This window comes from Streptomyces sp. NPDC055966, from assembly GCF_042269865.1.
Lineage (GTDB): Bacteria > Actinomycetota > Actinomycetes > Streptomycetales > Streptomycetaceae > Streptomyces.
Map to the genome: position 1 here is coordinate 55,902 of NZ_JBHJYK010000026.1, position 54,455 is coordinate 110,356.

Annotated in this window: 54 protein-coding genes, 6 pseudogenes and 1 riboswitch (2 of these 61 cut by a window edge); of the genes and pseudogenes, 29 read left to right on the top strand and 31 right to left on the bottom strand. The window is 68.5% G+C overall.

Going from position 1 to position 54,455, the window contains the following annotated elements:
• Window positions 1–29, top strand: partial view of a type 1 glutamine amidotransferase domain-containing protein gene (locus ACFC8N_RS39950; RefSeq protein WP_362817454.1) — the 3' portion only. 667 nt of this gene lie to the left of the window's left edge; only the last 29 of its 696 coding nucleotides appear in the window; its start codon lies off the left edge, out of view; it ends in the stop codon at window positions 27–29.
• A 54-nt stretch (window positions 30–83) separates the two neighbouring features.
• Here the strand turns inward: ACFC8N_RS39950 and ACFC8N_RS39955 are convergent.
• The 8 genes and pseudogenes from ACFC8N_RS39955 to ACFC8N_RS39990 form a co-directional block, all read right to left on the bottom strand.
• A pseudogene (locus tag ACFC8N_RS39955) lies at window positions 84–947 on the bottom strand (lyase family protein); the annotation flags it as partial.
• Window positions 944–1,114, bottom strand: coding sequence for a hypothetical protein (locus tag ACFC8N_RS39960; protein WP_376294121.1), 171 nt, complete (start codon window positions 1,112–1,114; stop codon window positions 944–946). The pseudogene ACFC8N_RS39955 and the gene ACFC8N_RS39960, both read right to left, overlap by 4 nt.
• A gap of 34 nt (window positions 1,115–1,148) precedes the next feature.
• Window positions 1,149–2,804: an NAD-dependent malic enzyme gene (locus tag ACFC8N_RS39965; RefSeq protein ID WP_376294124.1), complete on the bottom strand. Its 1,656-nt coding sequence runs from the start codon at window positions 2,802–2,804 to the stop codon at window positions 1,149–1,151.
• A 161-nt stretch (window positions 2,805–2,965) separates the two neighbouring features.
• Window positions 2,966–3,829, bottom strand: a complete 864-nt coding sequence (locus ACFC8N_RS39970; RefSeq protein WP_362817459.1) for an SDR family oxidoreductase — start codon at window positions 3,827–3,829, stop codon at window positions 2,966–2,968.
• A gap of 526 nt (window positions 3,830–4,355) precedes the next feature.
• Window positions 4,356–4,931: an FUSC family protein gene (locus tag ACFC8N_RS39975; RefSeq protein WP_376294127.1), complete on the bottom strand. Its 576-nt coding sequence runs from the start codon at window positions 4,929–4,931 to the stop codon at window positions 4,356–4,358.
• Between the two features lie 94 nt (window positions 4,932–5,025).
• Complete coding sequence (locus ACFC8N_RS39980; RefSeq protein WP_376294130.1) at window positions 5,026–5,868, bottom strand: alpha/beta fold hydrolase; 843 nt, start codon at window positions 5,866–5,868, stop codon at window positions 5,026–5,028.
• A 591-nt stretch (window positions 5,869–6,459) separates the two neighbouring features.
• Window positions 6,460–7,434, bottom strand: a complete 975-nt coding sequence (locus ACFC8N_RS39985; RefSeq protein WP_376294133.1) for a Helicase associated domain protein — start codon at window positions 7,432–7,434, stop codon at window positions 6,460–6,462.
• A 249-nt stretch (window positions 7,435–7,683) separates the two neighbouring features.
• Complete coding sequence (locus ACFC8N_RS39990; RefSeq protein ID WP_376294135.1) at window positions 7,684–8,268, bottom strand: TetR/AcrR family transcriptional regulator; 585 nt, start codon at window positions 8,266–8,268, stop codon at window positions 7,684–7,686.
• Window positions 8,269–8,481: 213 nt separating this feature from the next.
• Here ACFC8N_RS39990 and ACFC8N_RS39995 point away from each other — a divergent pair, with 213 nt between their 5' ends.
• The gene (locus tag ACFC8N_RS39995; protein ID WP_376294138.1) at window positions 8,482–9,420 is read left to right on the top strand and encodes an alpha/beta fold hydrolase; all 939 of its coding nucleotides are present in this window, start codon (window positions 8,482–8,484) and stop codon (window positions 9,418–9,420) included.
• Window positions 9,421–9,765: 345 nt separating this feature from the next.
• On the opposite strand, the gene ACFC8N_RS40000 is transcribed toward ACFC8N_RS39995, so the two are convergent.
• On the bottom strand, window positions 9,766–11,052 hold the full coding sequence (locus ACFC8N_RS40000; RefSeq protein WP_376294141.1) for a cytochrome P450: 1,287 nt from the start codon (window positions 11,050–11,052) through the stop codon (window positions 9,766–9,768).
• 16 nt (window positions 11,053–11,068) lie between these two features.
• Window positions 11,069–11,704 (bottom strand): annotated as a pseudogene (locus ACFC8N_RS40005) (glutamine synthetase); the annotation flags it as partial.
• Between the two features lie 227 nt (window positions 11,705–11,931).
• Here ACFC8N_RS40005 and ACFC8N_RS40010 point away from each other — a divergent pair.
• The 4 genes from ACFC8N_RS40010 (at window position 11,932) to ACFC8N_RS40025 (ending at window position 12,978) form a co-directional block, all read left to right on the top strand.
• A complete protein-coding gene (locus tag ACFC8N_RS40010) occupies window positions 11,932–12,159 on the top strand; it encodes a hypothetical protein (protein ID WP_376294144.1) in 228 nt (75 codons plus the stop codon).
• Complete coding sequence (locus tag ACFC8N_RS40015) at window positions 12,156–12,287, top strand: hypothetical protein (protein ID WP_362817473.1); 132 nt, start codon at window positions 12,156–12,158, stop codon at window positions 12,285–12,287. Before ACFC8N_RS40010 ends, ACFC8N_RS40015 begins: the two co-directional genes overlap by 4 nt.
• Before the next feature lie 110 nt (window positions 12,288–12,397).
• Window positions 12,398–12,607, top strand: coding sequence for a winged helix-turn-helix domain-containing protein (locus tag ACFC8N_RS40020; RefSeq protein ID WP_376294147.1), 210 nt, complete (start codon window positions 12,398–12,400; stop codon window positions 12,605–12,607).
• Window positions 12,589–12,978 carry a transposase gene (locus ACFC8N_RS40025; RefSeq protein WP_376294149.1) on the top strand — a complete coding sequence of 130 codons (390 nt, stop codon included), beginning with the start codon at window positions 12,589–12,591 and terminating at the stop codon, window positions 12,976–12,978. Before ACFC8N_RS40020 ends, ACFC8N_RS40025 begins: the two co-directional genes overlap by 19 nt.
• A gap of 82 nt (window positions 12,979–13,060) precedes the next feature.
• On the opposite strand, the gene ACFC8N_RS40030 is transcribed toward ACFC8N_RS40025, so the two are convergent.
• Window positions 13,061–14,143 carry a hypothetical protein gene (locus ACFC8N_RS40030; RefSeq protein ID WP_376294152.1) on the bottom strand — a complete coding sequence of 361 codons (1,083 nt, stop codon included), beginning with the start codon at window positions 14,141–14,143 and terminating at the stop codon, window positions 13,061–13,063.
• Between the two features lie 314 nt (window positions 14,144–14,457).
• Window positions 14,458–14,802 (bottom strand): hypothetical protein, encoded by a 345-nt coding sequence (locus ACFC8N_RS40035; protein WP_376294153.1) that lies wholly within the window; start codon window positions 14,800–14,802, stop codon window positions 14,458–14,460.
• Window positions 14,803–15,575: 773 nt separating this feature from the next.
• Here ACFC8N_RS40035 and ACFC8N_RS40040 point away from each other — a divergent pair.
• Together ACFC8N_RS40040 and ACFC8N_RS40045 are read left to right on the top strand one after the other, a co-directional pair.
• A complete protein-coding gene (locus ACFC8N_RS40040) occupies window positions 15,576–16,235 on the top strand; it encodes a helix-turn-helix domain-containing protein (RefSeq protein WP_376294156.1) in 660 nt (219 codons plus the stop codon).
• A 229-nt stretch (window positions 16,236–16,464) separates the two neighbouring features.
• Window positions 16,465–17,294: pseudogene (locus tag ACFC8N_RS40045) on the top strand (alpha/beta hydrolase fold domain-containing protein).
• A gap of 104 nt (window positions 17,295–17,398) precedes the next feature.
• On the opposite strand, the gene ACFC8N_RS40050 reads toward ACFC8N_RS40045, so the two are convergent.
• The 5 genes from ACFC8N_RS40050 to ACFC8N_RS40070 form a co-directional block, all read right to left on the bottom strand.
• Entirely contained in the window at window positions 17,399–20,134 is a 2,736-nt protein-coding gene (locus tag ACFC8N_RS40050) for an AAA family ATPase (RefSeq protein WP_376294158.1), read from the bottom strand.
• A 273-nt stretch (window positions 20,135–20,407) separates the two neighbouring features.
• Window positions 20,408–21,166 (bottom strand): SDR family NAD(P)-dependent oxidoreductase, encoded by a 759-nt coding sequence (locus ACFC8N_RS40055; RefSeq protein WP_376294271.1) that lies wholly within the window; start codon window positions 21,164–21,166, stop codon window positions 20,408–20,410.
• A gap of 25 nt (window positions 21,167–21,191) precedes the next feature.
• The gene (locus ACFC8N_RS40060) at window positions 21,192–22,538 is read right to left on the bottom strand and encodes an MFS transporter (protein WP_376294160.1); all 1,347 of its coding nucleotides are present in this window, start codon (window positions 22,536–22,538) and stop codon (window positions 21,192–21,194) included.
• A gap of 78 nt (window positions 22,539–22,616) precedes the next feature.
• A complete protein-coding gene (locus ACFC8N_RS40065) occupies window positions 22,617–23,201 on the bottom strand; it encodes a TetR/AcrR family transcriptional regulator (RefSeq protein WP_376294162.1) in 585 nt (194 codons plus the stop codon).
• Window positions 23,202–23,341: 140 nt separating this feature from the next.
• A complete protein-coding gene (locus ACFC8N_RS40070) occupies window positions 23,342–23,638 on the bottom strand; it encodes a winged helix-turn-helix transcriptional regulator (RefSeq protein WP_376294273.1) in 297 nt (98 codons plus the stop codon).
• 81 nt (window positions 23,639–23,719) lie between these two features.
• Between ACFC8N_RS40070 and ACFC8N_RS40075 the strand changes: the two are divergent.
• A pseudogene (locus ACFC8N_RS40075) lies at window positions 23,720–24,366 on the top strand (NADPH-dependent F420 reductase).
• A 1,023-nt stretch (window positions 24,367–25,389) separates the two neighbouring features.
• On the opposite strand, the gene ACFC8N_RS40080 reads toward ACFC8N_RS40075, so the two are convergent.
• Together ACFC8N_RS40080 and ACFC8N_RS40085 are read right to left on the bottom strand one after the other, a co-directional pair.
• The gene (locus ACFC8N_RS40080; RefSeq protein ID WP_356028123.1) at window positions 25,390–25,812 is read right to left on the bottom strand and encodes a Rid family hydrolase; all 423 of its coding nucleotides are present in this window, start codon (window positions 25,810–25,812) and stop codon (window positions 25,390–25,392) included.
• A 47-nt stretch (window positions 25,813–25,859) separates the two neighbouring features.
• A complete protein-coding gene (locus ACFC8N_RS40085; RefSeq protein ID WP_376294165.1) occupies window positions 25,860–26,534 on the bottom strand; it encodes an HD domain-containing protein in 675 nt (224 codons plus the stop codon).
• Between the two features lie 71 nt (window positions 26,535–26,605).
• On the opposite strand from ACFC8N_RS40085, the gene ACFC8N_RS40090 reads away from it, so the two are divergent.
• From ACFC8N_RS40090 to ACFC8N_RS40100, 3 genes are all read left to right on the top strand, one after another.
• Window positions 26,606–27,568 (top strand): GlxA family transcriptional regulator, encoded by a 963-nt coding sequence (locus ACFC8N_RS40090; RefSeq protein WP_376294167.1) that lies wholly within the window; start codon window positions 26,606–26,608, stop codon window positions 27,566–27,568.
• Between the two features lie 500 nt (window positions 27,569–28,068).
• Window positions 28,069–28,416: a transposase gene (locus ACFC8N_RS40095; protein WP_376294170.1), complete on the top strand. Its 348-nt coding sequence runs from the start codon at window positions 28,069–28,071 to the stop codon at window positions 28,414–28,416.
• A complete protein-coding gene (locus ACFC8N_RS40100; protein ID WP_376294171.1) occupies window positions 28,413–29,006 on the top strand; it encodes an IS3 family transposase in 594 nt (197 codons plus the stop codon). Before ACFC8N_RS40095 ends, ACFC8N_RS40100 begins: the two co-directional genes overlap by 4 nt.
• Window positions 29,007–29,112: 106 nt before the next feature.
• Here ACFC8N_RS40100 and ACFC8N_RS40105 read toward each other — a convergent pair whose 3' ends face one another.
• Complete coding sequence (locus tag ACFC8N_RS40105) at window positions 29,113–29,466, bottom strand: hypothetical protein (RefSeq protein WP_376294173.1); 354 nt, start codon at window positions 29,464–29,466, stop codon at window positions 29,113–29,115.
• Between the two features lie 330 nt (window positions 29,467–29,796).
• On the opposite strand from ACFC8N_RS40105, the gene ACFC8N_RS40110 reads away from it, so the two are divergent.
• From ACFC8N_RS40110 to ACFC8N_RS40120, 3 genes are read left to right on the top strand one after another with little or no spacing between them, the layout of a single operon-like run.
• The gene (locus tag ACFC8N_RS40110) at window positions 29,797–30,159 is read left to right on the top strand and encodes a helix-turn-helix transcriptional regulator (RefSeq protein ID WP_071380999.1); all 363 of its coding nucleotides are present in this window, start codon (window positions 29,797–29,799) and stop codon (window positions 30,157–30,159) included.
• Window positions 30,143–30,664, top strand: coding sequence for an SRPBCC family protein (locus tag ACFC8N_RS40115; protein WP_376294175.1), 522 nt, complete (start codon window positions 30,143–30,145; stop codon window positions 30,662–30,664). Before ACFC8N_RS40110 ends, ACFC8N_RS40115 begins: the two co-directional genes overlap by 17 nt.
• A complete protein-coding gene (locus tag ACFC8N_RS40120) occupies window positions 30,664–31,329 on the top strand; it encodes a dihydrofolate reductase family protein (RefSeq protein WP_362817499.1) in 666 nt (221 codons plus the stop codon). The genes ACFC8N_RS40115 and ACFC8N_RS40120 overlap by 1 nt, the downstream gene beginning before the upstream one ends.
• Here ACFC8N_RS40120 and ACFC8N_RS40125 read toward each other — a convergent pair.
• Window positions 31,308–31,586 (bottom strand): annotated as a pseudogene (locus ACFC8N_RS40125) (hypothetical protein); the annotation flags it as partial. The gene ACFC8N_RS40120 and the pseudogene ACFC8N_RS40125 sit on opposite strands and share 22 nt — an antisense overlap.
• A gap of 1,351 nt (window positions 31,587–32,937) precedes the next feature.
• The gene (locus ACFC8N_RS40130; RefSeq protein WP_376294178.1) at window positions 32,938–33,666 is read right to left on the bottom strand and encodes a hypothetical protein; all 729 of its coding nucleotides are present in this window, start codon (window positions 33,664–33,666) and stop codon (window positions 32,938–32,940) included.
• A 521-nt stretch (window positions 33,667–34,187) separates the two neighbouring features.
• Between ACFC8N_RS40130 and ACFC8N_RS40135 the strand changes: the two genes are divergently transcribed.
• The 3 genes from ACFC8N_RS40135 (at window position 34,188) to ACFC8N_RS40145 (ending at window position 36,745) form a co-directional block, all read left to right on the top strand.
• Window positions 34,188–34,886, top strand: coding sequence for a hypothetical protein (locus tag ACFC8N_RS40135; RefSeq protein WP_376294180.1), 699 nt, complete (start codon window positions 34,188–34,190; stop codon window positions 34,884–34,886).
• Between the two features lie 141 nt (window positions 34,887–35,027).
• Complete coding sequence (locus tag ACFC8N_RS40140; protein ID WP_356028143.1) at window positions 35,028–35,270, top strand: hypothetical protein; 243 nt, start codon at window positions 35,028–35,030, stop codon at window positions 35,268–35,270.
• A 1,118-nt stretch (window positions 35,271–36,388) separates the two neighbouring features.
• On the top strand, window positions 36,389–36,745 hold the full coding sequence (locus tag ACFC8N_RS40145; RefSeq protein ID WP_376294182.1) for a hypothetical protein: 357 nt from the start codon (window positions 36,389–36,391) through the stop codon (window positions 36,743–36,745).
• A gap of 605 nt (window positions 36,746–37,350) precedes the next feature.
• Here ACFC8N_RS40145 and ACFC8N_RS40150 read toward each other — a convergent pair.
• On the bottom strand, window positions 37,351–38,268 hold the full coding sequence (locus ACFC8N_RS40150) for an NADP-dependent oxidoreductase (protein WP_376294184.1): 918 nt from the start codon (window positions 38,266–38,268) through the stop codon (window positions 37,351–37,353).
• Between the two features lie 461 nt (window positions 38,269–38,729).
• Here ACFC8N_RS40150 and ACFC8N_RS40155 point away from each other — a divergent pair.
• A protein-coding gene (locus tag ACFC8N_RS40155) for an IS5 family transposase (RefSeq protein WP_376294186.1) occupies window positions 38,730–39,538 on the top strand; the annotation gives its coding sequence in 2 pieces (ribosomal slippage) (window positions 38,730–39,069 and window positions 39,069–39,538; 810 coding nt in all).
• An 18-nt stretch (window positions 39,539–39,556) separates the two neighbouring features.
• Here ACFC8N_RS40155 and ACFC8N_RS40160 read toward each other — a convergent pair.
• Window positions 39,557–40,138, bottom strand: a complete 582-nt coding sequence (locus ACFC8N_RS40160; protein ID WP_376294189.1) for a histidine phosphatase family protein — start codon at window positions 40,136–40,138, stop codon at window positions 39,557–39,559.
• Between the two features lie 109 nt (window positions 40,139–40,247).
• Window positions 40,248–40,407: riboswitch (cobalamin riboswitch) on the top strand.
• A 37-nt stretch (window positions 40,408–40,444) separates the two neighbouring features.
• On the opposite strand from ACFC8N_RS40160, the gene ACFC8N_RS40165 reads away from it, so the two are divergent.
• From ACFC8N_RS40165 to ACFC8N_RS40175, 3 genes are all read left to right on the top strand, one after another.
• Window positions 40,445–40,657, top strand: a complete 213-nt coding sequence (locus ACFC8N_RS40165) for a CbtB-domain containing protein (RefSeq protein ID WP_376294191.1) — start codon at window positions 40,445–40,447, stop codon at window positions 40,655–40,657.
• A 12-nt stretch (window positions 40,658–40,669) separates the two neighbouring features.
• Window positions 40,670–41,431 carry a CbtA family protein gene (locus ACFC8N_RS40170; protein WP_376294193.1) on the top strand — a complete coding sequence of 254 codons (762 nt, stop codon included), beginning with the start codon at window positions 40,670–40,672 and terminating at the stop codon, window positions 41,429–41,431.
• A gap of 98 nt (window positions 41,432–41,529) precedes the next feature.
• A complete protein-coding gene (locus ACFC8N_RS40175; protein ID WP_376294195.1) occupies window positions 41,530–41,904 on the top strand; it encodes an ArsR/SmtB family transcription factor in 375 nt (124 codons plus the stop codon).
• A gap of 287 nt (window positions 41,905–42,191) precedes the next feature.
• Here ACFC8N_RS40175 and ACFC8N_RS40180 read toward each other — a convergent pair whose 3' ends face one another.
• Both ACFC8N_RS40180 and ACFC8N_RS40185 read right to left on the bottom strand, forming a co-directional pair.
• Window positions 42,192–43,439 carry a cytochrome P450 gene (locus tag ACFC8N_RS40180; RefSeq protein WP_376294197.1) on the bottom strand — a complete coding sequence of 416 codons (1,248 nt, stop codon included), beginning with the start codon at window positions 43,437–43,439 and terminating at the stop codon, window positions 42,192–42,194.
• A 465-nt stretch (window positions 43,440–43,904) separates the two neighbouring features.
• Window positions 43,905–45,029 carry an oxygenase MpaB family protein gene (locus ACFC8N_RS40185; RefSeq protein ID WP_376294199.1) on the bottom strand — a complete coding sequence of 375 codons (1,125 nt, stop codon included), beginning with the start codon at window positions 45,027–45,029 and terminating at the stop codon, window positions 43,905–43,907.
• A gap of 735 nt (window positions 45,030–45,764) precedes the next feature.
• Here ACFC8N_RS40185 and ACFC8N_RS40190 point away from each other — a divergent pair.
• Complete coding sequence (locus ACFC8N_RS40190) at window positions 45,765–46,490, top strand: glycosyltransferase (RefSeq protein WP_376294201.1); 726 nt, start codon at window positions 45,765–45,767, stop codon at window positions 46,488–46,490.
• On the opposite strand, the gene ACFC8N_RS40195 is transcribed toward ACFC8N_RS40190, so the two are convergent.
• A complete protein-coding gene (locus tag ACFC8N_RS40195) occupies window positions 46,448–47,902 on the bottom strand; it encodes a carboxylesterase/lipase family protein (protein WP_376294203.1) in 1,455 nt (484 codons plus the stop codon). The two genes, ACFC8N_RS40190 and ACFC8N_RS40195, sit on opposite strands and share 43 nt — an antisense overlap.
• Window positions 47,903–48,018: 116 nt before the next feature.
• Here ACFC8N_RS40195 and ACFC8N_RS40200 point away from each other — a divergent pair, with 116 nt between their 5' ends.
• Together ACFC8N_RS40200 and ACFC8N_RS40205 are read left to right on the top strand one after the other, a co-directional pair.
• Entirely contained in the window at window positions 48,019–48,996 is a 978-nt protein-coding gene (locus ACFC8N_RS40200) for an Lrp/AsnC ligand binding domain-containing protein (RefSeq protein WP_376294205.1), read from the top strand.
• A gap of 32 nt (window positions 48,997–49,028) precedes the next feature.
• Window positions 49,029–49,142: pseudogene (locus ACFC8N_RS40205) on the top strand (XRE family transcriptional regulator); the annotation flags it as partial.
• 260 nt (window positions 49,143–49,402) lie between these two features.
• On the opposite strand, the gene ACFC8N_RS40210 reads toward ACFC8N_RS40205, so the two are convergent.
• Window positions 49,403–49,669: a hypothetical protein gene (locus tag ACFC8N_RS40210; RefSeq protein ID WP_376294207.1), complete on the bottom strand. Its 267-nt coding sequence runs from the start codon at window positions 49,667–49,669 to the stop codon at window positions 49,403–49,405.
• A 229-nt stretch (window positions 49,670–49,898) separates the two neighbouring features.
• Window positions 49,899–50,102, bottom strand: a complete 204-nt coding sequence (locus tag ACFC8N_RS40215) for a cold-shock protein (RefSeq protein WP_356028159.1) — start codon at window positions 50,100–50,102, stop codon at window positions 49,899–49,901.
• 282 nt (window positions 50,103–50,384) lie between these two features.
• On the opposite strand from ACFC8N_RS40215, the gene ACFC8N_RS40220 reads away from it, so the two are divergent.
• The 3 genes from ACFC8N_RS40220 (at window position 50,385) to ACFC8N_RS40230 (ending at window position 51,761) form a co-directional block, all read left to right on the top strand.
• On the top strand, window positions 50,385–50,627 hold the full coding sequence (locus tag ACFC8N_RS40220; protein ID WP_376294210.1) for a hypothetical protein: 243 nt from the start codon (window positions 50,385–50,387) through the stop codon (window positions 50,625–50,627).
• A 247-nt stretch (window positions 50,628–50,874) separates the two neighbouring features.
• Complete coding sequence (locus ACFC8N_RS40225; RefSeq protein WP_376294213.1) at window positions 50,875–51,378, top strand: hypothetical protein; 504 nt, start codon at window positions 50,875–50,877, stop codon at window positions 51,376–51,378.
• 2 nt (window positions 51,379–51,380) lie between these two features.
• Window positions 51,381–51,761, top strand: a complete 381-nt coding sequence (locus ACFC8N_RS40230; RefSeq protein ID WP_376294275.1) for a transcriptional regulator — start codon at window positions 51,381–51,383, stop codon at window positions 51,759–51,761.
• A 386-nt stretch (window positions 51,762–52,147) separates the two neighbouring features.
• Here ACFC8N_RS40230 and ACFC8N_RS40235 read toward each other — a convergent pair whose 3' ends face one another.
• Window positions 52,148–53,077 (bottom strand): NADP-dependent oxidoreductase, encoded by a 930-nt coding sequence (locus ACFC8N_RS40235; RefSeq protein ID WP_376294215.1) that lies wholly within the window; start codon window positions 53,075–53,077, stop codon window positions 52,148–52,150.
• Window positions 53,078–53,156: 79 nt separating this feature from the next.
• Between ACFC8N_RS40235 and ACFC8N_RS40240 the strand changes: the two genes are divergently transcribed.
• The gene (locus ACFC8N_RS40240; protein WP_356028168.1) at window positions 53,157–53,537 is read left to right on the top strand and encodes a helix-turn-helix domain-containing protein; all 381 of its coding nucleotides are present in this window, start codon (window positions 53,157–53,159) and stop codon (window positions 53,535–53,537) included.
• A 208-nt stretch (window positions 53,538–53,745) separates the two neighbouring features.
• On the opposite strand, the gene ACFC8N_RS40245 is transcribed toward ACFC8N_RS40240, so the two are convergent.
• Window positions 53,746–54,455 carry the 3' portion of a metallophosphoesterase family protein gene (locus ACFC8N_RS40245; protein WP_376294218.1) on the bottom strand. 49 nt of this gene lie beyond the right edge of the window, so the window shows 710 of its 759 coding nt (coding positions 50–759); the start codon falls outside the window, past its right edge; it ends in the stop codon at window positions 53,746–53,748.

Below are 54,455 nucleotides of genomic sequence, written 5' to 3' on the forward strand. Positions count from 1 at the left end.
CCAAGGAGCTGGTCAAAGCTCTCTCCTGACCAGTGTTCTGCGGCTGCACTTGTCCGCGGCCGAGGGTCATGCACCGCGGCCTCTTTGAGGGTCTGGTTGTTGGCGAGCGCGGACTCGGGGATGTGCGCGGCGTTCTGGTAGCCGATCACGGGACTCAGCGCCGTGACCAGCATGAGGCTCTCGTTTACGTATTGGGCGATTTTTGTTCGGTTCAGTTCGGTGCCGTCGACGGAGAATGTCCGGAACTTCTCCATCCCGTCGGCAAGGATGCGCGCGGAGTGCAGGAAGTTCCAGATGATCACTGGGCGCATCGCGTTCAGCTCGAAGTTGCCCTGGCTTCCGTCAGCGATCTGCGCCTCGACGTCACGGCTGAAGTTCTTCGGCGCGTTCAGGCCTGTTCCGACGGCGGTTCCGCCCAGGGCCAGCTTGAGCAGCCCGTTGCGGCTGTGCTCGATCTCCTCGACGCAGGCGCCTAGTTGGGCGGCATAACCTGACCACTCCTGTCCCACGGTAAGCGGTACGGCGTCTTCGAGGTGCGTGCGGCCGATCTTCACGACCGAGTTCCACTCTCTGGCCTTTGCCTCAAGGACCGCCGCAAGGCCTCGGGCCTGAGGCAGGCGGTGGTCATCGATTTCCTGCACCGCAGCGATGTGCATCGCGGACAGGAAGCTGTCGTTGCTGGGCTGACCCATGTTGACGTCGTCGTTCGGGTCCACCGGCTTCTGGCTCCCGAGCCTGCCACCGAGCAACTGCGAGGCACGGTTGGAGATGACTTCGTTGACGTTCATGTTGCTTTGAATGCCCGAGCCCGTCTGCCAGACGAAGAGGGGAAAGTGCTCGTCGAGCTCTCCCGCGATGACTTCCTCCGCGGCCCGCGCAATTGCCTGTTTCTTCCATTCGGGCAGCCGGTTGGCGGCGGCGTTCACAAGCGCTGCCGCCTTCTTCACGTACCGTAGGCGTGGTAGACCTCCCTGGGCATCTGGTCGCCACCGATGCAGAAGTGGATCAGTGGCCGTTGCGTCTGCGCACCCCAGTAGCGATCTGCCGGCACCTCGACGGTGCCCATGCTGTCAAAGTCTTCGCGTTGTCCATCGGGTGGGATGCCGATCGGCACATCCTGCATGTCGGGGCCGACTGGTCGCCGTGGCTCACTGCACGTGCGCCGCATCGCTCGTGGGATAGACCGGCTGCCACATCGCGTCCTGGACCGCTTGAATGAGGTTTTCATGCGTCTTCGTCGCGACTCGATCTTTTGCCGCGGCGCGGGCGACGGCGACGGCGACTGTGGCCGAGGACGCTCTCAGGTTCGCGACCGGCGGCAGGAGTGACGCCCCCGGCCGGGACACATCGACCTGGCCGGCCACCGCTTCGGCAGCGGCGAGCAGCATCCCGTCGGTCACATGACGGGCGCCCGAAATGATCGTGCCGAGGCCGAGTCCGGGATAAAGGAGTGCGTTGTTGGCCTGTCCGATCTCGTAGGAGACGCCTTTGTAGTCCACCGGTCCGACCGGGATGCCGACCGCCATCAGTGCTCTGCCCTCGGACCAGACGATCGCGTCAGAAGGCATGACCTCGATGCGACTCGTCGGATTTGACAGCGGCAGGAGGATCGGGCGGTCCACTCCCTCGGCCAGGGCGCGCACGACGTCTTCAGTGAAGGCGTCATGGACGGTCGACGTGCCGATCAGGATGGTGGGTTTGACATGCTTGATGGTGGTCAGCAGGTCGATCTCACCGTCTGCCCACGCGCTCACCTCGGACTTCGGCCTGGCGTACGCCCGCTGGTAGTCCGGCAGGTCTGCCATGTCGTCGGTCACGAGGCCATGGATGTCGATGAGCCAGATGTTGCTCTTGGCCTGTGCGGGTGTGGCACCGTCACGCAGCATCGCTGCATGGATCTGGTCGGCCATGCCGGTGCCGGCGGTTCCCGCTCCGAAGACCACCAGTCGTTGCTCGGACCAGCGTCCACCTGTGACCTTCAGGGCAGAGAACACCGACGCCATGACGATCGCCCCAGTGCCCTGCATGTCGTCATTGAAGATCCGGTACTTGTTCGCGTTCTCCACCAGGATCCGCCGGGCGTTCGACGGCCCGAAGTCCTCGAAGTGCAGCAGGGCATTCGGGAACAACTCGGACACGGTCTGGAGATAGAGGGCGATGAAGTCGTCATACCGTTTACCGGTGACCCGCGCATGCCGGTTGCCCAAGTAGGGCGGGCTGTTGAGCAGTTGCTCGTTGTCTGTCCCGACATCGAGGTTCACGGCGATGACCCGGTTCGGGTCGATGCCCGCTGCGGCCGTGTAAACGGCGAGCTTGCCGATGGAAATATCGGTCCCGTTGACACCCCAGTCCCCGATTCCCAGAATTTCCTGCGCATCGGAGACAACGATCAGATCGACGTCGTCTGCGCCAAGGCCGAGCGACTCGAATGATGCTTTCACGTCCTCGGGACGGTCGATTGACAGGTATACCGCGCGCGAGTCGCGGTAGTCCACGGACCATTGCTGGATCGCGTCACCCACGGTCGGGTCGTACACCACGGGCAGCAGCTCGTCGAGGTGGTCGGCCAGCAGCTTGAAGTACAGAACCTGGTTCCGGTCGTGGATCTCGTTGAGGTAGATGTACTTCTGCAGATCGGACGATTTCTGCTTGAGCTGTGCGTAAGCCCGGTTGGCCTGTACATCGAGGGTCTCGACGGCCGCCGGCAGCCGCCCGGTGATCCCGAGCTTCGCCCGCTCCTCCAGTGTGTATGCGGTGCCGCGGTTTCGGTTGCGATCCTGCAGGACAGTCGGTTTGACAGACATGGATGCCCCTTCGGCAGGTTTCGGGCCTTGGCTCTTTGCGCTGCCCCGGGCATGGCTCCCTTGGGTACAGGGAGCCCGCTACTGTCTTCGCCCGTACGTGCAGCGCCTCTTGCTGGGTGAGAGAGCCTCTGAGAAGACGCTCGCGGCCACCCGGAAGGGGATCAGGTTGAGACGAGAGTCTCCGGCTGCATCTCGTAGGAATGCTGGATGGCCTGGTGCCGGGTCCCGAGGCCGTCCGTGACCTTGCGCTCCCAGGGAACCTGCTGGAGGTGCTTGGTCTCCTCGATCATCGACGTGGGCTCCAGGTTGCGGAAATTGTCGACTTCTCCGGCAGCGACAGCGGTCAGCGTTGCGAAGACCGCTTCGGGATCGAACTGTGCTCGGGGGAAGGCGAGCTTGGAGTAGTCAAAGAGCCGCTGCGAGGGGTCGTCCTCCCAGCTCTCCCAGGTCTGGAACATCCGGTCGTTGAAGCCGGTCAGGAACGGCCCCGGGTTGACCGTGGCGACTTCGATGTTGTGCTCCTGCAGCTCGTAGGCCATGGTTTCGGCGATCGCCTCGACTGCGTGCTTGGACGCGGAGTAGATGCCGGTGAAGGGGTTGACGTTCAGGCCCTCTCGCGACGAGACCCATACGATCCTGCCGGAACCGCGCTTGACCATCTGCTTGGCGATCCCTTGAGTGAGGAGCAACGGGCCGGTGACGTTGACCTCGAACTGGTGCCGGATGTTCGCTGCGGGAATGTCAACTGTCGAACCGCCTTCGCCGACTCCCGCGTTGTTCACCAGGATCTCCACACCCCAGTCGAGAGCCTTGTGGCGATCACCATCGTTGGTGACATCGAGCTTCTCGACGTGCAGGCTCACCCCTCGCTCAGCCGCTTGCCGCTTCATCGTCTGGACCTGGGCGTAGATCTCCACCGCGGCGATCACATCGAAGCCCTTTTTCGCCAAGCGCATGGCGGCTTCATGTCCGAAGCCGGTACCTGCTCCGGTGATGAGAACCTTTTTCAGCGCACGATTCGCCATGTGGACCTTCCCTTCGATATTCTTTCTGCCCAACCATCACATCCGGAAGGCCGTATTTATTTCACGCATAGTCAGCCATGGGACGCGACACACTGGCTTCGCGGAAATACGTTCCCTTCACGGCGGCAGACCTGACCGCGGAACTCGGGACCGCATGGAGACTGCGGTCCGCTCTCGATGCCACGCTGCCACACATTTCGTCGACCCGCGATCCGACCACGGCCCGGCTGGACTCGGGTAATTGCCTGACCGCCACGGTGGCGAAGCCTTCAGAGGCTTTGAGGAAGCGGGTGCCAGGCTCGCAGTCACAGCGGGAAACCAGCCTCAGTGATCGAATGGTCAGCGCTGGCGCCGGTCATCTGTCAGGGGAATCGCTGGCCGTCCCGGAACCGTTCGAGTGAACCGTCCGTCCTGGGCGTTGCCCTGGTGCAGAGTGGTCGTCGTCTGCTTATCAGTGTCGGCCGGTATCTGTCGGATCTGACCGATGAGCAATGGGCGCTGCTGGAGCCCGCTGCAGCATGAGGAGTCAGTCGGCCTGGCTCGTGGCTGATCGATCCGGATGAGGGCTGCGGCCCCTGCCTGTCCACTTGCCGATCTGAGCCACGATGACCAGCGTGACCATGCCTGCGGCTACCCCGATGGCGGTGTCCGCCAAACGTAGCAGCGGCTGTTTCCAGGCGCCGTGCGGGTTCAGTCCTGCGACGACCATGACGACAGTGGTGGTGATGGCTGCGGTCGCCTCGTCGCCGGGGCGTCCGAGTAGACCGGGCGCCAGCACGCTCAAGCCCACGAGCAGAGCGAGGCCCCACGCTTGGAAAGGTAAGAAGGCGAGGTAAACCAGGCAGAGTGCAAAGCTGATGAGCGTTGCCGACATGCGAGCGATCGCTGCTGTTGCACTCTTCCTTTTGCATTCCCGAATCACGAAAATGGTAGAAATTGCAGCCCACATGCCGCCGAGTTGCCCTTCCTCGTACGGCTGATGAGTGCCAGACCAAATTCTCGTGGCCGCCCAGTAACTCAGCAGGCTGGCCAGACCGACCTCGATCGAGTACCTCAGCAGCTTCCCGGTCCCTCTCTTTGATGAACTCGCTGTCACCACCATTCTGCGACCCCCGTTTCAGGATGTGCATCCCACCGGGCCCGGTGGGATGCACAGCGTGGTGGGACCTTGTGCCGACACACTCATGCGTGTTCGTTTAGTGGTGGCTGGTGTCGTTGGCGGCGTCGAGGATGAGATCGGTGACGGCTTGGGGGTGGGAGATCAGGGAGACATGCGAGGAATTGATCTCGACTGTTTTGCGTGCGTGTGCGCGTTTGGCCTCGTAGCGTTCGAGGCTGGGGTTTATGGCCCGGTCCTGATTGCCGACGAGTACGTAGACAGGCTTGTCGCGCCACGCTGCTTCGGTGAGCTTGTCTGTGAAGGCCGAGAGTGCGATCGGGCGTTGTGTGGATGCCATGACGGAAGCCTGCTGCTGGGAGAGGTCCTGGGCGAAGGTGGCGTGGAGTTTGGCGGGCTGGATGTAGACGTCGGTGCCCGTGGTGCCGTCGCCGTTGCGGAATGGGACCTTCTGCAGTGCCTTGGTGAGTGGGGCTGCCGGGTACTTGCCGGAGAGGCTGGCGAAGGACTCTCCCTTGTCCGGCATGATCGCGTTGATATACACGAGTGCCTTGACGTTGTCGATGCCGGCGGCAGCCTGTGAGATCACTTCGCCGGCGTAGGAGTGTCCGACGAGGACGATCGGCCCCTTGACGGTCTTCAGGAGGCTGTTCAGGTATGTCGAGTCCTGGGGTATACCGCGGAGCGTGTTGGGTGGGGCGACGACCTGGTAGCCGTCCTGTTGCAGGCGCTGCACCACCCCGTTCCAGCTGGACCCGTCGGCGAATGCTCCGTGTACGAGCACCACGGTTGGCTTCTGGCTTGCAGGGGTCGCGCCGGGATCGTCGGCTGCGTGGGTCGGTATCACGGTCAGGGCGGAGAGGACCGCGACTCCAAGGGCGAGGCGACCCTTGCCTGATATCAGGATTCCGGAGACGGTCATGTGCTTCCACTCCTTCGACGTACAAGGTGAAGCTGGCCTATTCGTCGAGTGAGAACTGGGAGGATCGTGCGGAAGGGTCGAGCCATCGCCGCCGCGATTCCCGTGTGCGGTCGGCGACGCGAATGGGGAGGGGGCGTCCGACGCTGGAAGTCGTGACGGCCCGCGTTCTGCCGTATACCGCGGATCACTATCTTCGCGCGTTTCTGCTTGTCGCGCATCTGATGCCGTGCTCGCTGATCGGCAACGGGTGTGGTGGCCGCTTGACAGGCCGCCGCTGGATTGGACCGCGCGGTTCTCGCCGAGCTGGAAGGTACGCCTACCGATGGCGCGACGTGGCGAGGGATCAGAGGGTATTACTGATCTCGGTTCGTTAAGGTGATCTCTGCTGAACATCCTGATGTGGGTGTCGTGTTGCCGGTATTCCGTGGTGCGTGAGAGATGTGGATGGGGGCGGGCTGGCCTGCAGCGCGGCTGCCCGGGCTCCATTGGCAGTTCGCCGCCGGCTTCCAGGTGCCGGCGGGCGAGGTGGAAGGCGCGCTGCCATTCCACGGCCAGGCCGGACACCGCGACGGGTCGATCTCCTCCAGCTGCTCACGCCGCCCTTCCGGCATCGCTCCGGCCGCGGGGCCCCGCCGGCAGGCCCTGGGCACGCCGTTGCTCGATCTCGGCAGCTTTCCGGGCGGCGGCCCGCTGGTTCTTCAGCCAGATCCCCACCCTGTACCCCTGGTGGGTGGCGTCCAGTGGTGCCAGGAGGTGTCCGTTCTCCTTGGCCCAGCCGCGTGGGGCGGCGAGTCCTTCCTCCCACGCGACGTCGTAGTGCGACCAGACCATGCCGAGCTTGTCCAGCTGCTCGACGCGGTCGGTGTCCGTGTTGCCGCGGGTGTAGAAGCGGCGGGCGTCGGCGATCCACTGCCCGAGCGGGAACCTGGTGAGTGAGGCCGGCCATCCCTCGCTCTGCGCCTTACCGTCGTGCTCCTGGCCGCCGGGGTCGGGCACGCGGTAGGTGAAAGGCACCTTCAGGTCGCCGTGGAGCCGGCTGTAGATGACGGCGGCTTCCACGCCGCGCCGCCAGTGCTCGTGTTCGGAGTTGAGGACCCGGAGGTTGATGAACGCGGCCAGCGCGGCGGGGTCGCGCGGGGTGCTGAGCTTCAGCAGGACCCGCGCCGGCACGGACAGCGTCAGGCCGTCAGTCTCACCCTCAATCCCTTCACCGCCCGGGCCCGCGGAGCGGCTCTGGACGCCCCGGGAGCGGCTTGGGGCCTGCGGCCGGGCCAACGCTTCCACGACCCGGGCGTCATGCGCCCGCAGCGCTTCCAGCAGCTTGGCCAGGCCGCCGAAGGCTCGGGAGGTGAGCATGTTGTCCGCGCTCTCCCCGGGCCCGAGCAGGACCGGCACGACCAGCGAGGCGAGCTTGCCCTCGCCGGGCTGCATCCGCAGCGCGCGCCCGACGGCCTGGACGAGGTCGGGCCTGGAACCGCGCACGTCGGCGAAGTAGACGGAGTCGCAGCTCTTGGTGCCGACGCCCTCGCCCAGCACGTTCACCGACCCGAGGAAGCTCCTCTCCACGACGGCGCCGTCCGTGGCGATCTGGTCGGCGAACTCGGTCAGGTGACGCTTGGCGGGGGGTTTGTTGGTGTACGGGGTGGTGGCTGACCTGGGGTGTTGTGGGTTTTCTACGAGGTTGGGTGATCGGTTCCAGCGGGGAGGTCGGCATGTGTGAGGTGGGGCTGTGTGTTGCGTGTTGAGCGTGGTTGGGTTTGTTGCATGAAATGACGGTGCGTCCAGACTGCGAGTCCGGCAGCCGTATCAGATTCCTTACGCGCGCGAGGCCTGCGATAGTGCGTGCACGGTTACGCCCACGATAGCCAGGAGCTGCGCCGGGCTTGCCCCGGCCCTGCTCATGACGGCGAGCGACTGGTTCACAGCCGCCGCGTGTTCAGCGAAGGCCTCGGCGTCCTGGTCGGTCAGTCGTCCGGCCTTCAGTGCGGCGCGCAGGCGAAGGCGCTGGAAGCCGAGCGCCCGCTTGGCGTGCGCTGCGACGGCTGGGCTCAGCACTGGAATTGCCATGGCTGACTGGGCAATCAGGCATCCGTCGGGCAGTTCGGGATCGGCAATGCGCTCAAGGGTGACGTCGAAGAACGCACGAACAGCGGCAACGGGTTCCGAGGCTGCACACGATAGGGCGGCGTCGTACTTCTCGCCATAGCGCGCGGCGTAGAGATCCAGGCAGCGTAGGAAGAGCGTGTCCTTGTCGCCGAGGGAGGAGTAGATGGAACTGCGGTTCAGGCCGGTTGCCCGGGACAAATCGTCCAATGAAGTGTCGGCGTAGCCGTTGCGCCAGAACTGGATCATCGCGGCGTCGAGCGCCGTGTCCATGTCGAACTGCTTCTTGCCTGCCACGCGGCACTTCCTTGGCGATGCGTCGATGGTTCGGGCTCTGTTGCGTACCATTCTATCTTGAACTAATCAGTTCAACATGTGTTAGCTTTCAAGCGTGGTCATGGCCACGCACACCGCGCGCACTTCGCAACCGAGCGAGCAACACCACGTGGCCAAGTCGCCGCCGTCAGCCACACCGTCCCAACCCGCACCTGACACCGATGGAGGATCCCCGTGACCGGCCCGGCAACCAGCACTCCGCATGTGTCCGAAAGCAACCCCGTCCCCGACCTACCCCTGCAGCATCTGCCCGGATTCACTCACCGCTGGGTCGACGCGGACGGCGTCCGCCTTCATGCCGTCGAAGGCGGACGGCCGAGCGGCCCGGCCGTCGTCCTGCTCGCCGGATTCCCGCAAACCTGGTGGGCCTGGCGCAAGGTGATGCCCGGCCTCACCCACCGGTTCCACGTCATCGCGATCGACCTGCCGGGTCAGGGCCACTCCGAGCGTCCGCAGCGCAGCTACGACACGCACGCGGTCGCCGCGCACGTCCACACCGCCGTGAAGGCTCTCGGGGTGTCGTCTTACTCCCTGGCCGCCCACGACATCGGCGCCTGGGTCGCTTTCTCCCTCGCCCTCAACTTCGAGAGCCACCTGCGCGGGGTCGCTCTGCTCGACGCCGGAATTCCCGGTATCACTCTCCCGGAGGCGATTCCCACCGACCCGGATCGAGCCTGGAAAACCTGGCATTTCGCGTTCCACATCGTGCCCGATCTGCCCGAGACGCTGCTTGCCGGCCGTGAACGCGAGTACGTCAGCTGGTTCCTGAAGGCGAAGGCCCTGTCTCCCGACACGTTCCACGACGCCGAGCTCGACCACTACGCGGCGGCCGTCGCCGTCGACGGCGGCCTGCGCGCTTCCCTCGCGTACTACCGAGACGCCGCGGAGTCAGCGCGCAAGAACCGCGAGGCGCTCAAGCGGCGGCACCTGACCGTGCCCGTCCTCGGAATCTCCAGCAGCCACGGCTCCGTTCCGGACATGGCCGCCTCCATCAGCCCGTGGGCCGACAACACCACCCGAATCGTCGTGCCCGACGCTGGACACTTCATCCCCGACGAGCAGCCCGAAGCTGTCGCTACCGCGATAGCAGACTTCATCGCTGACGGCGACTGACGCCCGTCGAACCAACCCGACTACGCCGCTCAAGACCGCGCGATACTCAGACCACGAAGTCCGACCGCCGTACACTCCTTCGCCGCGCGCCGGGGACGGCAGCACGCGGATGAGGACCACGTCGAAGATTCGCACTGCCGTAAACGCCGGTGGAGGGCCGCCGAGTCGATGGCCTCACGCAGGCGCCACGGCAGGGGCCGTAGGCTCAGTACTCCCGTCGCGAGGGGGGCGTGCGCCTGTGTGCCCGGGCCCTGGGGAGCAGGCGGGTGCAGGGGTGGGGGAGCACGCTCAGCTGCTGCTGTTCGTCCGTGAAGGGCGTCATGAGTTTGCCCGAGGCCGCAGGTGTCAGGCGAGCGTCACTTCCACCGGCAGCCTCTTGATGCCGTTGACGAAATTGGAGCGGACGCGCGGGACGTCCCCGGCCAGCCTGAGGTCGGCGATCCTCGGGATCAGCTCCTCGAACATGATCCGGATCTCGGTGCGGGCGAGCAGGTTGCCCAGGCACAGGTGCGGGCTGCCCTTGCCGAAGGTGACGGGGTCGTTGTTCTCGCGGGCCACGTCGAAGTCGTACGGGTTGCCGAATGCCTCCTCGTCTCGGTTGCCGGAGGCGTACCACATGACGACCTTGTCACCCTCCCTGATCCGCTTGCCGCCCAGCTCGACGTCCCGGGTCGCGGTACGGCGGAAGTGGTAGACGGGGGAGGCCCAGCGCAGGAACTCCTCGACGGCCGTGGGGATCAGGGACGGATCCTCCTGGAGGCGGGCGAGCTGCTCGGGGTGCTGGAGCAGGGCCAGCATGGAGTGGGTGATGGTGTGCCGGGTCGTCTCGTTGCCGGCCACCACCAGGAGCAGGAAGTAGTTGTCGAAGTCCTGCGCGGAGAGCGGGACGCCGTCGCGCGGGGTGGTGTTGACGAGCTTCGACACCAGGTCGGTCCCGTCCTTGCCGCGCCGCTGCCGGGCCAACTCGCGCCCGTACTGGAAGACTTCGAGCGAGGCGGGGGAACGGAACGGCAGGTCGCGGTACTTCTCGCTCTCCGCGCTGTGCAGCAGGACGTCCGCGTAGTCGGGGTCGGTGTTGCCGATGATGCGGTTGCCCCACTCGATGAGCTGCTGGTTGTCCTCCGGCGGCACGTCCAGCAGGCGGGCCAGCACGTTGATGGGGAAGTCGGCGGAGACGTCCGCGACGAAGTCGAAGCTGCCCTTGGCGAGCGCCGCGTCCAGGGTCTTCGCCGTCAGGCCGCGCAGGAAGTCGGAGTGGCTGTTGATCACGCTCGCGCCGAACTGCCGCTGGATCAGGCTGCGCAGCGCCCGGTGCCGTACGCCGTCCAGCTCCAGGATGGAGGCCCGCTTCTTGATCTGGTCGTCGTCGACCTCTTCGAGGTTGACGAACCGGGTCGAAGTGAACGTCTCCGCGTCCCGGTCGACCCGGGTGATGTCGGCGTGCCGGGTGACCGCCCAGAAACCGGAGTTGGGCGCCTCCTCCGGCTGCCAGTGCACGGGGTCCTCGTGGCGCAGGGTGTGGAACATCCGCCACGGGGTGATGCCGTCGGTGAAATTGTCGAGGTCGACGAGGTCGACATCTGCCAGGGGCAGTGGCTCGCTCGCGGCGGCGGTCGTGATCTCGGTGGTCATCGGTGGCTCCTAGGGGTCACAGGTGGTAGGCGTACTCGGTGAACTCCCAGTCGGTGACGAACCGTTGGAAGCGCTCGACCTCGTTGCGCTTGTAGGTGAGGAAGGACGTGGTGAAGTCCTTGCCGAGGATCTCGGCCAGGGCGGTGTCCGCCTCCAGCGCGTCCAGGGCGGCGGACAGGGTCGTCGGCAGCAGTGCCGACCTGGCGGTGTCGTAGCCGTAGCCCTCCAGCGGGGCGGGGGGCTCCTCGTCGGCCAGGACGCCCAGCAGAGCGGCGGCGACGGTGCCGGCGATCGCGAGGTACGGGTTGGCACTGGCGTCGCCCAGCCGCAGCTCCAGGCGGGCGCCGCTGCCGCGCTCCGGCGGGATGCGGACCATGGCGCTGCGGTTGTCCAGCCCCCAGTCGATCAGCCAGGGGGCGAGGGTGTCCGGGCCGAAGCGCTTGTACGAGTTCACCGTCGGGTTGAGCAGCGCCGCGAGCGCCGGGGCATGGGCGAGGACACCGGCCACGGCGTGGCGGGCGGTGGCGGACAGGCCGTACGCCCCGGAGGGGTTATCGAAGGCGTTGCGGCCGTCGCTGTCGTCGCAGGACAGGTGCAGGTGGAAACCGGAGCCGCCGGCGTCGTTGAACGGTTTGGCCACGCCCCTGGCGACGACCCACACCCCGCGTGCCGCGGCCTGCTTCGGCGGCACGAAGCCCATCAACACCATCGAGGGCTGGCTGCGTTGCGAGACGACCGCCATCTTCGGCATCCGGCAGCCGGCCTACGCAATGCTCACCCACGCTGCGACGGGCCTACCCCTCCCCGACGACGTCGGCATGGCCCCCCGCCCACTATGGCGTCCATGTCGACGCCCGCCGCAGCGACGGCACCGTCTCCATGCTGCTCCGCCTCGGCCCCTACCCCCAGACCTGGCTCGCCTCCCGCGACGCCGACCGCCTCACCACCGAACTGGCGGGCAGGGCGACCACCGTTATCCCCGGCGACTGCACGGTCACCGCGAAAGCCGCGCCGTTCGACCTCGGCGACCACGCGAGCTACATCGACCCGCACGGCGCCGACATTGCCACGCTCCTGGCCGACGCCGTCGTGAGGGTGAGCGCATGACCACCACGGCGTACGAGATCGAGACCCACGAAGCCGAGGATGGCACCACGCATCCGGTGGTCTGGGCACCACCTGACGAACCTCGCGCCGTCCCGATCACCGCCATCCGGCACTCAGCCGCCCGGTGACCGCCGGCGGCATCCCCAATCCCGACCAGGACCAGGACTCGGCATCCGTGACCTGGGCGGACTGACACACGACACGGAGCACAACAGAGGAACTGGCGCTGGGACCGGCTGTGCATTGGTGGGAGGACCAGCGTTGGACCCTGGCCCGGATCAGAGCGTTGATCGCCTGGAAGTTCTCATTGGATTGCTCGTCGGCGGCGGTGTGGTGGCTGCTGCACCGGCACGGCTGGTCGTGGCAGTGTCCGGCCCGCCGGGCTCTGGAGCGCGACGAGCAGGCGGTGGGCCTGTGGAAGAAGGATGTGTGGCCGCAGGCGGAATGACTGCGGCGGCGCTGGGCGCGTACGTCGTCTTCGAGGACGAGGCCGGGTTCTCGATGACGCCGCCACGGGCCCGCACCTGGGGCCGGCGTGGGCACAGGCCGGTGGTGCGGGTACGGGGCCGGTCCTGGCGCCGCTGGTCGATCGCCGTGATGTGCTGCTACCGGCCGGGCGAGGCCTCCCGTCTGATCTATCGGCCGCGCCGTCACCGCAAGCACAAGGGCAAAGGACGCGACACCTTCGCCTGGAGCGACTACCGCGACCTGGTCGTCCGCGCCCACATCCAGCTCCGCCCCGACCTGATCGACGGCTGCCTGGCCGGCACCGGACTCAAACTCACCCACCAGCCGACAACAATCCGAAGAGATCAGTAGGCGTGTCATTGTGGGGTTGTCCGGCCCGTCGCTTCCCCCGTAGCGGCGAGCCGGGCCTCCACGCTTGTGCCCCGGCCGCGGTTCAGCCGGATGATCCAGCCACTCCGGCGGGCCGCCAGGCGGACATGTGCGTGTAGTGCTGGACCAGCGTTGCCCGGGTCCAGGCGCCGTTGGTGTAGCGCATGGTGTGGAAGAGCGTGCCGCGGTCATCGCCGGAGGCGAAAACGAGCTGGAGGTTTCCTGCCACGTTGACGGCGGTGACCTCGTTCAGCACGGTGCCGATGAAACCAGCGTGGTTGAAGTCCACCCGCGCATTGATGTCGTCCCAGGTGTTCCAGTGCCCGTTCGGGCTGCGGATGGTGTGGTACTGCGCGACCTGCCCGTTGGTCAGCACGACCATCTGCAGGCTGCTGCCGAATCCGGCCATGGCCACCCGGATCGGCATGCCCCAGTGGCGGGGAGTACCGGTCCAGGACAGCACGTTGCTCCACGGCGTCCACCTGCCGTTCGCGCCGAGCGCGGTGTGCAGAACGGTGCGGTGGATCTGGTCCACCGCGGCCACCTGCAGCCCTCCGCCGACCGATGCGGCCGACAGGCTCTCGAACCAGTCGTTGCGGTAGGCGCCGCCCGGCGCCACCTGGTCGGGAGCGGTCCAGGTGCCGTTGGCCTGCTCCATGGTGTGCATCAGGCGGCCGTTGGTGTCGATGTACACCAGGTGCACGTGGGTTCCTACGACGGCTGCCGCGAGGTAGTTCCGCGTCGGCTTGGAGGTCACCGGCACCGGTGCCAGGCCGTGCATCGGGGTGGGGGCAGGCCAACTGCCGTCCGGGTTCTGGGTGGTCTCCTCCAACGTGACGTCCCGGCCGGTGGGCTGCTCGATGAACAGACGCAGTCGGCCTTTTTGTACCACGTCGGTGAAGTCGTAGAAGGACCAGCTCTTGAACAGCTGCTTGGTCGGGGCCCACTTGCCGTTGGCGTATCGGGCGGTCTGCAGGACCTCCCAGTTGGCGCCCTGCACAAGCAGGTTGAGCCCGCCCTTGCCGGCCATGGCCGCCGGGTGGGCTGGGGAGGCAGCACCGACCGAGGCGGCGGCCGCTGCCTGTGCAGCAGCGGGTGCTGCCAGGGGAGTGAGGCTGATCGCGGCGGCGAGGCAGAGCCGCGCCATCCACCGAAGGTATGGCTTCAAGGAACCCTCTGATGTGTAGGAGACAGACGGGGATCCTAGAGGATCTGTGAAGACCCGAACGGCCGTGCGCCCGACGGATCCTGTCGTGGCCCCGCGACCGCAATGCGGCGGCGCAGATGCGGTGGTGCTTGGCCAGCGGGGCTGGCCCTGCGCCGACAGCCAACGGCACCAGTCCCGAGGCATGAGGCGGCGGGGCGGGGCGTACAGACCAATCAGCCCCGTCGTACGGCGGGGCTGATTGGGGGCAGCCCGGAGAACGACCGGTCGCCTTTGCGTGTTCTTCCTGTCCGCTGTCAGTCGCCGGTGCTGTGGGCCATGCCGTCGTCCAGGACGATACGGATGGTTTCGCCCTGGCCGGTGACGTCATCGAGCTCGGCCTTGATGCGGTTGTAGGAGGTCGTCGCCAGGGCCCAGTCGCCTTCCAGCGGGGTGGCGGCGGAGCGGGTGTTCCATAGCTCGATCAGCAGGGCGATGAGGGAGCGTCCGCACAGGACGGTCTGGATGCGGCCTTCCTTGATGTCTTCCACTGCGGGCGGAGTGCGAAAGTGTCCGTGGTCGACGGCGAGCGCGGCTAGCCACTCCCAGGTGTCGCGGTGCACGACGAGTTCGGCGGAGGCGACGTCGGCGGCCTTCAGCAACAGGAGGCCGTGGGCCCCGCGCGGGTCCTCGGTCCCAGTGCCGGGGGCTTGTGGCCCGGCAGGCGAGGTCTGTGTTGGGGCTTGCGTGCCGCGGTAGGCGGCCTCGATTGCTTGCTTGAGGACGTGGTCCTGGCCGTCGTTGCCGGACGGGGCTGTGGTTGCTGATCGGCGGTCGTCATGGTCTCCCCCTGCTCAGGAGGTGTCCGCCAGCAGGATCGGTGGCCAGGCCCACGCTGAGGTGGTGCAGGCCGCCGTACTCGCCCATCGCGACGGACCGCACCTGGGCCGAGTTACCGTCGACGCCCGGCAGCCGGTCCCGAATGTGCAGCTGGGAGGCCTGCGTGCTGCATGCCCCTCCCTGGGCCGCAGAGGGCGTTGTGGCCGGCAGCCCCGCACGTTGGACGGCCAGGTGCGTAGTCGTATCGACGGTCATGTGACGCATGCCTGTGCGCCAGGCTCCTGCCACAGTGAAGGACATGAGGCCGCCTGTGCGGCGTGTCCTGATCCTGGGAATGGCTGCAGGCTTTGCCCACCGTCACACCGATTCTCGACAGGGCCGCCGAAGTGGGGGCGGACCTCGGCCGCACCAAGGTGTGCGGGTCCCGCTGCCTTCCCGGCCGCGATTCGAGCCAACCGGAGAAACTCGCATGACCACGATTTCCTGGCAGATCCAGGTCGTCTCCCCGCTGTCTCTGGGGAATGAGGAATTCGTCCATCTGGCACTGACTGTCGCCGATTCGGTGCTGATCACCCGAGATGGGGACTAGATCCTTTTGAAGGCCGGTGACCTCGTTTTCTGTGATCCAGGCCGGCCTCGCTCCCCGCGGTTCGCCGATGACGGCCAGGTGACTGTCTTCCGTCTGCCCCACCGCTGTCTGGAGCTGTCGGAAGCGGATCGGGATCGCCTCGCGGGGATGATATCGAGTGGCGGTGACGGTCTGGGTGCTCTGGTGTCGGGCTTTCTGGCCGGGCTGGTCACCGGGGCGCAGTGCCACAGGCCGCAGGTCCTCCACCAGCTCACCCGCACAGCCGTGGACCTGCTCGTCCTGCTTGTCATGGAACTTCTCCCGACGGAGCGAGAAGACCTATCCGGTACAACAGCTAGCCGTAGCGAGATGCTCGCGCGGGTCCAGAACTACATCCAGACTCACCTGGCGGATCCGGACCTCTCACCTCAATCGATCGCCCGCGCCAACCACATATCGGTCCGCTACCTGCACAGGATTTTCCAGTACGACGGCACCACGGTGAGTCAGTGGTTGCGGCAGCGCCGGTTGGAATCCTGCAGGCGCGACCTGGCCCGAACAGCGAACCGAAGGATCACCGTGTCGGCAGTGGCAAACCGTTGGGGCTTTACCAGCGCGTCGCACTTCAGCCGCGTTTTCCGGGACGAATACGGTATGAGTCCCAGCGAATGGCAGGACCTGTCGTGATCGTGAGCGGCCGCGACGGGCGCACGGAGAGGTGTCGAATTCCCGCACTCTCGACCCTCTTTGCATGGCCTCGCAAGCGAGTGTGCGCTGCGGGAGGAGTGGTGTGCACTCCTGGCACGGTACCCCGCGCCCGGCGGCATAGCGTGGCAAAAAGTGCTCCCGGACGCCCTTCCTGAGGGTCCGGCGCCGCGATACCGGAGCCACCGACATCTCACGTAGGAGAACCCACATGCCTGGTGCCGTCGAGCCCATCCAGCCGGTACTCGAAACGGCGGCAGCGGCCTTAGCGGAAGCCACCGCCCATCCCCCCTACCCGTTCGAGCTGCCTCTGGCGGAAGGACGCAGGGCCGTCGAGGAGATGCAGGGCTGCGGGGTCGCGAAGGCCGTGATCGAGGAGGAGTGGATCACCCTGCCGGGCGGTCCGACCGGCAGTGTCCGTGTGCGAATCGTGAAGCCCACCCGCGCCGAGGGCGCCCTTCCCGTGATCCTCTGCCTGCATGGTGCGGGACGGGTGTTCGGCGGTGGCCGGACGCACGACCTTCTGTTCCGCGAACTGGCCGTCGGTGTCGAGGCGGCCGTGGTGTTCCCCGAGTACGCCCTCTCGCTGACATTAATGGCCAACGAGCGCGGTGATGTGCCGCTGGTGTACCAGCTGCTGTTCTCCCCGGTGACCGACGCTGCCTTCGACACCGACTCCTACCACCGATTCGCCACCGGCTACTTCCTTCGCCGCGACGGCATGCGGTGGTTGTGGGACCAGTACACAATCGATGAGGCCGGGCGCGCCCGGATCACCGTCTCTCCGCTGCGGGCCTCCACCGAGCAACTCACCGGGCTGCCTGCGGCCCTGATCATCACCGCCGAGGCCGATGTCCTGCGTGACGAGGGCGAGGCCTACGCGGGCAACCTCCGCGCGGCCGGTGTCCCGGTCGTCTCCGTACGATTCTCGGGCGCCATCAACGACCCCGTGGTGTCGACGCCCTGCGTGGGACCTGCGCGGCCGAGGCGGCCAACACGCTGTCCGCCGACACCCTGCGCGCCGCTCTTTGCAGCATCTGACGGTCGCCGGTGCGCGCCCGCGAGGATGGGTGACGAGTCCCGCAGCGTTGTCGGCGCGTGGTCGAGAGGCGCACCCGGGGTCCCGGCAGACGGGGAGGGGAGGGCTATTCGCCTTCGAGGTCGGCCAGGTGCAGCTGGCCGCGGGAGGTGACGTCGAGCTTCTGGAAGATGCGGCGAAGATGCTGGCCCACCGTGCGGTGGGAGATGAACAGGCGGGTCCCGATCTCGCGGTTGGTTATACCGGTCGCCGCCATCCTGGCGATCTGCAGTTCCTGCGGGGTGAGGCTGTCCGCTGTGGACGGGGTGGCCCTGCGGACGGCTTCGCCCGCCGCGCGCAGTTCGGACCGCGCGTCCTGGGCGAACACGGTGGCGCCCAGCGCGTCGAAGCTCTCCACGGCCGCTCGCAGGGGCCGGCGGGCCTCCAGGATGCGGCGCTGGCGGCGCAGCCACCGCCCGTAGGACAGCTGCAACTGTGCGCGGTGGAAAGGCCAGTTGACCAGCAGCCTGTCGTCGAGGGCCCGCAGGTAGCAAGCCTCCGCCTGGTCAGGGGCGACGACCAGGGGTTGGGTGCAGGTGGCCATGACCTTCAAGAGCGTGGCGGTCGTCTTCTCGGCCAGCGCACTGAGGCGGGCGTGATGGTGCGCCGCCTCGTCGGTGCGGTCGGTGCGGACCGCGGCCTCGATGAGGTCCGCGGTGCCAAAGAAGCCCAGGACCGGGTGGTAGGTGATGTCGGCCGGATCCAGCACCCGCGTCAACTGCTCGTAGGCGTCGTTGTACTGCTTGTTGACCATGGCGTGGCGCCCCTTGGCGAACTGGGCGAAACCGAGCATCGAGTGCGCTCCGGCGGAGAGTAGTTCCGCCTCGGCCGTCCGGATGAGCTGGTCCGCGGTGTCGGACTCCCCGCGTTCGCTCGCCAGGGTGGCCAGGACCAGGTCGGCGGCGCACGCCCACAGGGGTCGGCCGGTGTCGCGGGAGAGCCGCCGGGACTCGTCCGCCGTAGTGTGCGCCACCCGGTGCTTGCCGAGGTGGAGCGCAGCCCACGCCTGACACACCAGGGCTTCGCCGAGCAGTCCCAGGCGTCCCTGCCGGCGCAGGCCGTCGACGGCGGCACCATGGTAGGGCCAGGACAGGTCGAGCGCCCAGATCCCGGTGAGCGAGGAGCCCAGGGCATGCTGTTCGACCGGATCGTCCACGACCCCCGGAGCGATCCGGGCGGTCGTGTCGATGATCCGGGCCGCTTCACCGACGGGGTCGCCCAAGGCGGCGACGGACAGGGCCATCGGGTCGCTGTCGTGCCGCTGCAGCCGCCGCGCCGCCTGGACGAAGAGGTCGCGGGTCTCCTGCGTCGGGTTGTCGTGCCAGCACCTGATGGACAGGGGCCACAGCGCGTTGAGCGCGAGTGCGGCGCCTGCGGTGTCGGCACCGGCCAGCCGGTCCGCCACGTCGGCGAACGCCCTCACCCGCTCGGTACTGAGCCAGCTCTCGTGGTTCAGCACCTCGCTCCACAGGATCAGGCGCAGCCTCTCCTCGGTCCGTAGTTCCGCCGACTGTGCCTCGGCAAGCTGCTGGTGTGCCGTGGCAGCCTCGCCGAGTTCGAAGTTGATCTCCGCGGACCGCAACAGGAGCCGGCCCCTGTGCGTCTGGGGGAGACTACGGAGTGCCGCCCGCCGCAGCGCCTCGGCCGCGGCACGCGGGGCACCTCGGGCCAGTGCCCTGAGGGCGGCCTGTTCGAGGTCGAGCGCCACGTCGTCGTCCACCCCGGGGGTCGCGGCCGCACGGTGCCAAGCCCTGCGTTCGGGCTGTCCGGCCAGTGTCTTCGCCAGCGCCGCGTGTGCGCTCAGCCGACGGGAGGGGCTGGCGGCGTGGTAGATGGCTGAGCGGACCAGAGGGTGGCGGAAGTGCACGTCGTGTCTGCGGATCTCGACCAGCCCTGCGTCGACGGCAGGCTCCAGGGCGGCGACCGATAGGTCGCCGCCGACCAGGACCTTCGCGGTCTCGATGATCTCGGCGAGGTCACCGACGTCGTCGGCGGCGGCGACCAACAGAACGGTCTGGGTGAGCTCGGGCAGGTCCGAGGCACGCGAGAGGAAAGACCGCTCCAGGCGGCGGGTGGTCGGCATCAAGGGCAGCAGCGACGGTGGGACGCTGCCGTCCCCGCGCAGCGCCGTCGGTAGTTCGACCAGTGCCAGCGGATTGCCGGCGGCCTCGGCCAGGATCCGTTGGCGCACCGAAGGGTCGAGCCCGGGTGTGCGTGCCTGGAGGAGCGCCGCCGCCGCGCCGTCATCGAGCCGCTGGAGCTGCATATCGGCAAGGCCAGCATCGTTCAGCACACCCTCGTGGCCGTCACGGACGGCCATGAGCAGGCCGACCCGCTCCCCTTCAAGGCGTCGGGCGACGAAGGCGAGCACCTCGCTGCTCGCCCGGTCGATCCACTGCACGTCGTCGATCAGCAGGGCGACGGGGGCTTCGTCCGCCAGGCTGCTGATCAGCTCCAGCGAGGCCAGCCCGACGGAGAACATCCCGGGCGCGGCGCTGTCGTTCATGCCGAAGGCCGCGTACAGGGCTTGCCGCTGGGGCTCCAGGAGGGACGGAGCGTGGTCGGACAGGACCGGAGCGAGCAGCTGGTGGAGCCCGGCGTAGGGAACGGAGGCTTCGGACTGCACGCCGAGCGCCGACAAGGCCCGGCCGCCACGTTGGAGGGCGACTTCCCTGACGGCACCGAGGAGGGCGGTCTTCCCGATACCGGCCTCGCCGCGCAGCAGCAGGGCGTCACCCGCCCCATCGAAGCATCGCGAGAGAAAGTCGGACAGGAACCGCAGTTCACCATCACGCCCGTACAACCTGTCTCCGTCCAAAGTCGCCACCGCGAGAACGTCGGCCGCTCGGGCGCGGATGACATCACTCCAGGGCGGCCTGGGCCTCCGGCACACCTTCGCTTGGCTGAGAACACCCCTCGCTTTACGTCTTGACGGTAACATGACCCCAGGTCAAGGTAGGGATCCCTCGTCGTCGCTGACCGGGCACGGGTGGCACGCACCGCGGAAGCGACATGGCCGCTACTGTGGGTCATCACGTCCGCGGTGCCGTTCGAGGCGAGAGGTCAAGGAACAAGCTCAGGCTGAGGATCCACTGTCGACGACCAAGTCGGTGCCGACCACCGCGCCGGCCGCGGTCGAGGAGAGGTAGAGCACCGCGGCGGCCACTTCTTCGGCCTCCGCGACCCGGCCGAGCGGGTTTTCTGTCTTCACTCGCTCGGCGCGGTCCGCCTCGGTCTCGCCGGGCCGCAGCGACATGGGAGCGGCGGAGGCGCCGGGGCTGACCGCGTTGATGCGGATGCCCTGGTGGATGTGGTCGAGAGCGGCAGCGCGGGTCAGCGCGGAGACTGCTGCCTTCGAGGTGATGTACGCGGCGGCATTCGGGATCCGCAGGTGTGCGCCCAGGTTGGAGGAGATGTTGACGATGGCGCCGCCGCCGTTCTCCTTCATGTGCGCGATCTCGTGCTTCATGGCCAGCCAGACGCCGGTGACATTGGTCCGCAGCACCGCGTCCCAGTCCTCCTCGCCCACCTCGCCGACGGGTACGGTGCCGCGGAGTATCCCGGCGTTGTTGACCGCGATGTCGAGTCCGCCGAAGCGGATGGCGCTCTCGCGTACGAGGTTGTGGACTTGGCTGGAGTCGGTGACGTCGGCGGTGATGGCGGCGGCGGTGCCGCCGGCGGCCTCGATGAGGCCGACCGTCTCGTCCAGGGAGGCAGCGGTGCGTCCCGCGGCGACCACGGATGCACCCTCGGCGGCGAAGGCGAGCGCGATCGCGCGGCCGAGGCCGGAGCCTGCGCCGGTGACAAGGACGGTCTTGCCGGTGAAGCGGTTCAATTCGGTGACTCCCATGAGTGATGGATTACTTGGTGCGGTGGTTCAGGAGGGCGACGACAGCGAGGGCGGTCCCCGTCAGGGCCAGGGACCAGGCATCGCTGCCGAGCGTGAGCAGGAGGGCGAACAGGACGGTGGGGCCGAACTCCATCGCGGTGTTCAGCACGCCGCCCAGGAGTCCGATTTGCTGCTGCGGCACGCCTGCGGTGGCGAGCACGGCGGCTCCCGCGAAGGAGGCCGCGGCGCCGGCCGCCAGTAGCACAAGGCCCGGCAGGAGCCCATAGGCGTACGAGGCGTGAGCGTCGATCCCGGTGAGCGCGAGGACGGCGAGCCCGCCCCCGCCGGTGCCGAGCCCGGCGGTCGTGACGGATCGGGCCCCGTACCGCGCGATGAGCGGTCGTGCCGCACGGCCTGAGGCGATCAGCGCAACGGCGAACGGTACGAACGCCGCCGAGGTTCGCAGCGGCGACCAGCCGCGCGTCTGCTGGAGGTGGAGCGAGAGCACCACAAAGGTCATTGAGGTTCCGCAAGCGCTCAGTGCGATGGCCGCGAGGGCGAGGGCCCGCCGCCGGTCGAGCAAAAAGCGGGGTGGCAGCAGCGGGTCGCGGGCGCGTCGCTCGGCGCACCAGAACGCGGCAAGCAGCACGGCTCCGGCGAGCAGCGGCACGAGTACGCCGACCGACGACCAAGGTTGGGCGTCGCTGACGACGAGCCCGCAACTGGCGAGGGTGATCCCGGCGGTGGCGAGCAGAGCTCCCGGCAGATCGAGAGTCCTGCCCCGGTTCGGCGTGGTGTCCGGCAGCAGCCGGGGCGTGAGGGCGAGGGCTGCGCCCGCCACCAGGACCGGTACGGCGAACGTCCAACGCCAGGACAGCAGCGCTGAGATGAGACCGGAGAGCAGATTGCCCGCGGTCGCGCCGAGTACCGAGAGCCCGCCCCACGTGGCCATCGCTCTGCCATAGGCGGTAGGGGAGGGGAAGGCGGCGCGCAGCACGGCCATGGCGGCGGGCGCGATCAAAGCCGCCCCCGCGCCCTGCGCGAAGCGCGCTGCGAGCAGCGTCCCGATGCCGGGGGCGAGCGCGGCGGTGGCCGAGGCGACGGTGAAGAGGACAAGGCCGGCAGTGAGGGCGCGCCGCCCGCCGTAGCGGTCGGCGAGGCGTCCGCCGAAGAGCAGCAGTCCGGTGAAGGTCAGTCCATAGGCGGTGCCGAGAAGGAACAAGTCGGCGCGTTGCAGGTCGAATTCGCGCCCGATGAGGGGCAGCGGCACGGCGATCGCGGCAAGCGTGAAGATCAGTGTGGTCTGGACAGTGCCGAGGAGGACGAAGGCGGATCGGTGGTGCATGGTGGCGACGCGGGCGGCCTCCGTGGCGGTCATGTCCCCCCTAAATTCTTGACCGATCGGTTCGTTATTTGGGCATGCTGAAGGAAGTCCCGGTGACCGCATGAGTGTGATTCAGTCCAGCAGGGTCAGAGCCTGCTCGGCCGCGTCCCGCACTCGGGCGGGATCGTTCGATGCCTTGCCGACGATCCGCATGCCCTGCAGCAGGACGAAAATCATGCGGGCCAGCGCGCGCGGATCACGTTCCTTGGGTAGCTCGCCCTGAGCCTGGGCCCGGACGAGCGCGGAGTGCAGCGGGGTCTCGACGTGCTCCCAGCTGATCTCGACCCGGCGGGCCGCCGCGGGGTCGTGCGGGGCCAGTTCGGCTGCGGTATTGGTGACGAAGCAGCCGTTCAGCCGCCTCTCCGGAGAGGAGGCCTCCGCGGCGAAGCGGCGCACCATCGCCCGCACCGCCGGCAGTGCGGGGCCCGGCTGGGACAACTCGGCAAGAAGAAGTGGATCGCGCGTCTCGGCGTAGCGGTCCATGGCCTTCAGATACAGCTCGTGCTTGCTACCGAAGGTCGCGTAGATGCTGGCGCGGCCGATGCCGAGGTGCTCGACCAGGTCCGCCATCGACGTCGCTTCGTAGCCGCGCCGCCAAAACAGCTCAAGGGCCGACTGCAGCGCGGCATCTGGATCGAATTCCTTGGTTCTGCCCACACCGAAGACCATAGAGCTATCTAGAACGATCGGTCAATAACTGCGCGCCGTGGCCTGGCGTGAGGGCCCCACCACGATCACGCCTCCGCTTCCTCAGCCCGCTCCCAGGCTGCCATCACGTCTTCGCCGTGTTCCAAGGCTCAGGCGCCGAATGCCTCGATGGGCTCCAGCAGCGTTCGCCCCAACCCGGCGAGGGTGTACTCCACGTGCGGCGGCGACCCTGCGTACGTCTGGCGCTTCACCAACCCGCTGAACTGGAGCCGGCGCAGGGTCTGCGTAAGGACTTTGGGGCTGATCCCGCCGATCCGTTCGCGCAGTTCACCGGGTCGCGCGGGACCATCGCGCAGCGTCCACACCACCACCGCGTTCCAGGTGTTGGCCAGCAGATCGAATGCGAGGCGGGCACGGCAGTCGGCGATGTAGCCCTGATCAGTGATCACTTACCATCTGGTGCCCGAGCGGCTTCCTAGTGTCGTCCCCATTCCGACTTACGGGATCACCACGAGGAGGCTGGGCTGATGAGAATCGGGATTGCCGGTGCGGGCAACATGGCGCGGGTGCTGGGTGCACGGTGGTCGCAGGCGGGGCACGACGTGCTGGTGGGTGGGCGAGACGCCGGCCGCGCCGCGGCCCTGGCCGACCAGATCGGCGCTCGGGCGGGGACTCTGCGGGAGGCGACTCAACACGGCCGGGACGCGGTACTGCTGGCCGTGCCGTACTCGGTGGCGATCAGGGTGGCATCCGAGCTGGCCAACACCGTACGAGGCCGGACGCTGATCGACTGCACCAACCCGCCGGCGCAGGGCTTCGTCCTTGAGACCTGGGGCGGGCCATCGGCGGCTGAGCGCCTCGCGGCTGCGGCGCCCGGTGCGTCCGTGGTCAAGGATTCAATCTCTGTCATGAGAGCGTGTGGCGTTTGACCCCGCCGGTCTTCCGCGGACGCCCTCTCGCGGTGCCGCTCTGCGGTGACGATGCACTGGCCCTCGAAACAGTACGGCTCCTTGTCCGCGACCTCGGCTGTGTCCCGGTCAACGGAGGGGGACTCGGCCGGGCGGGTCTGCTGGAGGCGACGGCCGCGCTCCTGATAGGCCTGTGGGTGGGCGAAGGGGCGGATGCTCAGGCGATCGCGCCCCCGCTGGAGTACGCGGGGGTTGATCTCGCCTGATTCGCGATCCGGTGTCAGAGCGGCACGGGAACGGGAACGGCCACTGCGTGATCATCAAGGGCTGTGTGGACTCATGATGATCGTGTGGTGGCCGCAGGCCACAGCACAGACGCCGCCCGATGGCGGCCGATGTGGCTTGGTGCGTCAGTCAGTGGGTGTGACGCGTTCTGCCGCCTCGCGGGCGTCCGGTTTCGGTTGACGGCTGCCATGACAAGCTCCCCACTACGGGGAGAACGACATGGCTGTCGGTTTCGACCCGCCAGGCTGCCAGGCCGAAGACGACCGCGTTGGCCGCGAGTACGCCGAGGACGGTTCTTCTGCCGGGCATGGACGGTCTACTACGCATCCGGCCATCTCGACAGGCCCAGGCCATAGCCGTCGTGGCGGAGTTCACGCCTCCGGAGTGCGCAAGGCCCCGCCGAAGCCGAAGCATCGACGGGGCCAGGGGGAAGGTCAGACGCGAGACCAGATCTGCCGGACCGGTTGGCCCAAGGCGTCACCGACCCTGGCCAGTTCCTCTTCAGTCAGCATGTCTCTGTTGGGACTCCACACCGCGATCCCGAACCGAGCAAATCCACACCGAACGTTATATATGAGGTCATGCAGTGTGGTATTGGTGTCACAGCAAGGAGTCGTCACGGCAAGGCTTGAGGCACTGCCGCCCTGGTACGCCTCGTGCATCCTGGCGCTCTACCACCCCTGGAAGTCGAGCCGCGTTCCGCATCGAGGGCACGACACGGACTCCAGGCCAGCACCATCCATGAACTGTGGAACATCACTCTGATCCATTTCGATGGGTCCAAGCGGGTCAGGGCACAGCTCTTCCACAAGCGTGACCGCACGGCTGCTCGCCCCTTGATCGGGCCGCCAGTACGGGTCAGACGGAATGATGTGGAGGACGGCTTCACTCAACGGGGCTCTCGCTTCACGCAGAGGCTCTGGAAGACACTACCTGGCAACGAGGAGTCCCTCCATTGGGGGTTCTGGGGCGTACGGGCGGGCTCTTGGGACCGGGAGCCGCGTCTACCGAGGTGCGTCGGGATACGCGGCGGTCGCGCGGATCTCGACGAGGAGTCCGGGGCTGGCGAGGCCGCTGACCCCGATGATCGTCCAGGTCGGGTACGGCGCTTTGACGAGGCGCTGTTTGGCCTCGATGAAGCCGGGCAGGTGCTGGCGGATGTCGACGTGGTAGCTGGTGACGTCGACGAGGGCGGAGGTGTCGAGGTTCTCCAGCCGAAGGATCTCTTCGATCTTCGAGATGGCGGTCTCGGTCTGCTCTTCGATGGTGTTCGGGATGCTTCCGTCGGCGCGGCGACCGATCGTTCCGGCGATGAACAATAGGCCGTGCGCGCGGACCGCGGCGGAATAGCCGAAGCTTGCGAAGGCGCTGGTGGTTTGCCCGAAGACCGGGTTGTCCTCAGGGACCTCGACGGTGTGGACGGTCATTGTGGTGCTTCCTTTTCCTTGTCGGCGGGGTCGTGGAGTCCGTGGAGTCAGTTGCCCCAGCGGGACGAACGGCAGGCGTGTTCCAGTCGGGTCCGGCCGAAGGTCTCGCGTTCGCGGAGGAATTCGCCGGGGATCGCGTACCGGGGTGCGTTCTTGGGGCTTCTCGCGGCCTGCGCGACGATCGCGTCGGTGAGTGAGCGGACCATGTCCAGGCGTGGATAGGCGGCGTGCACGGCGTCGGCCTGCTCGTCGGTGACGGCGTCGACGTGGTCGGCGCCCAGTGGGCCGCCGAAGTCGAGGGCGACGCCTTCGCGGACGAGTACGCACAGCGTGCCGCGGCGTTCCGCGATGCCCGGGGAGGTGTGCAGGGCAATGGCTTGCCAGACCTGGTCGGCGTCGGCTGCGGGCACTCCGTGGTCGATCAGGAATGCGGCGGCCCGGTCGGCGCCTTCGACCTCGAACCGCTGGCTGTGCGGGCCGTCCGAGGCCACGCCGAGGTCGTGCATCGCGCACGCGGCGAACAACAGGTCGTCGTGGTAGTCGTGGCCGACGGTCAGGCCGAGGCGGCCGGCAACCAGCCGGGCGAACAGGTAGCTGCGGATGCTGTGGTTGAAGACGGACGGCGTTTCCACCGGTCGGATGAGGTTCATGACGGCGTCGGCAAGCGGTGTGCCGGGCAGCGTGATCGGGTCGGCGGTCGCCTCGTGAGTACGTCCGGTCATGTCTTCAGCCTGGCCGCGACCGCCCTGACCTGGTGAGAGGCAAAATTTCCTAACTTCGTTAGAATCTTGCCATGACAGTGCATCGAGTCGCGGTCCTGGCGCTGGATGGGGTCACCCCACTCGACCTGGCGATCCCGACGCAGATCTTCACCACCCGGCCGGAAACCCGCTACGAGATGACCCTGTGTGCACTGGAGGCGAAGGTGGCCACCACTGCGGGCTTCGCACTGGTCGCCGACGGGGGCCTGGAACAGGTGCGCACCGCCGACACTCTGATCGTGCCGGGATTCGAACCGATCCTCTCGTTGCCGGACGCCGTGCTCGATGCACTGAGCGAAGCTCGCGACCGAGGCAAGCGTGTGGTGTCGATCTGCACGGGCGCGTTCGCGCTGGCCGCGGCAGGCGTACTGGACGGGCTGCACGCCACGACCCACTGGAAGCACATCGACGAGTTCGAGCGGGGCTTCCCGGCTGTCACGGTCGACCGCGACGTGCTCTACGTCGACGAGGGCGACGTGCTCACCTCGGCCGGGGTGTGCTGCGGCATCGACCTGTGCCTGCATATCGTGCGCCGCGACCTGGGAGCCGAGGTGGCCAACCAGATCGCCCGCGGTCTGGTCGCCGCCCCCCACCGAGACGGTGGGCAGGCCCAGTACGTGCCGGCTCCCGTCGCGGTGGCCGGTCAGGCGTCGCTGTCCGGTACCCGTGGATGGGCCCTGCACCGGCTCGGCGAGCCACTCACCCTGCGCGTGCTTGCCCGGCACGCGGGTCTCTCGCAGCGCACCTTCATGCGCCGGTTCAGCGAGGAGACGGGCACGACCCCGTTGCAGTGGCTGCTCAACGCCCGGCTCGGCAGGGCGCGGGAACTGCTGGAAACCACGGACCGCTCAGTGGAACAGGTGGCGCGGGACTGCGGGCTGGGCACGGCAGCCAACCTGCGGCTGCACTTCCGGCGCGCACTGGACACCACCCCCACTGCCTACCGCCGCACCTTCACACGCTCGACGTCGGCAGCAGTCCCGCGCTCGGACTGAGAATGGCCACCACGACACCGAAGGGTTTCGGAGACGGGTCGCTGCCGCCAAGCTTGACCTGGCCGGCTACTGCCCGCTGCGGCCTTGCCGCCCCGACCAGGCCGAAGACCCCCGCGACCCACCCACCCTGCTCGTGATGTTCGGCGTTGGGGGTTTCAGTGGTTCGGTGTTTCGTTTTCAGTGTGTCTGGCCTGGTGGTTTGTTGGGGGCGCTGAAAGTGAGGCGCTGTTTTGGTGCTGAAAGTTGTTGCTGAGTCTTGGTAAAGGGTGGGGGCTGAGTGTGTAGGGCTCGGGCTGGGCTGGGTTCTTCGGTGTTTGGGTGGGGGTGTCGTGGTGTGGCCGGGACCAGCTCTACCCTGCTGAGCTCCCAGAACGAGCTCCTGCGCTGCTCAACACCATGAGCACGACGGCCGGTTGATGGGCTACGCCACAGGGGGATCGCGCCCCTCAGGAAGTCATTGGCCCGTGACCAGCCGACACAGAGGATCAAGCGATGTTTGTTTGCGTCGGGGCTCACGGTCGCCCGAGTTCAAGGCGGACGCCGTCGCGCCGTACCTGTCGGACCCGAGCCATACGTTCGAGGGCATCGGCAAGGACCTGGGCGTCAGCCGGGAGACGCTTCGCAACTGGGTGCGGGCCGAGCGGGCCCGCCGTGGTGAGCGCGGCACGACGAGCACCAAGACGAAGGACGTCTCGGTGCGCGAGGCCACGCAGCAGGAGCTGGAGGCCGAGATAGCGGCCTTGCGCGCGGAGCTGAAGACCGTGCGCAAGGAGAACCAGAAACTGGCCACCGAACGGGACATCCTGCGCAAGGCGACGAAGTTTTTCGCCACCGAGATGAACTGGTGAACCGCTTCACGTTCATTGAGGACCACCACCACGCCTGGGGCGTGAAGCGGTTGTGTCACGTGCTGGAGGCCGCCCGCTCCAGCTTCTACACATGGCGGGCCGGCCGCCAGGCCCGCGCCGCGCGTGAGCGGGCGGACGCCGCGCTCGCCGAGCGGATCAGGACCGTGCACGCCGAGCGGGACGGCACGTACGGCCGGCCCCGGATCACCGCCGAGCTTCGCGACGGGGGCGAGTGCGTGAACCACAAGCGTGTCGGACGGGTCATGCGCAAGTACGGTATCGCCGGGCTGCGGCTGCGGCTGCGCAAGCGCCAGGTCACCACCGTGCCCGAACCATCCGCCGCACCCGTGCCGGACCTGTTCCGGCGCGACTTCACGGGCACGGCGCCGAACACCAAGTTCGGAGCGCGCTGTGCGAAGACTGCCGCCACCTCGTCGTGGTGCCAGAACCGCTTGCGGCCCTCGGTGTGTGCGACTGCGGGGAAGCCGCTGTCCGGGTTGTTGCTCCAGTCGCTGATCCGGGGCTTGCTCGTGCCGAACTCGGACACGATCTGCGCGGTGTCCACGAGCCGCTCGGCGGGAGAGATCTGAGCCCCTTCAGGAAGGATCGGCAAGCCGGTGCCGCCGCCCCGGACGGCGCGACATGTTCGATCATGCCAACGAGGTGGTTTGCTGCCCAGCCCGACGCCAAACCGGCCTACGTCCGTTCCTCGCCCAGCAGACACACCTCGAAGCGCGCGGCACGCTCACCCAGCTCCGTGTAGGCCATGGCGGCCGGCGGGGCGTCCCAGGTCGCGAAAGCGAGAGCGGAGACCGCCTCGCCGCGCGTCATCTCCTGTTCCCACGGCGCGCCCGCAGCAGCGCACCGCTCGGCGAGCTGGGCGTCGGACATGCTCAAGCTCTCCCGGTCTACGCCGGCCTGGACCTCGGCGACGACCGCGCACCAGGCGCGGTGGCCCGCAGGCAGCAAGTCGTGCAGCGCTTCCGCATCGGTCACGCGCCGAGCCTGGGCGGCGAGGTCGAGCAGCAGGGCGGTGGGGTTCGCCTCCATGGTCATCTCCTCCAACCACTGTAAGGGGGCGCCCGCTGCCCGAGGCGCGCAGCGAGCGGTGGTCATCGGCTGTGAACGGTGCAGCCGTCGGACAGCGCGGCCGCCGCGGCGGGCCAGTTCGGGCTTCTTGCGGGGATCCTTCTTCAGCGCCGCCCGCACCTGGGTTGCGAGGGCGGTGAACTCCGGACCGTCGTCCGGGCAGACGACGCCGGGGTCGGCCGCGCCGCACTGCGTGGCGTGCCGGATCGGATCGGCGATGCGTCAGTCCGCGCGGAAGCTGTCGTCTCACACAGTCATTGACGCATGCCGATATAGGCATATGATGGCGTCATGGCACGAGCGGCGACGACCTCGGACGCGTTCAACGCGATCGCCGAGCCGCAGCGGCGGGAGATCCTGTTGCTGCTGCGGGGCGGCGAGCGGCCCGTGACCGAGCTGGCGCGGGACCTGGGGATGAGCCAGCCGCAGGCGTCCAAGCACCTGCGGGTGCTCCGTGAGGTCGGGCTGGTGCGGGTCCGCGGGGCGGGCAAGCAGCGGCTGTACGGCCTGGACGCCCGCGGGCTGCGGCCGGTCCACGAGTGGGTGGGCGGTTTCGAACGGTTCTGGAACGAGACCTTCGACCGGCTGGACGAGTACGTGCGAGATCTGAAACAAGCACGGCAGGAGGAACCACCGGATGACGACGACCAGTAGCGGCGGCGAGCCCGACCCCACGACCGCGGACCGCGAGATCGTGGTCTCCCGGGCCATCGGTGCCCCACGGGAGCTGGTGTTCGAGGCGTTCACGCAGGTCCGGCATCTGTCGCGGTGGTGGGGGCCGGAAGGGTTCACCACCACGACGCGGTCCTTCGATTTCCGCATCGGCGGGGTCTGGGATTTCGTGATGCACGGGCCGGACGGGACGGATTACCAGGAGTGGATCACCTGGACCGAGATCGTCCCGCGGGAGCGGATCGTGATGGTGCACGGCGAGTCCCGCGACGACCCCAACGCCTTCGAGTCGGTCCTGACCTTCGAGCCGGCCGGCGAGGAGACCCGGATCGTGATGCGCGCGGTGTTCCCCACCAAGGAGCTGCGCGACGAGGCGGTGGAGAAGTACCACGCGATCGAGGGCGGCGAGCAGACGCTGCGCAACCTGGCGGCCTACGTCGCCGAACTCACCCGGAACGAGACCACACCGAAGGGAGCGGAGGGCTGATGGCAGGGAAGGTGTTCTTCAGCGTGACGATGTCGCTCGACGGCTTCATGGCGCCGGAGGCCGTGCCTGTCGAGGACGTCTTCTCGCCCGAAGGCCAGAACGACCCGAGGGTCCAGCGCTGGATGGCGAAGTGGTCGGAGCTGCAGGCGTGGCTGTTCCCGCAGCGGTGGTTCCGGGAGAGCCTCAAGCTCGGCGAGGGCGGCGAGGAAGGACTCGACAACGACATCGCCCGGGCGACGTACGAGCGCACCGGCGCGAGCGTCATGGGTAAGCGCATGTTCGACGCCGGCGAGCTGGCATGGCCCGAGGAGGCTCCGTTCCACACCCCGGTGTTCGTCGTCACTCACACCAGGCGTGACCCGTGGGAGCGGCCGGGCGGCACGACCTTCCACTTCGTCAACGACGGCATCGCCAGTGCACTGGACCAGGCCCGCGAGGCCGCCGGCGACCGGGACGTCCGCATCGCCGGCGGCGCAGAGACGATCCAGGAGTACCTGGACAGCGGTCTGATCGACGAATTCTCGATCACCCTCGCGCCCGTCCTGTTCGGCACCGGCATCCGCCTGTTCGACCGCGTGGACCCGGCCCGCCTCGCCCTCGACCAGAGCCGCACGAACGCATCGTCCCGGGTGACCCACCTGACCTACACCGTCAAGAAGCGATAGCTCGCGCTCCCGCAGGGCTGAGGTGCCGGCGTGCCGCTCGACGTGCCGCGGGTGTGGCCACGCTGACTGCCCGGCTGTGAGGATCGCACGGGCGCGCTCGCGGGGATGGGGGTGAGCAGATGGGTGTGGTCGTGCGGGTGGGCGCGGTCCAGGCCGCGCGGCCGGACGGCGAGTGTTGCCCGCCCGGCCCGGGCGGCGGCCCGGCGGGTGGTGGTGTCGATGCCGTAGGCGAGTGTGGCGGTGACTGCGTGCCCGGCCTCGGCGGCTGCGGGTGGCGAGGGCCTTCGTTCGGCGACGAGCCTGCGCGGTGGCGTTCGGGTTGCCCGTCACGGCCACGGCGCGGGCGGTCAGCCGGGGCAGTTGCTCGTGCCCGCGCACCCACAGTCCAAGGGGGGGGCAGTCGGCACCGAGGTCGGACAGGGAGGCGGGCCACACCTCGTCCGACGGGATGACGAACCGGCACGTCGGCTGCGAGTTGGCGAGTCCCTCGCGCGGCTTGTACCGGGCCAGGCGGCCGGTGGCGTCGTGGCGGACGCCGTACAGCCAGACGCGCTGGTGGAGTGGTGGGCGAGACGGGTGGCGACCTGGCGGGGGAAAGCGGACGGCGAGCGCGGCGCGGGCGGCGCGCTCGGACTGGGCGGTGCTGGCCACGGTGTACCTCCGTGAAAGGGGCGGCGCGGGATCGAGGGGGAGAGAGCAGTCAGCGGGCGGCGCGGCTGGGCGCGGTGACGGCGTCCCAGGAGCTGCGCGCCTGCGACTGCCACCAGTCGGCGGCCGGTTGGGCGGCGGGAGCTGCGGCCGCGCGGGCGGGCCGGGCGTGGTGAGCGGGTTCGGGTGCGGCGCTCGCACGTGTTGCTGGGGCGGGGGCGCGGCCGGCGAGGACGGCGGGCAGGGCGTCGTCGATGGAGGCGACGTGGTGGGCGAGGTCTACGCCGACCTGGGCCGGGCCGAGTCATGTTGTCGCGCAGTGCCAGGTTTCCGGTGGCGATCACGTGGACGGAGTCGGTGAGGCACTCGGCGACGTGCCCGGCGAGAGGTCCGGTGACGGTGCAGATGACCGGGACGGGCTGGCCGTCGTGCCACTGGCCTCGGGTGCGGTCGTACTCGCGGCGGACCTGCACGACGGTGAACCGGGCGGCGGGGGTGCCGCGTTCGGTGTGGCGCAGCTGCACGGTTCCGAAGACGCGGCCGCGGATGACGGCAGGGTCGCCGTGCGGCATCACGGCGACCGAGTCCACCAGCCGCACCAGCCGGGGCGGTTGATGGACGGCGGGCTCACCGGGGTGGCTGCACATGTCCTGGATCGCGGGTCGGCCTCCTGGCGGGTGGGTTCCGCCCTTTCTCACCCGTTCGGGGCGGTGGAAACGCCGGGAGGGAAACGGGTGGCGTGGGCGCGGTCAGATGTGCCGCGGGAAGCGTTCGGGGCGGAAATCTCCAGGTGGATCGACCAACAGGGGAAAGAGCGTCGGCCCGGGGGCCAGGGGCGAACGCCTGGTTTCCGGGCCGGTGGTGCGTGTGTGGCATGTAGGTTGTCGGACAATGGGGTGGGAGTACCCCGGCCCGATTGCGGCGGGCCGGGGCCCCGTATTGGGCTGCTCGGCTTCGGGGTCAGTCCCAGCCGCCCTCGCCGCCCCGGCCGCCTTCGTCGCCCCGGCCGCCCTCACCGCGGTCGTCGTGGTCGCAGACCACGCGGAAGCTGGCGACGACTCCGTTCTTGACCTTCACGCCGTCCTCCGTCTTCTCGTGGTGCTCGCCCTTCTCGTCGTGCTTGCCGTTCTCGTCGTGCTTGCCGTTCTCGTCGTGCTCGCCGTTCTCGTGGTGCTCGCGCTCCTCGCAGTTCTCGTTCTCGTCCCCGTTCTTCTTCTCGTCCTCGTCCTTGATCCTCGGGCAGACGCCGTCGGAGGAGCTCCAGGGGCCGACGGTGGCGATGGGGGCGCCGTTGTCGCAGACGGCTCCGCGGAAGACCTCGAGACGCTTGTGGCTCTCGTTGCGGATGTTGAGGGTCTTGGCGCCCAGGCCGCTGACGACGGTGATGCAGTCGCCGGGGTGGGCGGAGTAGGACCGCTCGTTGATCTCGATCCGGCCTCTGTCCTCGTGGCGCCGGCCTTCCTCGCGCCGGCCTTCGTTGCCCCTTCCTTCGTTGCCCTTGCCCTGTCCTTCGTTGTTGTTGGCCTTGTTCTGTCCGGAGTCGCCGCCGAAGGGCGCTGCCGAGGCGGCGGCCGGGACCGCCTGGGGTGCCGGGGCGGAGGCCGCCGAGGCGTAGGTGATGCCGGTCACGGCGAGCGCCGCGGCGGCTGAGACACCTGCGGTCACCATGGTGGAACGAGCGAGCTTCATGTCGCCTCTCCTGTCTGGATATCTCGGAGACGTCGGCTCGTCAGCCGACTGCGACCAAACGTACTCACAGCTGTCATATCGGGTCATGTTGAAAGCTGTGCGATGGGGGCCGACCGGGGTATATACGGCCTTGCCTGGTGCCCTGTCAGAATGTGAAGCAACTCGAAGACCAGGCAGATTGAATGACCATTAGCCCTCCCGGATGAACTGCTGACGCCTGCTCACCCTCTGCCGGCTGCGTGTCGCTACGCAAGCCATGACTGATCCGTGTTAAGGGAGCGGCTGCGCCAAAGCCTGCTCGCCGTACAGCCCGGCACGAGACCCCAGCATCGCGGTGAGCCGACTGGCTACGTACGTCATAAGCGGCTGGGCGCCGGCCGGTGATGGAGATTGCCGGGGTGCCGCACGAGCTGATCCGCTGGACCTCCCGGCGCAATGACCAGATCGCCGCCTGCCTCTCCGAGCTGGAGCGCGAGTAGGTCACCGCCGTCGACGACGACGGCGAGCCGCGGTTCCTGCCCGTGGTCTCCGAGCGGGCCCGCGCCAAGCTGAACCAGATCACCGCCCGCAAGACCCACCCGCCGAAGCAGAAGGCCCGGCCGCTCGCGCAGCTGCGCGCGTGGTGGAAGGTGAGCGCGATCCTCACCTCCGGGGTGGCCGTCGACGTCATCAACTCCCTCCTCAAGTACGCCCGTGCTGCGGCTGCGGAGATCCGGTCCCGGGTCGCCGCCGTGGTCGACGTCGCCCAGGCGGCCGTCGACGTCACCGCGACGGTGTTCGTGATGAACGACGGCGGCCGGTTCCACCGTCGGCCCCTGCTCGCCGAAGCCCGCCGCCACCTCGCCCTTGTTCTGCGCGGCCGACGCCGCGACCCCGGCCTGGACGTCCAGATCGTGGCCGCCGCTCTCTTCACCCACTGCCTGGATGTCAGCGAGCCGAAGACCGTGCGTGGCCTGGAGTCCGGCTACCGCCTCCACGCCGCACGGTGGGCGCTGTCCGACCTTCCTGCCCGGCGCCGCCCACCAACCCTCGCGCACGACCCGAACCGGCAGCCCCGGCCGATCCCAGCGCGCCAGTTGCGCCCCGGACCCGGACCAGACGGCGGGGGAGTGGGAGATCCCCCGCCTCCCGCTGAGCTACGACTGGGCGGTCCTCGCCGGCGCGGTGGTGCGGGAGCAGCTGCGCACCACCATCGCTGGCGTGCGGGGCCGGGCGTATGACGTCGTCGTGCACCAGCAGGCGGCGATGCCCGAGCAGCTGCTCGCGCCCCCGGCCACCGCCCCGGGCACGGCGACCCGGAGCCGGAGCCGGAGCCGGAGCCGGAGCCGGAGCCGGAGGCCGGCCGGCAGGCGGCGGTCGACATGACGGCGCTGCGGGCCCTGCGGGAGTCCCGTACCGACGTGGAAGCCCTCGATCCCACGGCCGAGCGACTGCGCCACCTCCGGGACGCGTTCACCAAGGCGGCCGACGACTCCCGCGCCCGCAAGAGCCGCTGTGCCGACCGGGACGATGCTGACGAACCGCACCCGGTGCGCGAGGACGACCAGCAGGCGCACTGTCCTCAGCAGCCCGGACCGCACCGTGGCCGGGAGGCCGGCCACTGAGTACATCCGGTACCGCATCTGCCGCCGCGCTGGGCCGTCAACAGCGCGGCACAGCGGTGCGACTGGGGTTTGCGCATGGTTGTTCGGAACCCACTCCGAGAAAGATCCGCATCCGGCGCGTGTGTGCCAACTGCCAATGAGGGACGTGGCTCATGGACGAATTCTGCGTGGCCCCCGGGCCGTAAAGACCTGCACCGGCTGATCGTTCCCGGCGAGAACTTCGCTCGCAAGCGCCTGTACGAGCCGTACCGCCTGCTGTCTGAGCAGCCAGGCCTGCACCTGGTCCAGCCGCAATGGATGCACCTCACCGTGCTGCACGCCGGACCGCAGGACAGCGCCAGCGCCAGGGAGGTCGACCAGATCACCCGGGAGGTGACCCGGCGGGCCACCGACACCGACCCGTTCGAGGTGCGACTGTCCCGCCCGGACATCGGCGCCCTGGCGATCGAGAGCAAGGGCTATCCCGGCTGGCCTCACCGGCAGTTGTGGGAGATGACCTGGCAGGCGCACCAGACGGTCGTAGGCGATCGGTGGCCGCGCATCCCGACGGCCTCGTATCCCCATCTCTCCCACGCCTACGCTGGCCTCTCACGCTCGTGGCCGAATGGCATGACCGTCATGAGATCGTGTGGGACGTTCTCGCCGAAGTGCCCCTCGGCACGCGGCCTTAGGACATGGCGCCCGGCTGCACCGCGGCGACCTTGACCCACATCTCCGCCCGAGCGATCGCCTGCTCGGCGTCGAGCCGCTGGTTCTTGAGGTGGTCCAGAAGCCACCGCTGCCACTCGCTCAGCTCGCCAGGAGCAGAGTTGCTGAGAGATTTCGCAGCCTCCCATTCCGCCCAGGCGTGTTCCGGACTCCCGGCGACACGTGCCCAGTAGCAGGCCTGAAGCGACGCGTTTGTGCGCCGATCTTAGGACTGGTCCATCCGTAATCCCCTTGGTCCGGCAGGCGGTTCGGTGTCCAGCCCCTACCCACAGCCGAGGCCGCGCCACGGTTTGCCCGGGCGCTGTGAGAGCTTCGCCGTGGCCGACCGCTCTGTCGGCGCTCGCCGGTGACAGCTGGTCCGGCACACGTAACTGCAACCACGGAGTGGCGTTGGACAGATCACAAAGAGGATGACCGTCTCATCGAACAGGAGCATCACAGTGATCATGAAGGCTCTGGCCGGCGCGGCTTTCGCGATTGCCGCAACGACGGCCGTGGCTGTACCAGCATCGGCGACGGACTTCGGAGGACCCAACGGCGGCACCGGCGCCACGGACTTCGGAACCCGCAACGGCAACACCACCATCGCGGGCGAAGCAGGCGGCATCGGCAACACCTATGGTGCTCCGTTCGCCAATGTCGACCTCCGCTGTGCGGTGCCCCTACCGGAAGGTGAGGGCATCGGGGGGCACCTGCTCGGCGGGCCCAAGCCCGCGTGCAACCTCGCGCCCGTCGACCAGTACCAGGCACCGCAGAAGCTGCTCTGACAGCAGCACCGAGAGGTAGCGCTCCCGCGCCGGCTCCGCGGATCCCGACCACGAACCCCTACCCCCCGACCAGGACACCGACCACGCCGACCGCGAGCCCGACCAGGGCAGGTCAGGGGTCGGTGTTGTGGTCGAAGCCGCTCCGACCTACCCGGGCGGCGCCCACACGTCTGGCCCAGCGCCCCGCCACTCCACCCAGGCCGCGCTCGCCACATCCACGGGCCCGATGTCTTCGGCCCCGGTCCGTCGTAGGAACTCGGCGATGTCGAGCAATGCTGTACGCCATCCCCATGAACCAGCTGCCGACGTGTACCCGCCGACCGCCATCTTCGGTCGGCGGGTACACGACGACCTTCGGCGTCCCGGTCACTCATCCAGGGTGGGCGGCCGCCGGGAGCGCGCACGCGGGACGCCGGAGCCGTTCGTAGGCTGGTTGCAGGATCTCGCCGCGTCCGACATGTCGATCTTTTGCGACCTGGGTTTTCTTGGTTGTCTCACGGCCGTGTCACCATGATCAGTCTCAAGTCCGTGGCATTTCCTCGTCCGACACCGGGCAGGTCAGCGGTCGTCCAGCCCACCACCGCTGTTGGCCCATTCCAGGGCGCTCAGGGGCGCACGCGAATGACGGTCTTGCCCTTGCGCCGCTCGGTCGGGTTGAGCGCAGGGACGGCGTCGTCGAGGGTCGCGATGGTTCCGATGTGCGTGCGAAGGCGCCCGTCCCGCACCCGGTCGACGATCTCCACCAGCTGACTCGGAACGGACTCGACGACGAAGTCGACCGCCAAGCCGTCGACAGGGCGAGCCTCAACAGGCCCGACCACCGACACCAGCGTCCCGCCAGGCCGGATGATTCTCGCCGAGCGCCTTTGGATGTCAGCGCCGATGACATCGAAGACCACGTCGACCCCGCCGATGTCGTCGAGATCCTCGGTGGCGAGGTCGAGGAACTCGTTCGCGCCGAAGTCGAGCGCCGCCTGGCGGTCCGCCGCCCGCCCGGTCCCGATGACGTAGGCGCCGAACTCCCGGGCGAGCTGCGTAACCACGGACCCGACTGCGCCGGCGGCGCCGTGTGCGAGGACGCTCTGCCCCGCCTGAAGACGACTGTGCTGGAACAGACCTTGCCACGCGGTCAGGCCGGAGATCGGCAGGCTCGCACCCACCGTGAAGTCGACGTTCCCCGGCAGCGGCGCCAGGTTGCGTGCCTCCACGGCCGCGTACTCGGCCAGGGTTCCATCGCGGTGCCAGTCCGTGATCCCGAACACCCGCTGTCCCAGCGAGAGCCCCGTCGTGCCGTAGCCGAGGGAGGTGACCACTCCGGCGAACTCGTGGCCGATGATCGCTTGGGCTCGATCGCGACCGGCGCGATCGACCCACGTCGAGGGCCACTCCCACTCCGCGGGGACGAAGCCCGACGCACGGACTTCAACGACGACGTCGTTGATCGCCGGCGTCGGCTCAGGCCGCTCCGCGAGTGTGATTCCGGCTGCTTCCGCGGCCGGATCCGTCGCGACGATTGCCTTCACGGGTACCTCCGTATATCTCGTGCTCGCCGTCTCTGTGCGCCGCCCAAGCCATGGAGTGGGCTGGTTAACCCACAGAGGAACGGCAACAAGATCCGTCACCGGACGGATGGACGACTGAAACGCGTCGAGTCCAACCGGAGCTCGACGAGCACCACACACCCAGGGCAAGCAACACCCACCCACGCGCTAGTCTCACGGCGATGTCGCATACGACATCGGTACGACACGGCTCGTGCGATGACGACATCAGCCGTAAGACCCCACAGGTTCGTGTGGGATCGCAGATGCCACGTCATGGCGCGACGCTGTGAGCTGCGGCATTTCGGTTTGTCTCACGGTGGTGGACGCCGTTGCTGTCTCAGGACTGTGTCCATTTCCCCAGGCCGGTCCTTACTGATCGTTTCAGAATCAGCTGAGCTGAGGGCCTTGCGCTCCGCGACCTTGGTCGGCAGGGTCTCCGGGTGCGTGCTGATCTTGTTCCGGATGACCTGTGGGAGCGGGTGGCTCCGCTGCTTCCGCCCGCTCCCGAGCGACGCCACCGCTACCCCGGTCGACTGCGTGTTCCCGACCGGGCGGCCCTCGCGGGCGTCATGTACGTGCTGCGAACCGGTGTCGCCTGGCGCGATGTCCCGGCCGAGACCGTGGGCTGCTCCGGGGTAACGGCCTGGCGCCGGCTGCGGGACTGGACGGAGGCCGGTGTCTGGCCGCGTCTGCATGCCGCCTTGCTGACCGAGTTACGCCGCGCTGACCTTCTATGCCTGGACGACTGTGCCGTGGACGGGTCGCACGTCCGGGCCCTGAAAGGGGGGATCACGTCGGCCCTTCGCCCGTCGACCGTGCCCGTCCCGGCTCCAAGCATCATCTGATCGTCGACCGCCACGGCACCCCACTCGCCGTCACGCTCACCGGCGGGAACCGACATGACGTCACCCAGTTGCTGCCGCTGCTGGACGCGGTCCCAGCAATTCGGGGTCTGCGAGGACGCCCCCGCCGCAGGCCCCGGCGCCTGTACGCCGATCGGGGCTACGACTTCGACAAATACCGCCGCCTGCTGTGGAAGCGCGGCATCAAGCCGATGATCGCCCGACGCGGCGTCGCACACGGCTCCGGACTGGGCAAGGTGCGTTGGGTGGTCGAGCGCGCCTTCGCTTGGCTGCACCAGTTCAAGCGGCTCCGCACCCGTTACGAACAACGCGCGGATCTCCATCAGGGCCTGCTCGAACTGGCCTGCAGCCTCATATGCCTTCGCCGCCTGCGGACCTCATCCTGAAACGACCGGTGAAGCGCGTCAGTTCGGTCGATTCTGTGTCAGTGGCTGCCCGCAGCGCAGATTCCAGCGCCCGTTCCGGCCGGACAGTTCAGTGACCGTGAGCGGTAGCACATCGAGTCGCCAGAAGGCTGTTGGCGGTAGCGCCAGCGCGTGCACGAGCGCCGAACGGATGACCGCCGGCTCCACGACCGCGACTGTACGGCCGTCATGCCGGGCTCGTTCATCCAGCCAACTGCCCACGCGTGCGCACAGGCTTGTGAGCGATTCACCGCCATGGGGCGCCGCAGACGGGTCTGCCAGCCAGGCAGCAACCGCTGCCGGGTCGGTCACGGCGATGTCGTCGAGCCTCAGTCCGCGCCAGGACCCGACGTCCAGATCACCTAGCTCCTGGGCAGATTCAGAGGCAAGGCCGAGGGCCTCGGCGGTCTGGCGGCAGCGGAAGGAGGGGGCGACGAAGCACGGAGCCGCGGCCAGGCGTGTGTCAGCTACCGCTCGTGCCGCCCGCAGGCCCGCGTCATCCAGCGGGCCGTCGTTGCCGAACCGCGCCTCCCGCAGCTCTGCCCCGACTGCCGGTGCGACCAGCATCACGCGCGCGGTCACCGCGCCCTCCTTCTCCGCTTTTCCGCGCGATACCGCGCGCATACGTACCGGCGTCGGGGTGCTCCTCCCGCTCCCGGTTGTGCGCCGTCCGCCGCTGCGACTCCCCTTGGCCGGGCCTTCGCGACACGGTACCGTCACTGCGACAACTCAAGACGACGGTGCGGCGGAAGCCCGGTGAGATGCCGGCACGGTCGCGCCACTGTGAGTCCGGAACCTGACCTGATGTCAGTGCCCGGCGAGTCAGACCCGCCACCGTCGTACATGCTCCACTGAACGGGACGCGAGTTCCCAGAAGGAGGTCCGGCCATGGCTCACCCCATCGCCCCCGCCGCCGCGCCGACGATCGCCCCCATCTCCGTCAAGGCGATCCTGCCCTGGGCGGTCTTCTTCGGCATCCTGCTGATGGCCCTCATCTACTTCGTCGGCGCCGAGCAGGGTGCCACCTCTCTCCTCTCCGGCGAGAACGTGCACGAGTGGGTGCACGACGGCCGCCACCTGCTCGGCTTCCCCTGCCACTGAGCGGAGCAGCACGTGAACTCCGCCTCTGTCCGTGGGCTGCTCGTCCGGGGCATGCTGGCCGGTCTCGGGGCCGGCCTGCTCGCCCTGGTCGTCGCCTACCTCCTGGGTGAGCCGCGCGTCGACGCGGCGATCGCCTACGAAGACGCCCACACCACCGAGCACGGCATGGAGATCGTCAGCCGGAGCCTGCAGTCGACCGCGGGCCTGGCCACCGGTGTCCTGGTCTACGGCGTGTCCCTGGGCGGTATCGCCGCCCTGGCGTACTGCTTCGCGCTCGGTCGGATCGGCCGGTTCAGCCCGCGCGCCACGGCCGCCCTGCTCTCCGGGGCGGCGCTGGTCGCGGTCTACGTCGTGCCGTTCCTCAAGTACCCCGCCAACCCGCCGGCCATCGGCGACCCGGCGACCATCGGCAAGCGCACCACGCTGTACTTTCTGATGATGGCGCTCAGCGTCCTGCTGGCCGTCGCCACCGTGATCATTGGCAAGCGGCTCGCCCCCCGGCTGGGCAACTGGTACGCCACGGTCGTCGCCGTCCTCGGCTTCGCTGTGGCCGTCGGCCTGGCGTACGCCCTGCTGCCCGCTGTCAACGAGGTGCCGCAGGACTTCTCGGCAACGCTGCTCTGGCAGTTCCGCCTTGCGGCACTCGCCATCCAGCTCACGCTCTGGGTCTCGTTCGGCCTGCTGTTCGGGCACCTCGCCGAGCGCCTCCTCAACCCGAAGCCCGCAACTGCCAAGCGCGACGCCGCGTCGGAAGCGACCGCGGCCGTGCTCTGACACCACGGGCTCCTGTGGAAGCCAAGGGCCGGTACGGACGACAGGACGTCATCCGTACCGGTCCTCCGCACACCTGAGGTAGGACGGACGCCACGGTGATGGACACCACCAAGCATCCTTTGCGGCACGCCATCGACGAGTCGGCCGTGAGCGCGGCGGTTGCAGGCATCGGAGAACGAAGCCGTGTGAACTCGCTGGCAGCCAGGTTCGCGCTGCTCGCAGAGCCCGGCCGCCTGGCCCTGCTCCTCGCGATGCACCGGGCCGGGCCGATCTCCGTCACCGACCTCGCACTGGCCACCGGGATGCGGGACACCACCGTGTCCCACGCCCTGCGCCTACTCAGGACGGCTGGCACCGTCTCCGCCTCCAGGACAGGCCGCGTTGTCCGGTACCAGCTGAACGATCCCGAAGTCGTCCAACTTCTCGATGGCACTGCGGGATCCGCACGAGCAGACGTCCAACATCAGGGCTGACAAGGCCGCGCGGTCGGCACATCACGGCGAGGCCGCCGCAAATCCCATCGGCCCCGTTCCCTCTCATGCCCCCTCCGGTCATGGCGATTCAAGATCGCAGGAAGGTCCTCGACGTGCTGGCGTGATGGCCATCAGTGCCTTCGGCTTCTCCTCCGACGGCCCTGCAGCGACCATACGATCCAATGAATACGACACGTGGATCTCCATCAGAGCCTGCTCGAACTGGCCTGCAGCCTCATCTGCCTTCGCCGCCTGCGGACCTCTTTCTGAAACGATCAGTTACTCCGCTACCAGTGCACTGGGAGTGCGGTCATGCGCTGCAGGACGGTGCCGGGCTGGAATCCCGCCGTGGCGGTGGCCGGGTCCAGGTGCAGGTTCGGGAACCGGGTGAGCAAGGAGCGGAAGGCGATGTGCAGTTCGGTGCGGGCGAGGTGCTGGCCGAGGCATTGGTGGGGGCCGGTGCCGAAGGCGAGGTGGCGGGGGGATGCCTGCTTGGTGTCGATGATGTGTGGTGCGGGGTAGTGGGCGGGGTCGTGGCTGGCGAGGGAGAGCGAGACGACGATGCCGTCGCCGGCGCGGATGGCGTGGCCCTCGATGGTGATGTCGGCTGTGGCGACGCGCATGACGATGTCGAATACGCACACCAGTCGCAGCAGTTCCTCGATCACCGCGGGCAGGGACTCGGCCCCAGCCCGCAGCTGGTTCACGCAGTTGGGGTGCTGGAGCAGGGTGTATGTCCCGATCGTGATCATGTTGGCGGTGGTCTCGTGGCCGGCGGTCAGCAGGATCACGGCCATCCGTACGAGCGTGAACCGGTCCAGGCCGCCATCGGTGCGCGCGTGTTCCAGGAGGACATCGAGCAGGCCCTCGCCGTGTCGGGTCTCCTTGGAGGTGAGGAGGGCATCGAGGTGGTCCATCAGCTCGCTGCGTGCGGTGAGAGCCTGGTCAGGGGTTCCGGTGAAGAGCAGGTGCAGCCGGGATTCGAAGAAGTCGCGGTCGCCGGCGGGGACTCCGAGCAGTTGGCAGGCGACCTTGGAGGACAGCGGAGCAGCGAAGGCAGAGACGAGGTCCGCGGGAGGGCCTTGTTCCTCGATCGCGTCGAGGAGGGTGTCAGTGATCTGCTGGATGTGCGGGCGTAGGGCAGCGGCGCTTCTGGCTGTGAAGGCGGGGACCAGTGGGCGACGCTGGCGGGCGTGCTCGGGCCCGTCTACGCCCAGCAGCGGGGTGGGGATGTGCCGCAACGCCTCGAAGCGCGCGCCGGGCGAGGGGAAGTCGGGGTGCTGGCGGTCAGCGGACACCTCCGGGTGACTGAGCAGTCGGCGCGCTGCGTCGTGGCCGGTCACAAGCCACACGGTGCGCCCGTCATAGAGCTGCACGCGTGACAGCGGTTCTTGGGCGGTCAGCGGGAGGTAGGCGTCGGCGGGCTGGTACGGGCACGTGCGGTCTTGCGGGAAGGTGGGCACGCCAGAGTTCGCCACGTTCGCCTCTCTCTTCACGACAGCGGGGACGTTCGGGCAGAAGGTCGGCGCGTCCATGGTCTCCAGCACAAATGGCAGAGCATCCCGCACGAACAGGCCAAACCTGCTGATCAGTTCCGAGTTCCTCCAGCCACTGCCCTCGCCTCCCGGGGGCAGCTGTTCGAAGGCCAGAAGCCCGCCGTGGGCGCGACGAGGAGCGAGCTACCGACACTCGGAAGGGTGAATACGCTGACCAGGGAGTCTCAGCATCGCTGCACGTATGCAGCCGGGATGCAGCCGGGCTTGAGATTGTGAAGCCGGATCTGAGATCCCACAATGACTGTAGGTTCTCGTCGCCTGTGGAACAGGCTGTGCTTGTTGACCAGCGGTTCTTCCGCTATTGCAGGCCGATGGCATAGCCTCTCAGTCTCACGGACGTGGCATTTCCTCACGGTCTGGGATGACTGTGAATGACACTGGTGCTCCCGCCCACATGAGATGTTGCACCATCGGTGCCGCTCGTTGCGCTGGCGGCTGTTTCGGTCAGGCTGAAGTGGTGGGTGTCAGGCCGGTGGGGACCTGCCACTGGTAGCGGCGGCCCTTGTTGGTCAGGCGCAGGCCCTGCTTGAAGACGGCCAGGCCGAGTTCGTTGGACGCCTTGGCGAGGAGGGGCACGGTGTCGCCGGCCTTTGCGTAGCCCATGCTCAGCGGGGACTGGGCGGCGAGGGCGAGCTTGGTGTGGTCGGCCGGCGGGACTGAGACGATGTCCGCGGTCCGGTCTCCGGCGAGGTGGCGCATCAAGGTGGGGCCCACCCCCGCGAACAGCGGGGTTGGCAGGACCTCGCGGATGTAGTCCAGGACGCCCTTCGTCAGGACGGTTCCGGCCTCGGAGGGCCGTTGCTGTCGGCGCAGGACGGCGTCCACCAGGGCAGCACCGTCGTCGAAGGTGGACGGGTTGACCTTCTCGGCGACGCCGAGGACGTAGCCGATGATTCGCCAGATGCGGAAGAAGGCGTCCCTGTCTTGGGCGGGAGGCTCGACGCCGAGCCGGGCCAGCCCGCGGGGGATGATGACGGAGAAGCTCATCAAGGTGGCAGCCAGGTCTTCCTGGTTGACGGGCACGCCCCAGGAGGTGTCCCAGTCCTCCTTGCGCGACAGGTGGTACCGCATCGTGGCGTGCAGCAGCCGGATCTTCTGGGCCGTGCGCACCCCGCGTGCACCGGGCCCGAGGCCGCCGGTCTCCAGGACGTCGACGACGAACTGGGCGGTCTCCATCAGCCGGCGGAACACACCCTGGGTCAGGCGGGTGGAGCTGTAGAGGACCTGTGCCCCGTCGCCGCAGCTGTAGCACAGGGGCAGGGAGCCGCACAGCAGCGTGGTGGTGATGTGTCCCTGGTAGCGGCCGAGCAGGCCCTGGCCACGTGCCGTCAGCCGCGTGTCTGCCCACTCGGGCAGGACCGCGCTGCGGGTGAAGTACTCCTGCAGCTTCGGCGGCAGGCCGTCCGGGACGGCCTCACTGTTGCCCTCCAGCGCGAGGAGGGCCTCGCGGACCTGCTCCTGCCGGCCGAGCTCGTAGATCTCTTCGATCGCGGCGTCGGCCAGGGGGTCGCCGGCCTTCCGCAGGGGGTCCAGCAGCTCATCGGTCCACTTCATTGCGGGCACGCGCATCTCCATTGCAACATCACTGCAAGCGGGTGGTGTGTGGGAGTTAGTCCGCCCGCCTTGCTGTGGCTCCGGAGTCCGGCGTGCAGACCGCTCGATCACCTTCCTAGTGGCCTGCGTTCCGCCGTCACCGCCCCAATCACCCGAACAGACCAGGCTGAATCGATCCGTCGTCCCTCTAGTGGGGCCTGTGCCTTTCAGCGGCGTGACGCGCAGCGTGCGAGCGGCTCTGCCCGACGGGGCCGCGCCTCGCTACGACTTGATTACGGCTCCGGCCGGCCGCCGGGATAGCTTCTGGCGAATCCCCGCGGCTTCGGGACGCAGACCCGTCCCCATCGCCTGATTGAGGTCAAGCGCCGCTACGGCCCCACCGACCTCCCCCTTCACGCAGTCCGTCGCCGCGGGCGCCAACCAGGCTGGCCTTAACAGATGTTTCCGACAAGGTTGTCCCAGTTGTCTTCACAGAGCCGTGAAGCTCATGACGAGGGCGTCCCGGTACCCGCCGGTGGGGCCGGCCGAGGTGACGCCGGACGCGCCGTGCAGGGTCCGGCGGTCGTCGAGGAAGAGGAAGCCGCCGGGGCGGAGAGCAGGGCGCCGTGGGTCGGCGCCCCGTTCCCGGCTGCGTAGCTGGCTCTCCGGCTCATCCGAATGCCTGTTTCGCCCCGGAAAGGCGGCATGGATCGTGTGTGACCGCCCGACAACAATGTGCGCCATGAGACGCATAGACGCTGCGAGCCACCGGTGACGAACTCCCGCCCACGCATAGCCCTCGTACTGTTCGGCGCGATACGCCAGCACGGCGGCATCGGCACCAGCGTGCTGCGGCTCGCCCGCGGCCTGTCCGCCGACGGCCGGTTCGATGTGGACGTCGTGGGGCTGCGACCCGCTCCAGACGCGCAAAGCAGCGACTCGCTGACCGGACCCTCGTTCGACAGGGATCCAGGGATCGGCTTCTTCGAACTGCTCCCGGATGACGTGGCGGCGCCGCGGCCGGATCGCGAACTGGTCGTCCAGCAGGCCCTGGTCGCGCTGGCACGCCGCCGCCGGTACACCCTGCTGCACGGTTTCTCCGCCGCCTCGGCGGGCTTCTACGCGACCTTGGCCGCAGCCGAATGCGGCATACCGTCCGTGGTGGGCGTGCGCGGCAACGAGGTCTACGGCCAGGTCTTCGAGCACGCCCGGCTGCCGAGGCTCCTGTGGGCCATGGCCCACGCCACCCGCGTCATCGCCGTCAGCGAGGTCGCCGCCCGCAGAGCCGACATGCTCACCGGCTGTGGGCCGCGCACCACGGTCGTCCTCAACACCATCGACCCGGCCGTCTACCGGTCCGGCACGGTCCGGGTGCCGGGATCGCCGGTCATCGGCACGCTCGGACGGCTCACGGCCGGCTCAAAGGGCGTCGATCTTCATGACGGTCTCCTCTCTCAGCCGAAGTGGCGGATGCGGGCCGCGGTCGCGGGGGCGTAGGGCAGCCAGTCGCCGGTCGCTCCGGTGGTGACGAACTCGGCGACGGCGGTCGCGAATTCGAGGCCCAGGGCGCGCTGGGCCTCGCCGGCGCCGACGAGGATCGGGCTTCCGAGGGAGGCGTCGAAGGTGTTGAAGAGGAAAGGCAGTTCGGCGCAGTGGGTGGCGCCCAGGCCGTAGGGGTCCTCGGCGGGGGCGTGGTCGAACTGGTAGACGTAGGTGGTGTTGCCGCCGGCCGCGTGGTGGTCGGCGATCTGAAGCGAGCCGTCGCGGAAGAGGCCGTCGGTCTGCACCGAGGTGAAGATCTGCGCCGGTGTCGCCTGCGGGAGGCGGTCGGCGTGCTGCTGGTAGACGTCCCGGGCGGCCTGCCGGCCGACCTGGGCGGTGAGGATGTCCAGGGCGGTGTCGGTGGTGAGGTTCTGGATGCGGGGGTCGAAGGCGAAGAAGGCCGTCGCCTCGTCGCGGGTGGTGCCGATCAGCAGCGGCTTGCCCTCCAGCGCGCCGTCGGTGAGCGCCTGCTGCGGGGCGCGGGGCACGCCGGGGGCGCCGAGGACCGGGTACATCGGCGGAGCCGCGTTGCCCGGAGCCGCGAGCCGGCCGGACAGGCGGCCGTAGGCGTCCAGCAACTGCTCGGCCGGCAGTGCACGTAGGGCCTTGGCGGTGTCCGTGCCGTTCGGAATGTCCAGCAGGCGCAGGTAGGCGTCGGCGTTCTCGGTGGCCTGGTGCGGATCCTGCGGGTTCAGGCCGAAGGGACCGCTCTGCAACAGCACCCGGGTGATGGACCCGTTCGTCGCGGGGTCGAGCGCGAGCGACAAGGCCGAGTACGCTCCGGCGGACTGCCCGCCGACGGTGACCGTACGCGGGTCACCGCCGAAGGCGGCGATGTTGTTCTGCACCCAGCGCAGCACGGCGGCCTGGTCCTGGGGACCGAGGTTGGCCGCGCCGATCTCGGGCAGGTAGAGGTAACCCAGCGGCCCCACCCGGTAGTTGGCGGTGACCACCACGATGTCACCCAGCGCGGCGAGGCGGCCGCCGTCGTACCAGTCCCAGCCGCCGGACCCACTGGTGAAGCCGCCGCCGTGCCACCAGAGAAGGACGGGCCGGGCGGCGCCATCCTCCAGCGCCCGGCGTGGAGTGAAGACGTTCACGGTCAGGCTGCCGTCCTCGTTCCAGTCCGGCACTCGCTGCCCCTGCACCTTCTCCAGCCGGGAGGCCGCCTGCGGAACGGACGGGCCTGCCGCGGCAGCGTCCCGCACCTCCGTCCAGCCGGGGTGCGGCTGCGGCGTGGCGAACCGCAGCGCGCCGACCGGCGACGCGGCGTACGGGATGCCCCGGAAGGACACCGCCTCGCCCTCCGCGATCCCCCTGACCTTGCCCCGGTCGGTGCCCACCACCGTGTGCTCGATGCCGGTCATCGTGCTCGCCTGCGCCCTCTCGTCTCGGTTGCTCTGAGACGGTTCTAAGCCGAGGCGAGAATCTGAGCCATGAAAGGCCACAGAAAATGAGGAAGTGAAACGTATGATCTTAAATCGTGGAGAAAGTGCGCCAACAGTTGAATGAAACGGACAGTCGGATCGCCGCCGCGATGCTGGCCGCACCCCGTGCCTCCTGGCGTACGGTCGGCCGGGTCCTGGGCGTCTCGGAGCGCACCGTCGTACGGCGAGCGGCACCGTTGTTCGGCGACGGCACGCTGCGGGCCACGGCCGTACGCAACCCGGTCCACTTCCCCGAGCTGATCCCACTGGCCCTGCGCATCCGGTGCAAGCCCAACCGGATCAGTGCTGTCGCCGCCACCCTCGCCCGCCGTCCTGACACCATCTGGGTGGACGTGCTCGGCGGCGGCGACGAGATCTGCACCGTTCTGTTTCTGGACGGACCGGACGCCCGCAACAACCTGCTGCTGCGGGACCTGCCCGCCACCCCCGCGGTCCAGTCCTGGACCTCGCACGTGCTGCTCCGCGTCTTCCCGGCCGCCTTCGACTGGAGCGGCGGCCTGCTGACGCAGACCGAACTGACCAGCCTGCGGCCGGACATGCCCACGGCACCCAGCCGGCCTGTCCTCCAGCCCCTCGACCACCAGCTGATCAACGCACTGATCGAGGACGGCCGAGCCTCCTACACCGACCTCGCGCGCCGCGCCGACACCACCGCCCTCACCGCCCGTCGCCGGGTAGAGGCACTGGTGGGCGGCCAGGTCCTCAGGCTCGCGACCGAGGTCGACCTGGCCCGGCTGGGGATCCGCACCGAAGCCCTCCTGTGGATCACCGTCGCACCCGGCGGCCTGGAGGAGACAGGACGACAGCTCAGCCGCCACCCGCAGGTCCGCTTCGCCTCCGCCACCACCGGGTCGGCCAACCTCCTCGTGGCCGTCGCGGCAGCCGACCTCAACGCGCTCTACCACTTTCTCAGCGAGACCATCGGAGCCCTCACACACGTCACCACCCTTGAAGTCACCCCCATCCTGACCGGAGTCAAGAGGACCGGCCTGGTCCGCCCCGGCAGCCTCTGAGGCGATCACAGTGCCGGTCAGGCGGGCCCTCAATGCGGGCTACAGCGGACTGGGATGACGCCATCGCCCTTTCGGGCAAGGCGATTCGCAGCGTGCAGCAGGAGTATGACCAGGGTGAGCCGCTGGCTGTGCGGGCCGGGGCTTCCGGGACACCAAGTTCTGGGACATGGTGGACCACATTAGAAATGCGGGAGACGGAGCCTTTTTCACCTATCAGTCCGTCAAATACATGACCATGACCACCAAAGAGGACAAGTACCGTGTTTGCGGTCCTCCCTGTATCTCGGTGCACCACGTGACCGGGGAATGCCGGTTCTTCAGCGTTCAGGAACTCAGGGCCGTTGGGGATCCCTTCAACTGGTGGCAGGAGGCCCGGGGCTTCCACCTTGGTCGTGGAGATCGGTTGTCATGCAGTGATGGTCTGTGCAGTTGATCCCTGTTCGAAGGCGACCGGCGACAGCTTTCGTGGACCGACGGCCTGGACGAGGTCGGGCATGGAGCCGCGCACGTCGGCGAAGTAGACGCTGTCGCAGTGCTTGGTGTCGACGCCCCCACCGGACACTTGCACCGAGCCGAGGAAGCTCTTCTCCACGACCGTGCCGTCCGCCGCGATCTGCTCGGCGAACTCGGCGAGGACCTGCCGTCGGCGGGTGGGTTTGTGCTCGCCGCACAACCAGCCGGCCCAGACCTGACCGGGCGCATGAGGCCCCCTCGGTAGTGCGGTTGCGTGCGGCCAGAGCGGCAGTCGATCACGGAGCGCGGGCAGTTGTTGTCGGAACGTGACTGCCGCAGGCTCGAAAATGCACGACGCCCCGCCGTCCGGACCGCGCAGGTCTGGAGGCGGGGCGAGACGGGCGAGCCCCGGCTGGTTGATGCACTGGCCGGGGCTCGCCGTGGCGTTGCTAGGCGGGAGTGACGTTCTCCGCCTGCGGGCCCTTCGGGCCCTGGGTCACGTCGAAGTTCACCAGCTGGTTCTCTTCGAGGGACCGGAAACCGCCAGCGTTGATGGCGGAGTAGTGGACGAAGACGTCGGGACCGCCGCCGTCCTGGGCGATGAAGCCGAAGCCCTTTTCCGCGTTGAACCACTTCACCGTGCCAGTAGCCATGTGCCTGTCTCCTTTGTGGGGACTTGTATCGGGCCCCGCACCGTGCGGGACCCGGAGGTGATCGCCCTGGTCCGGAGAGGCGTTGAACAGCAAAAACGCCCGCGATGGCGATCACGGGCGAACGGGACTTCGGAACCACGACTGCTGATCACAACGCTACACCGGCTGGTGCCGCTCGGCCACAAAGACCCACGACAGCAACGCGCCTCCGTGGGTCGACCGGGCGCCTCTGGCAGTCGTCTCCCGAGTGCGCCTCACCTGCGACCGGGTGAGGCTGAGGCTATGGCTGAGCCTCGCGTGATCGTATTCCCGCCCGGTGAGGGCGGCGGCCGGCAGATCCGAATCGACAGCGAGACGCGGGGAACCGCGTTCGGCCTGCACGACCTCAGCGTGTTCCTGGAGCGTGCCGGCCTGGAAGGGTTGGACGTGGTGGACTTGATGAACTCGCCGCTGATCGAGTGGATGAACTCGCCGCTGATCGAGTGGTGGGGCGGCGGGCCGGAGGTGTGGCCGGCGGTGAAGTGACGCACGATGCCCCGTCCTGGTCCGGTCCGACGAGGCGATGTGCCTGACCCACCTGTCGCCTGGGTGGGCAGCGGCATGCGGGGTGACGGTGTCGGTGATGAACCGGCGCGCGCTGCTTCCTCGCTGGGCGCGAACACACGCGCCGGCCGCGCTCGGGTCTCGGGGTCCGTCTCCGAGCTGACTTGCCTGGCGGGAAAGTGGGCGCTACTTTCCTCATAGGAAAGTAATCACGTTGAGGGGGCACATCATGAACACGCTCAGTCCCGCCGAGGCCCGGGAAGCGCTGGCCCGCGTCCGCTCGGCCCGCGTCAACGCCGCCGAGTCGCTCCGGACGCCTTGGTGGCTGTGGACCGTCCTCGGCGTCGTCATGGCCCTGGTCTTCGCCGCCAACGACTTCGGTTCTGCTGCCCAGGAGGTCTCCGCTCTCGGTTTCGGCGCCCTCGCCGTCGCCTGGGTCGTCGCCGGCCGGCGCAGCCCCCGCGTCGCTGCCGTCTCCGGCACCTTGCACCGCAGCGCAGCGCCCCGGAACGCCTGGCTGCCCGTTGTGCTGATAGGCCTCGTCCTCGGTATCGCCCAGCACTTCGCCGGCCCCGCCGTGCACCGCATGCTGACCGGCCCCGGCATGCCGGCCTGGATCCGCGAGCACCCGTACACCGCCGCAGCGCTGCCGTACGCCGTCCTCATGGTCGCTGTGGGCCTGCTGATCAACGTGGTGGTACGGCGGATGGCCCGTCACGCGGCGGCCGCGTGAGCATGATGGGCCACGCCGCCGGCACCGCGCCCGATGCCGTTCCCCCCGGACTGGAGCAACTGCTCCTGGACCCGACCAGGTTGACGATCCTCTCCCTGGTGTCCGCCACCAACTGGTGCGAGTTCGCCTTCGTCCGCGACCACGCCAGGCTGAGCGACTCGGCGTTGTCCAAGCAGCTCACCACGCTCGGTGGCGCCGAACTCGTCGAGATCCGCAAGGGGTACACCGGCCAGCGGCGCCGCACCTGGGTGCGGGCCACCGCCGCCGGCCGCGAACGGCTGCGGGCGCATCTGGCCGCGCTCCAGCAGATCGCAGACCGTGCAGAGCAGGCCGCTACGGCCCACCCCGACGCCGAGGACGAGGTTGGCGGCGAAGCACAGTAGCTGTGGGCAGACGGAGAACCGGCGAGTTGCCTCCCCGCGCTGAAGCACGGAGAGGCGGAGGCCGCCGCCGTGGCCTTCCTCGCCTCAGCGGACAGCAGCTTCATGCTCGGCACCACCCTGCACGTCAACGGCGGCGAGAACCAGTTCTGACCCCGCCACACCGACTCCCGCCCCGCCCGGGCGAGTCGCCACCTGCGGCATCCTGCTGGCCGGCACGAGCACCCGCGCAGCACGCCCGGACTGGACGCGGTCTCAACGACGTTAGTCGTCTGTACGACGGTGACCTGAGTGGACTGAGTTGGATGAGACAGGTCGACTCGGTACGTTGAGACGAAAGGCCGGAGCCGGCCCGTGGGACCTCGCTCAAGCGGGGCCCTACGTCGGGATCAGACGGTGAGGACGAGCTTGCCCTGGAGGTGACCTGCGTCGAGCAGCCGGTGCGCGTCGGCGACGCGCTCGAACGGGAACGTCTCCTGCACGTGGACCCGGAGCCTGCCCTGTTCGACGAGTTCGACGAGTCCTCGCAGGGCGACCGGATCGGGGTCGACCGCGATGCCGCTGAAGCGCATGCCGGCCGCCTCGTACCTGGCGGCGAGCTCCGCATCCTCCTCGGCGACCGCCGTCACCAGGTGACCGCCTGGGCGGAGCACGGTGAGCGACCGTGCGGCGGATTCGCCGCCGATCGTGTCGAGCACGACGTCGACGTCGCGGACCGCCTCGGTGAAGTCGACCGTCGTGTAGTCGATCACCTCGTCGGCGCCGAACCCCTCGACGAACTTCCGCTTGCTGGTGCTGGCGGTCGCGATCACGTGCGCGCCGAGCGCTTTCGCGATCTGGACGGCGACGTGGCCGACCCCGCCGCCACCGCCGTGGACCAGGACGCGGTCGCCCTCCTTCACGCCGCCGAGGTCGACGAGGCCCTGCCACGCCGTCAGCCCGACGACCGGCAGCGCCGACGCCTCGACGTGCGAGAGCGACGCCGGCTTGCGCGCCAGGTGCAACGCCGGCGCCGACACGACCTCGGCGTACGCGCTCGCCGCCCGGGGGAACAGCGGCATCCCGAACACCTCGTCGCCGGGCCTGAACCGCCACGTTCCCGATGCCTGTACGACCTCGCCGCTGATGTCCCAGCCGAGGACGAACGGCGGCCGGCCGATCAGCGGGAACTCGCCGGCGCGCAGACGCGCCTCCAGCGGGTTCAGCCCGATCGCCTTGACGCGTACGAGAACCTCGGTCGGGAGGGGCTGGGGCTCGGGCACGTCCACGATGGTGAGCACCTCGGGACCGCCGAGCGTCTCCTGGGTAATGACTCGCATGACTCTCCTGGCTTTTTTGGAGGGGAGCAGAGAACCCAGGCTATGAATTTGATAGGAACCAGCAGGTACCTTTGGCGCCATGAGCGGTTTCGGTCCCGGTGATCCCTTCCTCGCCGACTGTCCGGCGCGTCTGGCGGTCGAACTCATCGCCGACAAGTGGACGGTGGTCGTGCTCTACGGCCTCAGCAAGGGCCCGGTGCGCCATGGCGAGCTGATCGAGCTGATCGGCGGTGTCTCCCGCAAGATGCTCACCCAGACGCTCCGACGGCTCCAGGCGCACGGACTCGTCCGCCGCCACGCCTACGCCGAGGTGCCGCCCCGCGTCGAATACGAGCTCACCCCGCTCGGGGCAACGCTGATCGATCCGATCCACATGCTGACCGAATGGGCGAGGGCGAACGGCGACGCAGTGCTCGATGCGCTCGACGCCGATCCCGAGCCGGTCGCCCACAGCAACTGAGGCCCCTGCTAAGGCACTGAGTATCCTCTCGGCCCCTACTCGCTATCCGCCCGGCCGCGCCCGGTCTGCAGGCTCTCGGTGCGTTGGACGATCTGCCACATCGGGGTGGCGGTCCTGGTCACGACCACGAGCGTCTCACCCCAGGCGCGGTACACGAGGTCAAGCAGCGGGCGGTCGCCCCGTCCAGCCGCACCCTGTTTGTGCCGCATCATGGCCCCGAAGGCCTGGTCTGCCGCCCGAAGATCTCATACGCCTGATCCTCCGTGCACCGCGCGTTCAGACAGTAGTCGGCCCACTTCGCCACCTGCTCGAAGGAGGAGTCCGCGGCGATGCGGGCCGTGGCGGAGGGAACGTCCAGGAGGGTGCGGCGTAGCTGGACGTCCGGGCCGAGCAGGGCCCAGTGGGCGCCGGGTCTGCCGTACGGCATGCCGATGCTGCCGGGGTTCACGACGAGGCGGCCGGCCGCGAGGCGAGTGAAGGGCATGTGAGTGTGTCCGCAGACGACAGTGGTGACCTCGGGGCCGACGTCGGCGAACGCCTGCGCCCACTGCTCAAGGGAACTGTCGACCAGGAGCACCTCCTCGTCGTCGCGTGGGGTGGCATGGCAGAACAGCACCGTACCGAGCCCCTCGACCGGGAGGGTGAGTGAGGTCGGCAGCCCCTCGAGGAAGTCGACCTGGTCCTCGCGCAGACCACGGGCGGCCGAGGGGCCGATGGGGTCGGGGATGGAGTCCCGCAGCCCGCGCCGGTACTCGACCAGTTCACGGTCGGCGTTGCCCCGGATCCAGGCCACTCGGTCGCCGAGGCCCCTCAGCAGGTCCAGAACCGCGGTGGGCTGCGGTCCGCACGCGATGTCACCCGTGAGGACGATCAGGTCCGCGCCGGTGACATCGGGTTCCGCGAGGACCGTCTCCACGG

Bases quoted from the DNA above. Each gene is read 5' to 3' on its own strand.
- ACFC8N_RS39965 (WP_376294124.1), bottom strand. From the start codon at position 2,804: ATGTCTGTCAAACCGACTGTCCTGCAGGATCGCAACCGAAACCGCGGC.
- ACFC8N_RS39970 (WP_362817459.1), bottom strand. From the start codon at position 3,829: ATGGCGAATCGTGCGCTGAAAAAGGTTCTCATCACCGGAGCAGGTACC.
- ACFC8N_RS39975 (WP_376294127.1), bottom strand. From the start codon at position 4,931: ATGGTGGTGACAGCGAGTTCATCAAAGAGAGGGACCGGGAAGCTGCTG.
- ACFC8N_RS39980 (WP_376294130.1), bottom strand. From the start codon at position 5,868: ATGACCGTCTCCGGAATCCTGATATCAGGCAAGGGTCGCCTCGCCCTT.
- ACFC8N_RS40000 (WP_376294141.1), bottom strand. From the start codon at position 11,052: ATGACCACCGAGATCACGACCGCCGCCGCGAGCGAGCCACTGCCCCTG.
- ACFC8N_RS40010 (WP_376294144.1), top strand. From the start codon at position 11,932: ATGCTGCTCCGCCTCGGCCCCTACCCCCAGACCTGGCTCGCCTCCCGC.
- ACFC8N_RS40015 (WP_362817473.1), top strand. From the start codon at position 12,156: ATGACCACCACGGCGTACGAGATCGAGACCCACGAAGCCGAGGATGGC.
- ACFC8N_RS40030 (WP_376294152.1), bottom strand. From the start codon at position 14,143: ATGGCGCGGCTCTGCCTCGCCGCCGCGATCAGCCTCACTCCCCTGGCA.
- ACFC8N_RS40060 (WP_376294160.1), bottom strand. From the start codon at position 22,538: ATGACCGCCACGGAGGCCGCCCGCGTCGCCACCATGCACCACCGATCC.
- ACFC8N_RS40080 (WP_356028123.1), bottom strand. From the start codon at position 25,812: ATGACCGTCCACACCGTCGAGGTCCCTGAGGACAACCCGGTCTTCGGG.
- ACFC8N_RS40085 (WP_376294165.1), bottom strand. From the start codon at position 26,534: ATGACCGGACGTACTCACGAGGCGACCGCCGACCCGATCACGCTGCCC.
- ACFC8N_RS40090 (WP_376294167.1), top strand. From the start codon at position 26,606: ATGACAGTGCATCGAGTCGCGGTCCTGGCGCTGGATGGGGTCACCCCA.
- ACFC8N_RS40105 (WP_376294173.1), bottom strand. From the start codon at position 29,466: ATGGAGGCGAACCCCACCGCCCTGCTGCTCGACCTCGCCGCCCAGGCT.
- ACFC8N_RS40110 (WP_071380999.1), top strand. From the start codon at position 29,797: ATGGCACGAGCGGCGACGACCTCGGACGCGTTCAACGCGATCGCCGAG.
- ACFC8N_RS40115 (WP_376294175.1), top strand. From the start codon at position 30,143: ATGACGACGACCAGTAGCGGCGGCGAGCCCGACCCCACGACCGCGGAC.
- ACFC8N_RS40120 (WP_362817499.1), top strand. From the start codon at position 30,664: ATGGCAGGGAAGGTGTTCTTCAGCGTGACGATGTCGCTCGACGGCTTC.
- ACFC8N_RS40130 (WP_376294178.1), bottom strand. From the start codon at position 33,666: ATGAAGCTCGCTCGTTCCACCATGGTGACCGCAGGTGTCTCAGCCGCC.
- ACFC8N_RS40140 (WP_356028143.1), top strand. From the start codon at position 35,028: ATGACGGCGCTGCGGGCCCTGCGGGAGTCCCGTACCGACGTGGAAGCC.
- ACFC8N_RS40145 (WP_376294182.1), top strand. From the start codon at position 36,389: ATGACCGTCTCATCGAACAGGAGCATCACAGTGATCATGAAGGCTCTG.
- ACFC8N_RS40165 (WP_376294191.1), top strand. From the start codon at position 40,445: ATGGCTCACCCCATCGCCCCCGCCGCCGCGCCGACGATCGCCCCCATC.
- ACFC8N_RS40175 (WP_376294195.1), top strand. From the start codon at position 41,530: ATGGACACCACCAAGCATCCTTTGCGGCACGCCATCGACGAGTCGGCC.
- ACFC8N_RS40180 (WP_376294197.1), bottom strand. From the start codon at position 43,439: ATGGACGCGCCGACCTTCTGCCCGAACGTCCCCGCTGTCGTGAAGAGA.
- ACFC8N_RS40185 (WP_376294199.1), bottom strand. From the start codon at position 45,029: ATGCGCGTGCCCGCAATGAAGTGGACCGATGAGCTGCTGGACCCCCTG.
- ACFC8N_RS40195 (WP_376294203.1), bottom strand. From the start codon at position 47,902: ATGACCGGCATCGAGCACACGGTGGTGGGCACCGACCGGGGCAAGGTC.
- ACFC8N_RS40215 (WP_356028159.1), bottom strand. From the start codon at position 50,102: ATGGCTACTGGCACGGTGAAGTGGTTCAACGCGGAAAAGGGCTTCGGC.
- ACFC8N_RS40220 (WP_376294210.1), top strand. From the start codon at position 50,385: ATGGCTGAGCCTCGCGTGATCGTATTCCCGCCCGGTGAGGGCGGCGGC.
- ACFC8N_RS40225 (WP_376294213.1), top strand. From the start codon at position 50,875: ATGAACACGCTCAGTCCCGCCGAGGCCCGGGAAGCGCTGGCCCGCGTC.
- ACFC8N_RS40230 (WP_376294275.1), top strand. From the start codon at position 51,381: ATGATGGGCCACGCCGCCGGCACCGCGCCCGATGCCGTTCCCCCCGGA.
- ACFC8N_RS40235 (WP_376294215.1), bottom strand. From the start codon at position 53,077: ATGCGAGTCATTACCCAGGAGACGCTCGGCGGTCCCGAGGTGCTCACC.
- ACFC8N_RS40240 (WP_356028168.1), top strand. From the start codon at position 53,157: ATGAGCGGTTTCGGTCCCGGTGATCCCTTCCTCGCCGACTGTCCGGCG.